The organism is Corynebacterium glutamicum ATCC 13032 (assembly GCF_000011325.1).
Taxonomy (GTDB): domain Bacteria; phylum Actinomycetota; class Actinomycetes; order Mycobacteriales; family Mycobacteriaceae; genus Corynebacterium; species Corynebacterium glutamicum.
Map to the genome: position 1 here is coordinate 2,304,534 of NC_003450.3, position 57,671 is coordinate 2,362,204.

Below are 57,671 nucleotides of genomic sequence, written 5' to 3' on the forward strand. Positions count from 1 at the left end.
TGTCTACGGGACTTCGCCCAAGGTATCTACTGAGGTCAAGCGCGGAACCTCTGTTGTGCTGCAGGTGTCCAATGCTATTTCGGTACCGGATGTGGTGGGTATGACCAAGGACGAAGCCACCGCGGCGCTTGCGGAAGAAGGATTGGTCGTGGCGTCGACAAGCATTATTCCTGGTGAGGCGGCGAGCTCCGCTGACGCCGTCGTGACCGTCGAGCCTGAATCCGGCAGCCGCGTTGATCCAGCGCATCCGCAGGTCAGCCTCGGGTTAGCTGGGGAGATTCAAGTTCCAAGCGTGGTTGGACGTAAGGTTAGCGATGCTCGAAGCATTCTGGAAGAAGCCGGTTTAACGCTGACAACTGATGCGGACGACAACGATCGAATTTATAGTCAAACCCCTCGTGCACGCAGCGAAGTCTCGGTAGGGGGAGAAGTTACAGTAAGGGCGTTTTAGTGGTTCCCTCGTTGCAGCAATGGCGAAAACCTGCTCTCATCCTGGCCATTTTGACGGTGCTAGGCGTACTCCTGACCCATTGGTTCGCCTGGCCACTCACCTGGCCGCTGGGGCTGCGTCTTCCCGTTGATGTAGAGGTGTACTGGCAGGGTGCGCGCGAGTTTTGGCTCGCCGATGATCTCTACGACATCAGGTATGACACCACTTTCGACAACTTGCCGTTCACCTATCCCCCTTTCGGTGCGTTGGTGTTCACCCCATTGTGGTGGATTCATGACCTCTTTGGTCTTCTCGTCACCGAACGTGTCTTCGCGCTAATCACGCTGCTCACCACCTACGCTGTGGCAGTTTTCCTGCTCCGCCTGGCCGGCGTGCGCGATCGTGTGTGGGAATTCGTCGCATTCGCAGCCCTGCTCGTGTCCGCGCCGGTGTATTTCACACTCAATATTGGGCAAATAAACGTCATGCTCATGGCTTTAACGCTTTTCGACGTCGCCCTCCCCCGCAGCACGCGCCATTCAGGCGTGCTCAAATACGTGCCACTCGGCGTACTCACCGGCATTGCCGCTGCGATCAAACTAACCCCACTAGTGTTCGGGCTGTATTTCCTCATCCTGTGGGTCGTGACTAAATCACCACGCGGACTGTTTGGAATGATTGGTGGCTTCCTCGGGGCATCCGGGCTTGCAATTATTTTCCGACCATCCATTAGCATCCAATATTTCACCGACGTGCTGTTTACCGCAGAACGCATCGGCGACCTCCACTTCGCACGCAATGTCTCCATCCGTGCGGTTTTGGAACGACTCCCCGAACTTGGTTCCGCAGCATCTATCATGTGGCTTGTTGCTGTGGCGCTAGTGATCATCGCAGTCGCAGTTGCTGCTTACCGAATCCTGCGGACGGATCTCTCCGCGCACAATCGTCTGCTGGCTGTTTCCCTCGTGTCGCTCGTTGCACTGTTGTGCTCCCCCGTCAGTTGGTACCACCACTGGGTGTGGCTTGGTCCGTTAATCGTCGCTCTCTGGCTAACTCAACACCGCTGGCTGGCTCTATGGGGCGCATTCGCCGTGACATTCGGATCATTCCACAATTTCCTACCCTCAGAAAACAATATGGAGCTCACCTGGCCGTGGTGGATGCATGTCCTCGCAGCACATTATTTGATCTTCTCCGCAGTGGTTACTGCCGTATTTAGTTGTGGGAAAATGCCCCAAAAAACAGAGCTTTCCCACTAATCGATCAGGAGTATCACATCTCCATGATTTAAGATTAAAACTTTGTCTAAACACGAACGGTGTTTTCATGTTTAAGAAAAGGACTCCTGGTTTTGACGAACCCCCAGACAGCACATGCTGCCGCGTCTGACTCCGCATCCCAGAAGGAGGCTCCTAATCCTTCACTCTCCATCACTGTAGGTATTAAAGATCTGCTGGGGCTGCTTTCAGTTCTTGGCATTGCAGCGGGGCTGATAGCCAACAAGATTCTCATCGAACGCTACAACTGGCGCATCGATGCCGCAGTTTACCGCGAAGGCGCGTTAGCGCTGGTCAACGGGGAATCACTGTACGCGCAGCCGTTTGATATGGGTGATATTTCACTACCCTTTATCTACCCACCGATTGGTGCCATCCTGTTTGCGCCTTGGGGGTACTTTGATTTCATCACAGTTGAACTTGCGGGAAACCTTGTTGTCATAGGCTCATCCCTGCTGTTATTACTGTGCCTGTATCTTGTCACCAACGCTGTTCTTAGCGGTCGAGACAAGCTGTTGGCCTTCACCATCGCTGCGATTTCCTGGCCGATCGCTCTCTTTGCAGAGCCAGTGTTTTTGAACGCTGACTTGGGCCAAATCAACATTTTGATCATGGCTTTGGTTGTCATGGACCTGCTTCCGATTAAGCGCAGAATCCCCCGAGGTGTCCTGATTGGCCTTGCAGCCGCCATCAAAATCACTCCGCTGGCCATGCTGTTGTATTTCCTGGTGAAGAAGGATTTCCGCGGAATCATCAATGCGGTGATCTCACTACTTGCCTTCACTGCTATCGGTGCTGTGCTCGCATGGGAAAACACCAAAGAGTTCTTCTCTTCAACCCTTCTCAACTTAAGTGCTGAAGGCGATTCAGGCGTAGACACCACGTTCCAATCCAACAGCTCGATTCAGGCCATGCTGTATCGCTGGTGGACCTCAAAGGCAGATGCCGAAGCATCCTCACTGCCCACCATCTTGTGGATCGTACTGTCCCTGATTGCTGTGGCGGCCGTTGCCTACCTAATGCACCAACTCTTCTCCAGAGGATTGCACGTTGAGGCAGTCATGGTTAACGCCATGCTCATGCTACTTATCTCCCCCATCTCATGGTCTCACCACTGGGTGTGGCTACCGCTGTGGGCTGTGGTGTTCTTCGTTCGATACCGCCAGCACCGCTCTCACCCGAAGTTCTTGTTGTGGAGCGGAGTTATCTTGAGCGTCATGCTGCTGATGCTGCCACCAAAATGGTGGTTTGGCCGCGATGGCGTCAACGTCTTCGAACTGAATTTCTGGGAGAAACTACTCATCTCTGACTGGACGTGGCTCTCCATCGGGCTCATGATCACCTTGGGTCTTGGGCTGAAAGCATTTCCCAAAATATCCAAATAGATAAAGGTGTGGGGGCTGACAACAATTGTTGTCAGCCCCCACACCTATTTTTAGAGTTGGTCTAAAAGCTTAGTTACGCAGCATTTCTGCAACGAGGAAAGCCAACTCCAAAGACTGCTGAGTGTTCAGGCGAGGATCGCATGCGGACTCGTAGCGGCCTGGCAGATCAACATCGGTGATGTCTTCAGCGCCACCGAGGCACTCGGTGACATCTTCACCAGTGAACTCAATGTGGATTCCGCCTGGGTGGGTGCCCAATGCGCGGTGGACCTCGAAGAAGCCCTGGACCTCATCGATAACCTTGTCGAAGTGACGGGTCTTGTAGCCATTGGATGCGGTGAAAGTGTTGCCGTGCATCGGATCGGACTGCCAAATAACCTTGTGTCCGGATGCCTCAACAGCCTGGATAACACCAGGAAGTACGGAGCGAACCTTGTCGTGGCCCATGCGAGCAACGATGGTCAAACGGCCAGGCTCGAAGTTCGGATCGAGCTTGTCAGCGTATGCAACAGCCTCTTCAGGGGTGATACCAGGACCAATCTTGATGCCGATTGGGTTAGAGATCATGGATGCGAAGTTCACATGGAAATCATCCATGCCACGGGTGCGCTCGCCGATCCACAGCTGGTGAGCTGAAAGATCGTAAAGTTCCTCGTTGCCTTCCTCATCGGTTGCAAGACGCAGCATGGAACGCTCGTAATCCACCAGCAAAGCCTCGTGGGAGCAGTAGATATCTGCAGCACGCAGGGACTCATCGGACACGCCACATGCTTCCATGAAGCGCAGACCGGAGTCGATCTCACGAGCAAGAGCCTCGTAGCGTGCACCAGCTGGGGAGTTCGCAACGAACTCGCGGTTCCACTCGCTGAGACGGTAAAGATCAGCGGTGCCAGAGCTGGTGAGCGCGCGCACCAAGTTCATCGCAGCAGAAGCGTTAGCGTAAGCACGGATCATGCGGGCAGGATCGTGGCGACGAGCCTCTGGGGTTGCCTCCACACCGTTGACGATATCGCCACGGTAGTTTGGCAGACCATTTCCATCCAGATCAGAAGAGCGAGGCTTTGCGTACTGACCAGCAATACGAGCCATCTTGATCACAGGAGTGGATGCACCGTAGGTCAAAACAACTGCCATCTGCAGCAGAGTCTTTACGTTGGCGCGAATGTGCGGCTCAGTGTTTGACTCGAAAGTTTCCGCACAGTCACCACCCTGCAAGAGGAAGGCCTTACCGTTGGCAACATCAGCAAGCTTCTGCTTCAGCTCAAGTACCTCAGGGGCAACAACGATTGGAGGAACCGACTCAAGGATCTTGCGCACGTTTTCTGCCTGTGCACGATCCCACGTAGGTTGCTGCTTAGCGTCACGGGAAATGGTGTCCTCGAACTGCTGCTGCATGCCTTCTGGCAATGGTGGCAAATCAGGGAGAACTTCTTTAGGGATATCAACTGTCCAACTCACACCCCTATTCATAGCACGATATCGGTGTTTTAAGGAATGGAATAACAGTTAAGTTTTCTCCCAACCTATGGAATGGGAGCAGATCGACTAAGAGACGCGATCCCTTTTACCCAAAGGCAGCGCTGCCATGCACACTTTGAACTTGGCTAAATTATGACGCGCATCAATCAACGCATCGTGGTTGCCGTTCGGCAGCTCTGGCAGCGTTGGGCGGCCAGCCATGTCCCAATACTGGCGAAGCTCGCGGGTAAAACGAGGGATCTCCCGAGGAAGCCCCGCCATATCGCCCCACATTTGTGCCAACAACACGTGGTCATATGCGCCCACCCAGGCCCACAGTTCAGGGGTTGGTCCGGTGGAGGTGAGAAACTCATAAACTTCGCGCTTTATAGTGTCTGCAGATTTCCACACTTTGGAGGAAGGATTAGGCAATTTGTCCAACACGTTGGCGCGCACCCAAGCGTTCGCCTTGGAGGAATCAAACTGTGTGCTAACTGCGTAATACTCGCGACCGTCTTCTGCGACGATTCCAATAGAGACCAATTCGATCGTGCGCCCATCTTCAATGAACTCAGTATCGTAAAAATAACGCACTAGCAATTAGTCCTTCACAGCGTCGAAAACGTCGGTTTGTTGTTCATCGTAGCCGTAAAGCATTGAGCAGTGTCACAAAAGGTCACAAGGTGCACAGCTCAGTTCCTTAAAAACCGCTGGATACGGATACACTATTTTTCATGCACGGTGAAAAACTTGTGGATGGCACTGAGGGAAATCTCAGTCAATTCCAATGGCGCGATATGGCTACAAATCAGACGCTGAGAAAAGCACTGTTAGTGCTTTCTACCATCGCTCTACTCTTGACTTTATGGCCTTCAATTTTCAATGTTCGGGCCATCGAGTCTTTTGTTTTCTTCTTCCATATTGATACTGACGTGTACCGCGCCGGTGCTAATGCATTCTTGCATGGCGAGAATCTGTATACCCAGGACTACCAAGTTGGTAGCATTCAACTTCCCTTCACGTACCCACCGATTTCTGCTGCGCTGTTTGTTCCACTTGCAATCCTTGCAAGCAGTGTAGCCGGAATAGCATTAACGCTTATTTCCACGGTGTTGCTGTGGTGGAGCGTAGCTATCGTCTTGCGCCGAGTGCTCAAGGGTCTCACGGATGCTGATTCCAGGTTTGTGTCCTATTTGATTCTGCCTATGGCATTGTCCACGGAACCTGTATTCCAGACCCTGCAGTTTGGCCAGGTCAACATCATTTTGATGGCGCTGGTTCTCATGGATACCTTCACCAAAAAGCCCTGGTTGCCACGTGGTTTTTGGATTGGTTTGGCGGCATCCATCAAGCTGACCCCCGCAGTCTTTGGCCTTTACTTCCTAGTGAAGAAGGACTGGAAGGGCGCTGGAGTAGCAATTGCTTCTGGCGTAGGTTTTTCCGCCTTGGCGTTTATCCTCTCACCTTCAAGTTCCAAGATTTACTGGACTGAAACACTCAACGACCCTTCTCGCATCGGCAACCTATCTTATATTGCTAACCAATCTGTGCGTGGAACGCTCAGCCGAATGATGCATGAACAGCAGGATCTCGTCGAAAAGCTTTGGCTTGTGGCAGTTGTCTTGTGCCTTGCCGCTGTCGCCGTCGCCATGTGGCGCGTGGTACGCGCCGGCAACCCGTACGGCGCCGTCATGCTCAACTCGTTGATTGCTCTGCTGTGCTCCCCTGTTTCATGGTCTCACCACTGGGTATGGCTGATTCCAATCGCTATTGGTTTGGGGGCAAGTGCGTGGAACCAGCGGCGGACTGCTCCAGGAATTGCCGCGACGGCTGGAGTCTTGGCGCTTCTGACCACGATTCCGATGTTCATCACAACATTTTGGAACATGCCATACGATTCAGAGTCTTACCCATTTTGGCCATTGATTCTGCAGCCGTCGGGCAACGCGTATGTAGTAGTGGTCATCGCTATTTTGATCGTCGCGATTGTGAATCCAACAGTTTTGGGCAGTGGCAATAAAGCTGTTTCAGGCCAGGCAGAGAAGAAGTCCTCCCCTGCGTTGCTTGTTGTTTTAGCGATTGCCATTTTCTACCTCTTTGCCAATATTTGGTTTAAGGGAAACAATCAAAACAAAGCGCTCATTCAGTACCCACTGCAGACTATGGAAGGTCGCGGTCTCACTGACTTCGGCGAGCTTATTTTTGAATTCGCGGCTTCCTCCAACCAGCTTGTTTCCCTCTGGATAATCGGCGCCCTCAACGCCATCGCATTGGCTATTACCCTGTGGTTCCTCCTTCAGCGTTTTGCTGGGAAGAAGAGCTCCTGGCTGATTTATCTCAGCACCGTGGCTGTTGCGCTGATGATGTTCTCAGTGCAGGATGCCTTGCAGTTTGGTTCGCTGACTCTCGTTGCACTCGCATTGATCACTGTTGATGTGTTGAGTGTCAGAGAGATTGGCCGCCGCGGGCTGCTCACAGGACTTGCAGCAGCCCTGTTTGGATGGCCAATTCTGATTGTTATCGGATTCCTCATTCACCGACGTTATGCAGCAACAATCACAACCACTGTCACCGCAGCTGTGCTGTGGATCTTAGGAATTCTGCTCAATCCAGACGCCTTCAACCTCAACCTGCTGCGTCAATGGTTCAGCGGGCGCGATGGTCGGGACAATTTGTCCTTCTATGCTTTCCTTGCCAGGTGGGTCAGCGAATCCCCAGTCATGATGTTCGTATGGTTCATCGTCGCCCTAGGACTTGGTGCCTGGGCAATCCACCGCACCTGGTCACATGGATTCAAGGACCTCTCCGCTGCACTGAGCATCGCACTACCAACCTTGGTGCTCCCCATAGTGGAACTCCACCACCTCGTGCTACTTCTTCCACTGATCGCAGTGTTGCTTCGTCAAGGACGCGTGGCAATTTCCTACCTCATCGGATTTATCTACCTAGTCTCATGGACTCCGCAACACCTGTCCTACTCCACGGTATTCCCACTTAATGATCCAGCACCAGAAGGGTACGTCGCCCACTTTGGATGGTATTTACTCGTTGAACCAATGGCGGTAGCACCGGCAGCTATAATCCTCGGAGCATTTATTGCCTGTGCTGCAACCACACCTAAAACAAGTCAGCTCGTGCAGGTCGACAAGTCAAGCGCGGAAAACACCAAGTAAGCCTTACAGTCCGACAGCCTCATAGCGGATGGGATAAGTTCCAAACACGTTCAAATCCGTTAAAGTGCCTGTTTAAAACTATGCATTCAAAGGAAGAGTTAACAGTGCGTAAAGGAATTTCCCGCGTCCTCTCGGTAGCGGTTGCTAGTTCAATCGGATTCGGAACTGTACTGACAGGCACCGGCATCGCAGCAGCTCAAGACTCTGCATTTGACTACGGTATGGATCCAAACATGAACTACAACCCGATCGATGACATCAAGGATCGTCCCGAAGGATTGTCCAATCTTCCCTACTTCGGAAGTAAATTGACCAGCTGGGGCTCATCAGATGCCACCGCCTCATCCGGCGTCGTGACCTCCGCGCTCCCGCAGTACACCGATCCGCGCTACCCCCTCGGCAAAGACGACCTGCCCAAGGCAACCATCGACATGGAGCCAGAAGTTCTTGCGCGCCTTGAGCGATTCGTCGGCGTTGACGGTGATCGCATCCGCCAAATCAACGCGTACTCGCCATCAATGGGACGCACCATTCCTCTAGTCTGGGTTGTTCCAGAAGACAACACCGTGCCTGGCCCAACGGTCTACGCACTCGGCGGCGGTGACGGTGGACAAGGCGGCCAGAACTGGGTCACCCGCACCGACCTTGAGGAATTAACCAGTGACAACAACATCAACCTCATCATGCCGATGCTCGGATCTTTTAGTTTCTACGCTGACTGGGCAGGCGAAAGCGAATCCATGGGTGGTGCGCAACAGTGGGAAACATTCCTCATGCACGAACTGCCAGAGCCGCTAGAAGCGGCCATCGGCGCAGACGGGCAACGCAGCATCGTCGGCATGTCCATGTCCGGGGGATCAGTGCTGAACTTTGCGACGCATGACCCCAACTTTTACTCCTCGGTCGGCTCATTTTCTGGATGTGCCGAAACCAACTCCTGGATGGGACGCCGTGGCATCGCAGCCACCGCCTACAACGGCAATGTCGTGCCTGAGCAAATCTTTGGTGAAGTAGACAGTGATTACTCCCGCTATAACGATCCTTTGCTCAACGCTGCGAAGCTCGAAGAACAAGACAACCTCTACATCTTCGCCGGTTCCGGTGTGTTCTCTGAACTAGATGTCATTGGTGACAACGCACCGATTGATGAGGATGCGTTTAAAAACCGCGTTCTGGTCGGATTTGAAATCGAAGCTATGTCCAACACCTGCACCCATAATCTTAAGGCTGCGACTGATCAAATGGGCATTGACAACATTAACTATGATTTCCGACCAACCGGTACTCATGCTTGGGACTATTGGAATGAGGCACTGCACCGTTTCTTCCCGTTGATGATGCAGGGCTTCGGGCTTGATGGTGGTCCGATCCCGGTTTATAACCCTAACGGTGTGTCCTCTAGTGAGTCTTCTTCTGAGCTGTCGTCTGATGTGAGTCTTGGCACCGTGATCGGTAGTGTGGCGGGAAGCTCCGGATCAAGTGAAGGCAGCAGCGTCCGAGAGTTCCTTGCAGGAAGTTCCGGATCAAGCCAATCAACAGGAAGCTTCTACGAATAGCTAGGGCTGCGCAAGATTCCAATGAGAAAACCTCTGACATCAAATGTGTCAGAGGTTTTGACGTTTCCCAGCTTTCAAGATTTCAGCAGCGTGCAGAAGGCCTATTCTTTGTCAGCAGACTGCTTCTTTTTTGAACCCCGTGGGACAAACACAGCGGCCGCGACACCGACAATGATGAACGGTGCGACGATCTCCCGCGATAAGTCCAACGCTGCAACAATCACATAAAGCACAATCAGGATTGCAACAATGAGAAGTCGGATACGCATGAACTTATTCACGGGGAAAATAGATCCTTTACTGTTTAACTAATTCTTCAAAAGGCAGCGGTGCTCTAATGCTCTGGATGATTCCACGCTCGAAAGCAAAAGGCTTGTAGGTTAGAAGGCTGACAAGCAGAATCACACAGGTTATGCTTCAGTTATATACCGTACGTCTTAGAAGAGGTAGAAGCATTCATAGGCTTCGCAGACTGAGCTTTAACGTGAGAATCAGCTTGTGCTTTAGCTGGAGTTTTATCTGGTTCTGGCAGTTTAGGGGGAACAAGAGTCCATCCCAGCACTGGAACTCGCGAGATCAGATAGGTCAGGTACCCGCCGAGCATCGCGCAGGCAAACGCGATGACCATCCACGTATTGGTGTGGTGCCACAAACTGTCAGAGAAGTTATCAATCTCCATGAAATTCCAGCGCAAGCCGAAACCAAAAATCAGCGATAGTCCTGTTGCATGCCCAATGTAGATGGGAAGGGTGTGCCTACCAATAAGTTTCAAAAACTCCCCTACTGGCTTTATTCGGCCAAGCCATACGCACAACACAATTCCTGCAGGCAGGGAAACAATCCGAATGATCATTCCAGGAAGGTGATCCATATCGAATCCAGTGAGGTTGCCGCCGAGTGCATGAGCAAAAGTATCGCGGAGGTTCATCAGCCACAGCACGCTTGCGCCATGGTTTTCGCTGTCGCGCAGCCCATTTGAGATCACGCCCAAAGCAAGTCCCGAGACATAAAGGACCGCTGCAAACACTATTGCTTTTGGCCTTGTTGCGGCTTCTGCAAAACGCGAAATCAGTGGGCGGAAGTAAGCGCCAATGAGGAATGTAGGCAAGTAAATAATGGACTTGCGTAGAATCTCAATCTCGCTATAAGCCGGCATAAGTAGCCACAGTGAGGCCACCAACGCCACAATTGCCCAAGCTGGGAGTTTTCTCGTTGCCCATAAAAATAGGTTGAAGATGACCAAGAAGTAGAGGAACCAGTACATATTGGTGGCCGAGAGCATCGAGCCGCTGTACCATTCCCATGTTCCCGGTGCTCTACCGGTAAAAACTGTGCCCTCGAGGCGGTGTAGATAAAGATTCACTGGAGTCCACAGCAAATATGGAACCAGGTAGAACCACAGTCGCCCGCGGAAAAGTTCACCAAAGCTTTGATTCAGAACTTTAACTGCAAAAAATCCACTCACCATAAAAAATAATGGCATCCGAAGTGGATCAAGCAGTGCGTTCAGGTGGGACATCATGGTGTCCTGGCCACCTGGAATTGCCAACGACACGTGTAGTAACACGACACCTAGGATGGATATTCCCTTGGCGATGTCTGGCCAATCCATACGAGCCTTGTTCTGGGGAGCCGTCACCTGCTGTGGGGCTGGGTTTAAGTTTCCAGTTTTCACGGTGGCGGACAACTCCTAAAAAAGACGATGCGCTCATTTCGCAGCGCAACCGTCCGACTCGATGTATGCCAAAAAGATTAACAATTAGTTAAATCTTGAAGCCTAACCGGTACAACCATACCGTTCTGCCACCCGAATACGAAAAGACTCACACAAAAACCCCAAGGTTTTTAACAGAAAAGACCCGATTACTGTGAAGGAGCTGTGCCCTCCGGGTATCCTTTTCCTTCCTCCAGAGCGTTTTTCACATCTTTAGAGTACGCATCAACATACGGCTGACCAGTGAGATCAGCAAGAATGAACATAACGTGATCTGTCAGCTTGCGCGCTGCTTCGTAGGTTCCAGGCTTCAACCCATGTTCTTTGACGAATGCGAGGGGATCAATTGGGCTTCCTACCTTGATCCTGACTTTTGCGGGTTTCGGAAACCAACTTCCGATAGGGTTCGCGTCCCGGCTGCCAATCATGGCAACGGGGATAACTGTCGTACCAGTTTCCATCGCAACATAGGCCATTCCGGTTTTGCCCTTGTAGATGCGACCATCGGGCGAACGAGATCCTTCAGGGTAAATACCGAAGAGGTCTCCCCGATCCAGCACCATTTTGGCGGTATTCATCAAAGAATCCATGGCATTATCTGCGGTGCGGTCCAGGGGTACTTGCCCCACAGAAGTAAAAAACCACTTCTGCATCTTGCCTTTAATACCTGGTGATGTGAAGTATTCGGCCTTCGCTGGGAAGGTCAGCTGCCGTGGGCACAGCAGGGGAAAATAAAAGGAATCCATCACTGCTTCGTGGTTGGACGCCATGATCGCGGCACCTTCTGCAGGGATGTTTTCTTTGCCTTCGATCTCCGGGCGGTTGTACACACGCAAAAACGGGCCAATTAGCACATACTTGAAAAGCCGATACCAGTTGTTTTTCATGATGTTTGGGTTTACCCCTTCTTCGCGCTTTACTGCTGTAGGAACTTCTAAGAATACGTTACCCACGATGTGTATTTTGCTGCGAAGCTACCAAAACCACTTTTTAATTTCTTTAAGGGGTGGCTCTTTTGGTGGACATGCGTCATCGCAGCCCACCGAAAAACACCTAGTTGGCTTCCACTACAGAGCGTCGAGCTAGATCAGCGACACCGATCATGCCAGCATCCGCACCCAACTGAGCTGTGGCAACGCGTGCCAAAGGGCGATATCCTGCGCCGACGATGCGGGTGGAATAGTGGTTGACCGAGCGATCCAAATAAAGGTCGGCAGCATTGGACAGTCCGCCACCAATGATGATCATGCCTGGGTCAAGGACATCAGCAATGATCGCCAAAGTTTCGCCCAGCCACTCGCTGAAATCTTCCAGAACGGCGAGAGCAAGTGGGTCTTCTTGGCGCGCTGCCGCAGTGATCGTTTTTCCATTGATGGAATTCGGATCGGCTTTGATCTTGTCAAACAGCCCGCTGTTGCGGAATGAGCCATGCGAAGCCAATTCACGCGCAGTGTAAACCAAGGCAGTACCGGAACAGTAACGCTCCAGGCAGCCTTCTTTGCCACACGCACATGCGCGTCCGCCACGAACAACACGCAAATGACCAAATTCTGGTGCCGTGCCATATGCACCACGGTAAATTTCGCCTTTTTCAATCAGCGCTGCACCAATTCCAGTGCCGAGTGCCAACAAAACCCAGTTGTCAGCGCCTTGAGCTGCACCAAAACGATGCTCACCCCACGCTGCTGAGTTGGCATCATGTTCCAAACGAACAGGCAGGCCCAAAAGGTTTTCCAACTTTTCACGCACTGGCTCATCGCGCCAAGGAAGGTGCGGGGCAAATCGAACAACCTCGCACTCAGGATCCAAAAATCCCGCGACGGCAAGTCCCACAGCACCAACCGGGTATTCGGCCTTGAGCTGTTCGACTAGATCAAAAATCCCCTGTTCCATTGCCTGCGTCGTGCGCGGCGACGGCGCCGACAAACTGGTCACGATGCGCCCGGATTCGTCGACAAGCCCGGCTCGCATGTTGGTGCCGCCGATGTCAAAGCCCACCGCGAAACTGGCCGGTTTTTGTGGCATAAGAGTGCCCCTCGCGTTCTACACAGGATTTAGGTGAATTTAATCTTTCAAAGTATAGCTATCAACAGCTGTCCAACCATCATCGTGGTTCACTCTGCAAAATATTGGTCAACCGCTCCCCCATGATTTCCCACGACCATTCGGCCTCCACATGCGCCCTACCTGCAGCGCCCATCGCGGCGCGGCGGATCGGATCGTCGAGAAGCTCAATTAAAAGCTCAGACAGCTTATCGACGTCCGACCCCTCCACAACCAGGCCAGTTGCCGGAGTCACCGTCTCTGGCGCGCCGCCAGAGGTGCCGGCTATCACCGGCACTCCGCAGGCTTGTGCCTCGAGATAGACAATGCCCAAGCCTTCAACATCAAGTCCGCCACCGCGGGTGCGCGCTGGCATCGCGAAAATATCTGCGGCGGCAAGCGTGTTGATCATATCTTGATATTCAAGGCGCCCAAGGAATTTCACGTTCTGGCTCACGTCAGTGGCAAGGCGCCGCAAAGTCGACTCGTATCGCCCACTGCCCACAATGAGCAACTGCGCATCTGGGCGCGCCGCAATCACCTGTGGCATCGCCTTGATCAGCGAGTCCTGGCCTTTCCTCGGCACTAAACGCGAGTTACAGGCAATAACCGGGGTGGTGTCCGTGAATCCTAGCTTTTTCCTTGTTGCGCTTTTGTCCTCTGGCGTGGCCGGAGTGAATCTCTTAACGTCCACGCCGGAAGGCAAATGTTCAAAAGTCGGGTGCGATCCAAAAGCACTTTTGAATCTGCGCAGCGTGTACTGCGAGATATAAGTCAGCACGTCCACCTCAGTGCCGATTTTGCGCAACGATTGTCTCGATCCAGGAAGCATTGACCACCCCACCTCATGCCCATGAGTGGAGGCAATAACCTTGCTCGCACCTGCCTGCTTCGCTGTGCCTGCCATCAACGCCAACGGAGCCGCAGCACCGAACCACACATTATCGATCTCTCGCTCACGAATGATCTCCGCCATAGCGTGTGCCGTTGTTGGGGTGGGCAGCATCACCGAACGAGGCCACCTAATGACCTCATAGTCCAAAGTCTTGTCGTAGGCATGCGCTTCCTCAGCGTTTTGAGTCGACGCAAACACCACGATCGACTCAGGATCTTGAGTAGCGATGAAATCCCTCAAATAGCTTTGGATTCCGCCGATCCGTGGAGGAAAATCATTGGTCACAACGAGAGTTTTTCGGGATGCAGACACAAAGATTCTCCTGACGAACTATTTCTTAGTAGCGACGCGCACCATAAAACGGTGCTGAATCAACAGATACCACCTGCACAGGGATTCCGTAGTCTGAGGCGTGCACAATCTTTCCGTCCCCAATATACAGTCCCACGTGAGTAGCACCTGGGTAATATCCAATGACATCGCCAGGCTGCAGCTCATCTCTGCTCACCGGCGTTCCGCCAGCCATCTGAGCTTGAGACGTACGTGGCAAAGTCTTACCCATCTGCTGATACGCCCAATAGATCAAACCTGAGCAATCAAACTCATTTGGGCCAATGCCACCCCAACCATAAGGGCTTCCCAACTTAGACAAGGCAGCATCCACCGCACCCGAAGTCGCAGCGGAAAGACCAAGCAAATCAGTCAGATCAATGTCCAATGGACCATTCTTAGCAACCCACATTTCCCGCTCCTGTGGCGTCAGGGCATCCACCCGGTCTCGGATCTCCGATTTTCGACCATCCAATGCTTCCTTTTCAGATTCAAGCTCCGCCTGGCGTACCTTCAGCTGCCCCAACTGGAACTCCGCTTCCGCCTTAGTACGGTTTGCTTGATACACAGCTTCTGCGGACTTCTCAGTCTCCGCGTTGAGGGATTCAACCACATCACTAGTGGACTTAGTCAACGTTGAAAGGTAGCTCATCCGATCAATCACGTTTTGTGGATCTTCTGCAGACACCGCAATGCTCAAAGGATCCGTGACTGTGCCACGATACTTCGCCTGAGCGATCCGATTGATCTCCGAACGATAAGCTTCGACATTCTCCGATGCTTGATCAGCCGCCTCACGGTAGCTTACCGACTGCTCCTGAACTTCCTTGATCGTGACCTCACGAGCCTCAATATCAATCTCAAGCTGTTTGACTTCCTCATTCTGGGCAGACGTTTCCTGAGAGACATGCTCGATATCAGCAATCAGTTGATCGACTTCCTCCGCACCGGAATGCGAAGGCACCAGAATCAGCGTGCTTGCGATAACACATGACGCCACAACGCTCACCCAACGGCGACCAAACATCTTCAAAAATCCCCTATCAACCTCATTCAAGCAACTCCACTACTCTAACCCGATTACAAAAGCCTAGCCAAGGAAAAGAAGCAAGCCGCTCTCAACTTTTTCAAGGAGTGCGGCTTGCTTCAAAAGCTTAAGACTTTATGCAGATTAGAAACGAACTGCAGAGTGGAATGGCATGTAATCCAAGGAGTGCTCAGACAGAGGGGTGCTGCTGTTCAGTGCGTGGATAACGGTGCCGTGGCCGGAGTAGATACCAACGTGGGTAGCGCCGGAGTAGAACGCAACGATGTCGCCAGCCTGAAGGTCAGAGTAAGCAACAGGGGTGCCCTGTGCAGCCTGAGCCTGGGAGGTACGTGGGATGGACTTGCCAACCTGGCTGTATGCCCATGAGGTAAGGCCGGAGCAGTCGAAAGCGTTAGGACCGGTAGCACCCCAACCGTATGGGGAACCAATCTTGGTGCGCGCTGCATCAACGATTGCCTGACCGGTGCTTGCTGCAGGTGCAGCCTGTGCTGCAGGTGCATCAATGACGGCTGCGTAAGCAGTAGGAGCTGCCTGGCTGCTAAGGGAAGGGATCCACTGATCGATTCCTGGAACGTTGTTAAGACCTGGAGTGGTCTCGATGCCAGCGATGTCAACGCTGATTCCGGTGCCAGGAACAACAACCTCAGCTGCCTGTGCTGGGGAGGCGATAGCTGCGGTTGCTCCAAGCGCAACTGCAGATGCTGCTACAGCCTTGCGAGTTGCGTTTGAATTGTTGCGACGGTGCTTACCCACTGATGAAACTCCAAATTCTTCCTGTTTGCTGACCGAGTTAGCTGTCGGGTTCGGAGCGGAAGGCCCCTATCCCCACTCCTTCTCTCTCTGCGAGAGAACCCTTGTGGGAAACTCACCCCAGGAACACGTTTGGTTCCCCGGCTCGCCGCACGATTTAAAGAATTTCTCTAAACTATGCTTGCGATTAAGCGTCTATTTGTTTCTGTAATGCTGGCGGAAATTCGGTGTCCGTCCCGCAATGTCTCAATAAGGTTACGAAACCGCAACAACACTTGTCTAGCCCAAGCGAAAAAATTGGTCGTTATCGAACCGTTATCGCGGATTAATTTGACCGAGACGCAAGTCCTCCACTCAGACCCCAACTACTAAGGGTTCTCCCCTAGAACCCTGAGAAGGCTAGATGACCTGCAATTTCAGGAAACTTCCAGTAGTCAAATCGTTTTCACAGAGCCGAAAAATCGGCACTAGTTTCAGCAATGATCTCACTATGTGACATTAATCACCATTGGCGGCTTATGCTTTGAGATTTGGAGTTATGAAAACAATTTTTAAGCCACACCGAGCTGGATTTTGAGCGGAATTTGAGCGAAGTTGACACTGACCCCAGGCGACCTAGGGCGTAATGCTCACGACGAAGAACACTCCTTATATATATAAGGAGAAGAAAACTCTACGCTTTCCACGCGCCTGCACGTTGCTTCACACCGCCACAAGCTACATATAAGGCAACTACAGGCTCTACGCCACTCCTCGTGTGTCAAAGAGCCCTCTCCCTTATCTTCAGCCTCGTCTGAATAGAGAAAAACTCCCCGATGCGGAGACCTTTCGATTCAGGTCCCTACAGCGGGGAGTTTCAGAGATGAAGTCCTAGAAACTAGTTCTTGCCCTCATTCTTGTCACGCTCAATGTTTGCCTCGTTGAGTGCACGAAGAGTGTTCGCTTCCTCAATGTGGTTTGCGTGCTCAATTTCCTTAGCCTTCGCACGGATGTCTTCTGGATCAGGTCCGAAGAATCCACCGCGGGTTTCAACCTCAGCGTAACCAAGCTGGTTCATCTGCTTTGGAACCGCAGCGCCAGCGTATGGCAGTGGGATTGGGTGACCATGGTCATCAACTGGGCCAAGTGGCTGGTGAACTTCAATGAAGGCACCATTTGGCATCTGCTTGATGATACCGGTCTCGATGCCGTGCTCCAGGACCTCGCGGTCAGAGCGCTGCAAGCCGATGCACAGTCGGTAAGTGATGAAGTATGCAATAGCTGGTCCAACGATGAGGCCGATACGACCGATCCAGGTCATCGCGTTCAGTGAAACATGGAACTGCATTGCGTAAACATCGTTACCACCAGAAACGGTAAGCAGGATGTAGAAGACAAGCGCCATGACACCGAGTGAGGTGCGGACTGGAACATCGCGAGGACGCTGCAGCAAGTTGTGGTGTGCATCGTCGCCGGTGAACTTACGCTCAATGAATGGGTAAGTCACAAGCAGAACCACGAGGATACCCAGCATCACAGCAACCCAGAAGACTGCTGGAATAGTGTAGTTACCGAGGTAGAGCTCCCATGCCGGCATGACACGAGCAGCACCATCTGTCCACAGCATGTAAACGTCAGGCTGGGAACCAGCAGACACCTGTGAAGGGTTGTACGGTCCAAGATTCCAAATTGCGTTAATGGTGGTGACACCAGCAAGCAGTGCGAGGAAACCGAAGACGATGAGGCCGAAAGCAACAGCCTTAACTGCGAACAGAGGCATGATTCGGATACCGATCACGTTGTTCTCAGTGCGGCCAGCGCCTGGGAACTGGGTGTGCTTCTGGTACCAAACAAGTGCCAGGTGAGCTGCGATCAAGCCAAGCAGGATAGCTGGGATGATTAGAACGTGTGCGATGTAGAAGCGGTCCAGCATCAGATCGGATGGGAAGTCTCCACCGAAGATCAGCCAGTGCATCCAGGTACCTATGATCGGAAGACCAACGATGATGGCGGACATGATTCGAAGACCAACACCAGAGAGCAGGTCATCAGGCAGGGAGTAACCCATGAAGCCTTCAGCCATACCCAGGATGATCAGAACAACACCGATGATCCAGTTTGCTTCACGTGGGCGACGGAACGCACCGGTGAAGAAAATACGGAGCATGTGAACCAGCATGGATACAACGAACAGCAGGGCTGCCCAGTGGTGCATCTGGCGGATGAACAGACCACCGCGAACCTCGAAGGAAATATCCAACGCAGTTGCGTATGCACGGGACATCTCCACACCGTTCAGTGGGAGGTAGCCGCCGTCATAAATGACCTTGGTGATTGATGGGTCGAAGAACAGGGTCAGGTAGACACCAGTCAGCAGCAAGACGATGAAGCTGTAAAGCGCAATCTCGCCGAGCATGAAGGACCAGTGAGTTGGGAAGACCTTGTTGATCTGGCGACGGATACCCGACGCCATGGTGTAACGGGAATCAAGATTGTTTCCCACGGTAGCTAGACTCATGACTTACGCTCCCAGAATGCAGGGCCGAGTGGCTCAATGAAGTTACCAGCGGCGATGAGGTAGCCCTCTTCATCAACGGTAATTGGCAGCTGTGGCAGTGCACGGGCAGCAGGTCCAAAGACTGGCTTTCCGTAGTGCAATGCGTCAAACTGCGACTGGTGACATGGGCACAGAATACGATTGGTCTGAGCCTCGTACAGTGAGGTTGGGCAACCAATGTGTGTACAAATCTTGGAGTAAGCGTAGTAGTCACCGTAGTGGAAGGACTCCTGGCCTTCGCGTTCGATAACCTTTTCAGCGTCAGCGGTACGGAGACGGATCAACATAACTGCGTTGCGTGGGCCGTGCACCGAGTGCATTTGGTGCTCGTAGACGTCCTTCGCAGGATCGTATTCAGCACCGTCGTTCACCATTTCAGCTGGAAGTGGGAAGACAGTTTCCATGGATGCTGCTGCCAGATCTTCTGGGCGCATACGAACCAGGCGGGAAACACCAGTGGTTGACCAGTGCTCACCGGTTGCATCGGTGTGGGACTCCGCAATTGCTGCAGTGTCGCGGCCGAGGTAAACCTTGACGTCGTTCTCAACGAGAGTCCAACCGGAAGTCCACAGGGTGCCGTCACCCTGAACGTCCATTGGGCCTTCCTTAGGATTCCAAGGGTTCTTGATCATACCGCCCATTGGAGCGATGATGGTCAGGCCGGCCAGTACTGCTCCGCCACCTGCAAGTCCCATGATCAGCTTGCGACGACCAAGAGTAGAGGTCTGCCAAGAGTCATTGAGAAGTGCAACGATGGTGCGGCGGTCAACTTCTTCAGAAGGACCGTCGTGGCGACGCTGTACTGCGATTTCCTCTGGAATGAACTTCTTGACATAAAGGACAACTGCAAATCCCAGGGACAGGATGCAAAGACCGGAAGTAATACCCAGCATTGGGGTGTACAAGGTGTACGCCAGGAGACCTTCATCTCCGTGTGCCTTGTACTCCCAAGGCCAGAAAATGTAGGTAGCCAGGAACCCAAGTCCACCAATGATGCCGAGGACTAGCCAGAAAGTAACTGCACGTGCAGCGCGCTTCTCAGCTGGGTCATTAGCGATTGGGAAACGTTCCTTGCGGTATGCAATGGTAACGTCGTCCAGCTCTGTACCAAGTCGTGCAAGATCCTCATTGCTCATCGCGTTGAGTTCTTGGGTTGTGTACTGTTTGTCGTTGTTGTTACTCATGAACGTGATCCAATCCACATAGCGGCGGCCACGAGGACCAAGATGCCGAATACCCACATGAACAGACCCTCAGCCACTGGGCCCAAGCTACCGAGTGAGTAACCACCTGGTGATGGGGTCTCCTTGGTGGACTTGATGAAGGCGATGATGTCCTTCTTCTCATCTGCGGAGAGCTGACGATCGGAGAACTTAGGCATGTTCTGAGGACCGGTAAGCATAGCCTGGTAGATTTCCTGCTCGTTTGCAGCATCCAGGTTTGGTGCGTACTTACCAGAGGACAGTGCGCCACCACGACCAGTGAAGTTGTGGCAGGATGCACAGTTCAGGCGGAACAGATCTCCGCCGCGAGCGACGTCGGCGGAGGTAATCTGTCCGTCGTAGTTTTCGCCACGGAGCTCCTCCATGGCGAGGGTGCCGTCCTCGTTGTAAACGAGTCCTGGGCCACCGCCATTAGCTGCAACATATGCAGCGATCGCAAGGGTCTGTGCCTCGGTGTAACGAGGAGCCTTGCGCTCAGCCTGAGCCTCGTTACGCAGTATTGGCATACGGCCGGAGTGAACTTGGAAGTACACTGCGCCTTCGCCAACACCTACGAGGGAAGGACCGCGGTCCTCAACACCTTGGAGGTTTACGCCGTGGCAGGTGATGCAGGCGACATCGTAGAGGTCTTTACCCTCGGAGATAAGTGCCTGATCGTCACGCTGAGCGGTAGCAACTTGAGCATCTGGAGTGATCGCGGTTGCGAGGATTCCTGCTCCGCTCAGTCCAATGGTCAGAGCCAATGCACCTGCGACGGTGCGCCGGACCTTGCGGCGATTCTTGACCTTCTTAGCAGAGGGTTTAGCCATGCTATTTCCCTCTGGGGTCTGCGGGTTGGTTTCCATCATTTCCCTTTGAATCTCGACTGTGGAAGTGAAGGGCATAGGGAACCTCAACAACGTTGAGGATTCCTTACTGCCTACTGAATGAAGTAAATAGTGATGAAGAGGCCGATCCAGACCACGTCAACGAAGTGCCAGTAATAAGACACAACCATTGCTGCGGTTGCCTGTGCCGGAGTGAACTTCGACTTATGGATTCTCATAAGAACCACAACGAAGGCCATAACACCCGCGATCACGTGCAGTGCGTGGAAACCGGTTGTAATAAAGAATGCCGATCCGTAGACACTGCTCTGGATTGTAAGTCCGTGACCTACGAGAGTGATGTACTCGTAGCCCTGTCCGATCACGAAGATTGATCCGAGGATAATCGTGACCAAGAACCACTTGCGGAGGCCGTAAACGTCACCCCTTTCAGCCGCAAAAACTCCGAACTGGCAAGTCACTGAGGAAGACACCAGAATGACCGTAATCAACAGTGCGTAGGGCACGTTGAGGTGATCTGTCTGCTCTCCCCATGATCCATTTGCCAGTCCGTTCGCACGGGACACGAAGTACATCGCGAATAGCCCGGCGAAGAACATTAATTCCTGAGACAGGAACACAATGGTGCCGACACTGACCATATTCGGACGGTTCAGTGCCGCAACACGTTGTGGTGCTGCCATACCTGTATTTCCAACTGCGCTCGTCACGCTATCTAGTATGGCTGTTTGGTTGGCCAAAGTCACTTCAAGCCCCCCGTTTCAATTGAAAGTTTGAACTCGGCTTTTGATGCGAATTTTCCCCCAATTCGCAAACTTTTCAATCGACCTTCCGGGAACTTTTCGTAGCCCTTTTACGACAGTTACATAATTGCAGGTTAAAGGGTTCACAGGCAGTTCCAATCTGCCCCAAATCACACTCGTCCCATTTTGAAGAACTCTCAGAGTGTGCCCAAAGTGGTTTCCGCAGGTTTTTGCCTGAGAGACACGTCACAGAGTTTTTCACCCCATTGGAGCCCCACATACAACTTTTGGTTGAACCCGAATAAAAGGCGTTTTTGCAGCTTAATGCGATTCATGTCCGCCCACTCCCCCACTTTTCCGCTTTCAGAAACTTTTCTCGATTTTGCGGGAACTTTTTCAATTTTGCCGATTTTCGTATTTCACAGCGCCTCGGTCTGCCCTGTTGGATAGTTTCGTCACGGTGATCAAAGTTGGAAAAGCCTGTGAAAACGACAAAATGCTCAACCCTATCGGACAGCCAATAGGGTTGAGCATATGTGGTTTTAGTACTAGTGCTTTTCTTTTGGCACGCCGTACTGAAGGTTGAGCTTGGTGATCGTGAAGATCAGGAGCATCAGACCAACTGCGATCATCCAGTAGTGGAAGTACACAACGCCGAATGCAAGGAATCCAACCGCACCGGACATAGCTGCCGGCCAAATGGAGCTTGGGCTGAAGAACCCGAGGGTTCCTGCCTTGTCGGCAACCTCAGCCTCTTCCCAGTCCTCTGGAAGAACATCTACGCGGACTTCAGTGAAGTGAAGGTAGACACCGAGCATAAGCGTCAGACCTGCTGACAGGACCAGGGCCACAGAACCGACCCACTCAACACCTTTAACGCTGCCGCCATCACTAACGTGCATTGTTGCGAAGATGTAGATGACAGCCATTGCGGCCATGAATACGGTCGGGCCGTACATGAGTTTTGCTGAAGACTTCATTTTTTCGCCACTCCTTCTTAAGCGTTGCTCTGAGTGTTTTCGCCGTCGCGGGTTGCGGTGCGATCGGAAACGAATGGGCTAGTGGAAGTAGCGTAAGGAGCTTGACCAATGTGCTCAAGTGCCTGAGCGTTGGTTGCGTCTGGGTTGGAGTCACGGAAGCTGATGTACTCAGCGAAGGAATCGCGATCGACGACACGAAGCTCGAAGTTCATCATTGCGTGGTAAGTACCGCACATTTCTGCACAGCGACCAACGAATGCGCCTTCCTCAGTGATCTCTTCAATCTGGAAGACACGCTGGGACTTGTTTGCCTCAGGGTGTGCGTAAGCATCTCGCTTGAAGAGGAACTCTGGAACCCAGAAGGAGTGTGCAACGTCAGCAGATGCGAGGTTGAACTCGATTGGGGTGTTCACAGGAAGAACCATCACTGGGATTTCATCAGTGGTTCCGAGGGTTTCAATTCGGTTGAACTCAAGGTAAGAAACGTCAGACTTTGAGTTGCCGTGAATTGGGTTATCTCCAGAAGGATCCTTCTTGGAAGCCTCGGCAGCTGCCTGACGCTCCGGGTCGCTTCCTTGGTAATCCTGTCCACCAGGTGCCAGTGAGCCATCAATTTCGGAGTATCCGAACTTCCAGTTCCACTGGTAAGCGGTGACGTCCACGGTAACCTCTGGGTTCTTATCCAGAGCGGTGACCTTGTCCTGAGTTTGAACGGTGAAGAAGAACAGCACCATAACAATGATGATCGGAACGATCGTCAGAACGAGCTCAAGTGGAACGTTGTACTGGAGCTGCTTAGGGAATTCACCCTCGCCGCGCTTTTCAGCCCTCTTTGCGCCCCAGGCAAAGATGGCGGTGAGGAATAGACCCCACATGATGATGCCGATGATCCAGGCAGCAACCCAGACCCATGACCAGAAGTTACCCATGGCCACTGCTTCAGGGGTAATGCCATCAGGCCAACCCATACGTAGGAAATCTCCAAGCACACCGCCAGGAGGGGCGACTTCACAGCCTGCCATGGCGAGGCCACCTAAGCCCAAGACACCGCCAAGCAGGGCCTTGCGCTTTAAACCACGCTTATTTTGCTGTTCCACGTGTGTTCTGCCTTCCTGTCCACACAAAAACCAGAGACCTTACGGTCATTTCTATCTTCGCAGAATAGCCTATTTGCCAGCCGATTCCATATCTTGTGTTTGGTGGAAATATCTTCGTGGGTTTCGTTTTTAGGGGCGTCAAATGTCTTTCAACTGCAACGATATGCCCGAATCCTCAGGTGGAATACCTAAAGTCTAGGCAATTGGTGTATGCCACGTCACAGACCATCAACCTTTTGATTGCCCTTGAAATTCCCCCACCCTTACCCCCTACGTTCCTACAAGGTGCATGTATTAGGAAATCAATCTGGTTTTCAGGAACCTTTGAGAATGCTGCAATAGTCAGCTGACGCACGTTGCTTGAGGGAGCTTTCGTCAATTTTGGCGTGCCCTTTTCACCTCAGATGTAACTTCGCCGTATCGTTGACACGAGATTTAACAAATGCAGCGTCTTATTTCTTCCAACAAAATTTCTTTGCGATTTAAGGCGCCTTTTATTTCAGGAGGATTTTTCAATCATGTGCGGCCTTCTTGGCATATTGACTGCAAATGGGAACGCTGAAGCATTCGTTCCTGCACTCGAGCGGGCCTTGCCATGCATGCGCCACCGTGGTCCTGACGATGCCGGCACTTGGCATGACGCCGATGCAGCGTTTGGATTCAACCGCCTCTCCATCATTGATATTGCACACTCCCACCAACCACTGCGTTGGGGACCTGCGGATGAACCCGACCGCTACGCAATGACTTTCAACGGTGAGATCTACAACTACGTTGAGCTGCGTAAAGAGCTCTCGGATTTGGGATATGCCTTTAATACTTCTGGCGATGGCGAGCCAATTGTTGTCGGTTTCCACCACTGGGGCGAGTCCGTGGTCGAGCATCTCCGCGGAATGTTCGGCATTGCCATTTGGGATACAAAGGAAAAGTCGCTTTTCCTTGCGCGTGATCAGTTCGGCATTAAGCCACTGTTCTACGCAACCACCGAGCATGGCACCGTGTTCTCCTCAGAGAAGAAGACCATCTTGGAGATGGCCGAGGAGATGAATCTAGATCTGGGCCTTGATAAGCGCACCATTGAGCACTACGTGGACTTGCAGTACGTGCCCGAGCCAGATACCCTTCACGCGCAGATTTCCCGCTTGGAGTCAGGCTGCACCGCAACAGTTCGTCCGGGCGGCAAGCTGGAACAGAAGCGTTACTTCAAGCCTCAGTTCCCAGTACAGAAGGTCGTAAAGGGTAAGGAGCAGGACCTCTTCGATCGCATTGCCCAGGTGTTGGAGGATAGCGTCGAAAAGCATATGCGTGCCGACGTGACCGTAGGCTCGTTCCTTTCCGGCGGCATTGACTCAACCGCAATTGCGGCGCTTGCAAAGCGCCACAACCCTGACCTGCTCACCTTCACCACCGGTTTCGAGCGTGAAGGCTACTCGGAGGTCGATGTGGCTGCGGAGTCCGCCGCTGCGATTGGCGCTGAGCACATCGTGAAGATTGTCTCGCCTGAGGAATACGCCAACGCGATTCCTAAGATCATGTGGTACTTGGATGATCCTGTAGCTGACCCATCATTGGTCCCGCTGTACTTCGTGGCAGCGGAAGCACGTAAGCACGTCAAGGTTGTGCTGTCTGGCGAGGGCGCAGATGAGCTGTTCGGTGGATACACCATTTACAAGGAGCCGCTATCGCTTGCTCCATTTGAGAAGATCCCTTCCCCACTACGTAAAGGCCTGGGAAAGCTCAGCAAGGTTCTGCCAGACGGCATGAAGGGCAAGTCCCTTCTTGAGCGTGGCTCCATGACCATGGAAGAGCGCTACTACGGCAACGCTCGCTCCTTCAATTTCGAGCAGATGCAACGCGTTATTCCATGGGCAAAGCGCGAATGGGACCACCGCGAAGTCACTGCGCCGATCTACGCACAGTCCCGCAACTTTGATCCAGTAGCCCGCATGCAACACCTGGATCTGTTCACCTGGATGCGCGGCGACATCCTGGTCAAGGCTGACAAGATCAACATGGCGAACTCCCTTGAGCTGCGAGTTCCATTCTTGGATAAGGAAGTTTTCAAGGTTGCAGAGACCATTCCTTACGACCTGAAGATTGCCAACGGTACCACCAAGTACGCGCTGCGCAGGGCACTCGAGCAGATTGTTCCGCCTCACGTTTTGCACCGCAAGAAGCTGGGCTTCCCTGTTCCCATGCGCCACTGGCTTGCCGGCGATGAGCTGTTCGGTTGGGCGCAGGACACCATCAAGGAATCCGGTACTGAAGATATCTTCAACAAGCAGGCTGTGCTGGATATGCTGAACGAGCACCGCGATGGCGTGTCAGATCATTCCCGTCGACTGTGGACTGTTCTGTCATTTATGGTGTGGCACGGCATTTTTGTGGAAAACCGCATTGATCCACAGATTGAGGACCGCTCCTACCCAGTCGAGCTTTAAGTCTTAAAGCCTAAACCCCCTCCTTCTCAAGGAGGGGGTTTCACTATTTCCTGAGGACAAAGCAATTACGCCAGCAAACACAAAAGCTCGGCCGTAAACAATGCGTCCAGGGCCGAGCCTTTATTCCTACATAACGGAATCTCTTTAGTTGAAGGAGTCACCACAAGCGCAAGAGCTGCCTGCGTTTGGGTTGTCGATGGTGAAGCCCTGCTGCTCGATGGTGTCAGCGAAGTCGATCTGAGCGCCGAGCAAGTATGGGGTGCTCATCTTGTCAACGACAAGGCGAACGCCACCGACGATGTCTTCCTTATCGCCATCAAGGGTGCGGTCGTCGAAGTAAAGCTGGTAACGAAGGCCAGAGCAGCCGCCAGGCTGAACGGCGATACGCAGAGAGAGGTCGTCGCGGCCTTCCTGATCGATGAGTGCCTTAGCTTTGGACGCTGCGGACTCGGTCAAGATAACACCGGTGTTGGTTGATGGAGCGGTCATCGCTTTAGTCTCCTTAACTGTTGGCCCTTTGAATTACTTTTAGGCCGGGACATCATAGGCTTGCAGTGTACTCCCCTTTTTACGGATCTCCGGCGAGTGATGCTGGATTACGTTCATATGGGAAGCGGATGGGTGTTCCCCAGCCTACTCACCGTCCACAGATGAGTAAACCCGGAAAAACCCGTATTTAGTTATTGGTTTTACCTGCGTGGGCTGAAAGTCTTCACTTTTAATCCTTACAGATGGTCGTTCTGATTCCTTTCAACGATGAAGTGTGCACCCCTATTCCCGATTTGGGAGGTTTTCCTTGTAGCCTATTGAGTGTGAAACTTCCTTGGGATAAAAATAAGAACAACGAAGGGGCTGACGCTGCAGGCCAAGACGCCAGCTCCACCCCTGAGACCGCTACGCCTGACGCTACTGAGCAGAAATTGCCAAAGGGGCACACGGCACCGAAGGGCCGTCCCACTCCGAAGCGTCGTGAAGTTGAGTTAGAGCGAGGTGTCGTTGGCGGCCAGTCTTTGGCGCCTACTGATACTTATGCGCAGCAGCGCCAGAAGCGTAAAGAATTTAAAGCTTCTATGACCAAGGAAGAATTCAAGGCATACAAGCAGAAAGAGCGCGATGCCCGAGTTAAGCGTCAGCGCGAAACCCAAGCTGCAATGGATCGCGGCGAAGATGCTTATTTGATGGATCGCGATAAGGGCGAGGTTCGCCGTTTTGCGCGTGACTGGGTGGATTCCCGCAGGTTCTTGTCTAACTTTGTGATGCCAGTAGCTATTGCTTTGCTGGTTGTCATGCTGATCGGTAACTTCAACCCATCATTCGCTGCGACTTCTTCCATGGTTGCCATGGTTTTGATGTTGGGCTTCCTGATTGAGGGCATCACCACTGGTCGTCGTGTGAACAAGGCTGCTCGCACGAGGTTCCCTGGTACCACCGAGACTGGTTTTGGTCTGGGTTACTACGCGTATTCCCGCACCATTCAGCCTCGTAAGTGGCGTACCCCTCGTGCACGCGTTGAAATTGGTGCTGAAGTCTAGCGCATGCGCACGTTAGTTCTTGGCGGGGCCAGGTCTGGTAAGTCTGCTTTTGCAGAATCACTTGTTGGATCTGGTCCCGTTTTGTATGTCGCAACGGCAAGGCCTTCGGGAGATGATCCTGAATTCGCCGAGCGCATTGCGGTTCATGCGGAGCGGCGCCCAACGTCTTGGGTGTTGGACGAGGAGGGGGACGTCGATAAGCTTCTTGCCTCGCCACCGGCCATGCCGGTGCTCGTTGATGACCTGGGCACCTGGCTCACGCACGCCACCGATGCGTGCGACGGTTGGGAGGCGAGTTCGGCGCAGCTTGAGGCCAAGATGGATTTGCTTATCGACGCCATCCTCCACTTTCAGGGCGAAGATCTGGTAATTGTTTCACCTGAAGTTGGTATGGGAATCGTCCCGGAATATAAATCTGGGCGCCTTTTTCGTGATCGCATCGGCACACTTAATCAGCGTGTCGCAGCGATTTGCGAGAGGGTTGTCTTCGTGGTTGCTGGTCTGCCACTAGAGTTGAAAACGTTTTAAGAAAACAGTCGGTTTGAAGGAGTTGTTAATGGTTCCAGCAGAGCTTTTTGCGCGTGTGGAATTTCCGGATCATAAAATCCTGGCTCAGACGAAGGATTTCCATGACTCCCTCACCAAGCCACCCGGATCTTTGGGCAAGTTGGAGCAGATCGGCTGTTTCATTTCCGCATGCCAGGGCCAGATTCCGCCACGTCCACTCAACAACTCAAAGATCGTTGTTTTCGCTGGCGATCACGGCGTTGCAACTAAAGGCGTGTCCGCGTACCCATCCTCAGTAAGCTTGCAGATGGCTGAAAACATTACAAACGGTGGCGCCGCCATCAACGTGATTGCACGCACCACCGGCACGTCCGTCCGACTTATTGATACCTCCCTCGACCACGAAGCATGGGGCGACGAGCGCGTATCTAGGTCCTGCGGATCCATCGATGTTGAAGACGCCATGACCCAAGAACAGGTCGAACGCGCACTGAAGATCGGTAAGCGCATTGCGGATCAAGAAGTGGACGCAGGCGCCGACATTTTAATCCCCGGCGATTTAGGAATTGGCAACACCACCACCGCCGCTGCCCTCGTTGGAACGTTCACCCTCGCAGAGCCTGTTGTTGTCGTAGGCCGCGGCACCGGAATCGACGATGAAGCCTGGAAACTCAAAGTCTCCGCGATCCGCGACGCCATGTTCCGCGCCCGCGACCTGCGCCAAGACCCCATCGCCATCGCCCGGAAAATCTCTTCCCCAGACCTTGCAGCCATGGCAGCATTCATTGCCCAAGCAGCAGTTCGACGCACCCCCGTGCTTCTCGACGGCGTTGTAGTCACCGCCGCAGCCCTCCTAGCCAACAAACTGGCCCCAGGTGCCAGGCGTTGGTTCATCGCAGGACACCGCTCCACCGAACCAGCGCATTCCGTAGCTCTAAACGCACTGGCCCTTGATCCCATCCTGGAACTTGGAATGTCCCTTGGCGAAGGCTCCGGCGCAGCCACCGCACTCCCCCTGGTCAAGATTGCCGTTGACCTGATGAACGACATGTCGACATTTTCTTCCGCCGGCGTCGATGGACCCCTAAACGCCTCTTCCGAAGCGCCCGAGCAAAACACGGAGTAACTTTCTAAGCGATGTCCGGCAAAGCAGGCTTTACCCCCGAAGATCCCGAAGACTCAGACAACCGCCACGGGAACCCCCTTTTCGAAGGTATCTTTACCGCACTTAATTGGATGACCGTTCTCCCCGTCCCCGGCGCATCAGTTTTTGATCGCACCACGGGCGCCCGGGTAATGGCCTCTTTGCCCTTTGTTGGCTTCGTTTTCGGAATGTTCACCGCGATCATCATGTGGGCTATCGGCCCCATTTCAGGGGTGATCCACGTCGATGGACTTTTAGTTGCCGTTCTGATCGTCGCGTTCTGGGAACTTCTTAATCGGTTTATGCACCTCGACGGCCTCGCAGATGTCTCCGATGCTTTGGGTTCCTACGCAGCCCCACCACGCGCACGAGAAATCCTTGCCGATCCCCGCACCGGACTTTTCGGCCTCGCCACCGCCATGCTTTCCGTTCTCCTGCAGGTCGCTGCAGTCGCATCGCTTGTCGATTCAACCGTGTGGTGGATGATCTGCTTCATCCCCGTTCTCGGCCGCATCGCTGGACAAGTAACCGCACTGAAAAACCACAACGCCTTCTCCCCCACCGGCTTTGGCGCACTAGTCATCGGAACGGTGAAATTTTGGTGGATCGCGCTGTGGCTCTTGGTTACTGCTGCGTTGGCTTTTTGGTGCGCAGAATTAATTTCTCCACTTTCACCGCTGACCAGTGTTAACACTCCCTTTGTCGCTGGACCTTTCCCCGCTGCAATCAACCCCGCCTGGCTTGGAGGCTGGGTTGCGATAACCGCAGTCGTGGCATGTGTTTTCGCAGCACTTTTCAGCCGCCGCTTATCACGAAGTTTCGGTGGACTCAACGGAGACTGCATCGGCGCATGCATTCATCTCGGGGCGTCGATTTCTGCAGTGATGTTTGCTGTTGTCGCCAATGCAATGGTGTAAAGCGGTGGCGTCTTTTGGGAATGGGTGGATTTCATGACATCTCCCTGGGTCGATTTAGGCCGTGCCAGTTTGTCCCAGGTGTATTCCCTTAGCTTTAGCTTTGTTGGTCGCTTAGACGCCATTCTGAGAGGCCTACTTTTACCAGTCCTCGCGTGAAAAGTGAGTTGTTTCCGAAGCAACCAAACTGGCGTGCCAAGACTTCGGAAATTCCGACTTTTCTGTCACGTGTGTCTGGTATCGCCCCCTCAAAACCGGACAGGCGTGCCAAAACTTCCAACTTTTCGCCAATCTTGTCACGTGTGTCTGGTTTGGCTTGAGCCGACCATCGGAACCGACCAGGCCCCACCCAAACCGACCAACACCCACCAACTCAGACCGATATGCGCCCCGACCGCGCCCCACCTTTAAGCCGCTCAAACAACAATCCCCCTGCCCCATCACCCAATCAAGGATGCGGAACAAAAGGATTTCAAAAGAGTGCGGGTTTTAGACCTGATCGCGAGGTGTAATACGCATGCGGTCAATGTTCATGTGCTTTGGAAGGCTCGCGACCCAACGCACAGACTCTGCGATGTCTTCAGCGGTGAGGTTGAGGACGTCGTCATAGACTGCTTCTGCGCGTTCTTTATCTCCGCCGAAACGAACGAGGGAGAATTCTTCCGTGGCAACTCGACCTGGATCGATCTCAGATACGCGAAGGGTCTGCTGGTGGGTTTCCAAGCGAAGCACACGGTTGAATGCTGCTACACCGAATTTTGCTGCGTTGTATCCAGCTCCGCCAATGTAGGGGTTTTCTCCTGCAATGGAACCAATGTTGATCACGTGACCGTCACGTGCGATGAGGCCGTCCATGAGGGCTTTGGTGACGCGCAAAGTGCCCAGCACGTTGGTTTCGTACATCCAGGTCCAATCATCAATGTTGGCGTCATGGATGCTGTCTAGGCCTTTGGCACCGCCTGCGTTGTTGACCAACAGATCGACTTCCCCAACGGTGACTGAAAATGCGTTGACTGATTCTTGGTCAGTGACATCGAGTGCCACTGCAGTTCCGCCGATTTCCTGAGCGAGTGCTTCCAAGCGCTCGAGGCGACGTGCTGCCACAATTACTTTCCAACCGTCAGCTGCCAATGCTCGAGCTGAAGCTGCGCCAATTCCGCTTGATCCACCAGTTACGACCGCAACTTTTTGCCCATTTTCAGCCACTGCATTCTCCTTAAAGTCACCTACGTTTTGTACAGAAACCAGCATGCCACTTGGGCTGGACACGTCCTACCCCTGCTTCCACCCCCTACGTCTCATAAGAGCTTGTCAACGCAAAAACCCCGCTGCAATAAATCAGGGTTTAATGCAGCGGGGTCTTAAAACCGGTTGATTTAGCCAACCAGTGGGTAAAGCCATCCGTTTTGGTCTTCAACGTTTCCTTGCTGAATTCCGGTGAGGGTTTCACGAAGCTTCATCGTGATTTCTCCGACTTCATTGTTGTTCACTTCGAAGGTGCCGTGAGCTGATTTCACGGTGCCAACAGGGGTGATAACAGCTGCAGTACCGCAAGCAAATGCCTCGGTCATGGCGCCAGACTTTGCGTCTTCTTCCCACTCGGTGGTGGTGATCTTTCGCTCTTCTACTTCGTATCCCAAGTCGCGTGCTACTTGTAGAAGTGACTTGCGGGTGATGCCTGGAAGTAGTGAGCCGGAAAGTTCAGGGGTGACTAGCTTGACTTGGTCGCCGTTGCGGTAGATGAACCCAAGGTTCATGCCACCCATTTCTTCGATGTACTTGTGCTCGATGGCATCCAACCATACGACCTGGTCACAGCCCTTTTCCGCAGCCTGGGACTGGGCAAGCAAAGAAGCCGCGTAGTTGCCAGCAAATTTGGCGTCACCAGTTCCGCCGGGTGCAGCGCGGACGTAATCTTCGCTCAGCCAGACGGAAACAGGCTTGATTCCACCGGTGAAGTAAGCGCCGACTGGGGATGCGATGACCAGGAACTTGTAGGCATCAGCTGGGCTGACACCCAAGCCAATTTCGGTGGAGATCATGAATGGGCGCAGGTAGAGGGAAGCTTCTCCGCCGTACTCAGGAACCCAATCCTGATCCGCGTCTACCAGCAGTTCAAGTGCTTTAATAAAGTCCTCGGTTGGCAACTGTGGCATTGCCATTCGAGCTGCTGAACGCTGCATACGCTCGGCGTTTTCATCAGGACGGAAAGTCTTGATGGTTTCGTCCGAATGGCGGTAGGCCTTAATTCCCTCAAAAATTGCCTGTCCGTAGTGGAATACGGTGGTGGCAGGATCCATAGGAATCGGCGCGTATGGCACTAATTGGGCGTTGTGCCAGCCTTCCGACTCGTTCCAGTCAATGGTCACCATGTGGTCGGTGAAGAACTTACCGAACTTCGGTGCGGCAAGAATTTCCTTCAGACGATCGGGTGACGTCGGATTTTCGGTACGGGTTACTGTGAACTCTAATGACGTCATGGATTTTAAGGTACACCTGCTACCTGACAGATACACTAGTCAGCCCCATTTTATGGGATGAATAGCCAATTTCGTCTCACGGTTTTGAGGAATGGCTAGGCTTGTTAAAAGTTAGTTTCAATTTGATGCCTCCCCCAACCAAAGCGGAGACACAACTTCAACGAGAGGACTCAGCTTTCAATGGCGAAAAATGCCTACAGCACAACAGCACCAACCAAGGTGTCCAAGGATGCCACTCTTCCAGTTCGTGGAACGGTCGCTGAACTCAAGCTCGAAAAGAAGTTGCCAAAGAAGATTGATGCCATCATCGTCGCGATTTTTGAAGGCGAAGATTCCATCGAACTCGCCGGCGGCGAAATCCTCGATTTCATCTTCAGTACCGAGCAGCAGGCCGACATCCTCACTCAGCTCGAAGCTGTCGGCGCAAAGGCCACCGCAAACAGCATCACCCGCGTCCCAGGCACCGACGTTGCGCCTGTCATTGCGGTTGGTTTGGGCAAGGCTGATTTGCTTGACGACGAGACCCTCCGCCGCGCTTCCGGCACGGCGGCCCGCTCCCTCGGTGGTTTTGAAAATGTCGCCACCACCATTGGCGATTTGGGACTTGCAGCAGCGGTTACCGGTTTCGGCCTCGGTTCTTACTCCTACGCGGGTCTGCGCAAAGAAACCGAAGAATCCAAGGACAAGACCACCACAGTCACTTTCATCAGCACCGGCAAGGACGACAAGGATGTCTTTGTGGAAGCTCAGATCATCGTGGAATCTGTCCTGCTCGCTCGCGACTTGGTGAACACCCCTTCATCACACCTGTACCCAGAGTCCTACTCAGTAATTGCATCCAACGAAGCGTCCAAGCACGGCTTGCAGACCACCATCCTGGATGAGAAGCAGCTTGCTGATCAAGGTTTCGGCGGCATCCTCGCAGTCGGTAACGGCTCCTCCCGCAAGCCTCGTCTGCTGCGCATCGATTGGAAGCCACGCAAGGCTAAGAAGTCGATCGCTTTGGTTGGCAAGGGCATCACCTTTGACACCGGCGGAATTTCCATCAAGCCTGGCGCAAGCATGGAGAACATGATCTCCGACATGGGTGGATCCGCATCCGTATTGGCCACCATTATCGCTGCAGCTCGTTTGAACCTGTCGATCAACGTCTCCGCGTTCCTACCAATGGCTGAGAACATGCCATCCGGTGACGCTTTCCGCCCCGGCGATGTCATCACTCATTTCGGTGGTATCACCTCCGAAATCTTGAACACCGACGCTGAAGGCCGCCTCATTCTGGCAGATGCCATTGCTTACGCTTCTGAAGATAAGCCTGACTACCTCATTGATGCGGCAACCCTGACTGGTGCTCAATTAGTCGCTTTAGGCCTGCGTACTTCAGGTGTCATGGGTACCGATGAGTTCCGCGACAGCGTTGCCAAGACTGGCCGCGAGGTTGGCGAGCAAGCATGGGCAATGCCTCTTCCTGAAGAGCTCGATGAGCAGGTTAAGTCCCCTGTCGCTGACCTGCGCAATGTCACCAATTCCCGTTTCGCAGGAATGTCTGCTGCGGGTCGTTACTTGCAGGAATTCGTTGGTGCCGACATCGAGTGGGCTCACGTCGATATCGCTGGCCCTGCATACAACACTGCTGGTGAATTCGGTTACACGCCAAAGCGCGCAACCGGACAACCAGTGCGCACCTTCGTTCAGGTTCTGAAGGATCTGTCGGAAAGCTAAACGCTAGTTAAAGATCAGGATTCTCGCCGCGCTCAAATTTAGCGCGGCGAGCTTTTTGTTCCTCACGCTTTCTTAAGATGCGCTCATATTCAATGCGTTCGCGCATCCTTTGGGGGTAACCGGTCTCCTCAACATCATAAACCGGAACGCCGAGCTTTTTCGCGATAACATCAATCCCTTTGGGACCGCCGATCCTTCGGCGGACAAAAACCCCATGAGCATCAACCAAAACGACAGACATCTCATTGACCAGCGTTTCCGGTTCAACGAATGCCTCAACAAATGGCTTATCCTGCACCCATTGCATCAAGAATTTTAAATCTTCCGGGCGCACAGTATCGCCCGGACCGCGTGGTGGGCGGAGGTTAGAGCGAGGAGTTTTACGACCAAATAAATTGAACACAAGCCTATTGTAGGGGGCATCTGTTTAGCTTGATATGACCCGAACACCACACATCACAAATTGAATCGGTATCCTTTGGGGTATTAGTTTCCGTTTTAACGACACGACTTGCGAGGAGTCTTAAAATAATGGCGTTCTCCGTAGAGATGCCCGAGCTGGGCGAATCAGTAACCGAAGGCACGATCACCCAGTGGTTGAAGTCTGTTGGTGACACTGTTGAGGTAGATGAGCCGTTGCTCGAGGTCTCAACTGACAAGGTCGACACCGAGATTCCCTCTCCTGTCGCCGGTGTCATCCTAGAGATTAAGGCTGAAGAGGATGACACCGTCGACGTCGGCGGTGTCATTGCAATAATCGGCGATGCTGATGAGACTCCTGCCAACGAAGCTCCTGCCGACGAGGCACCAGCTCCTGCCGAAGAGGAAGAACCAGTTAAGGAAGAGCCAAAGAAGGAGGCAGCTCCTGAAGCTCCAGCAGCAACTGGCGCCGCAACCGATGTGGAAATGCCAGAACTCGGCGAATCCGTCACCGAAGGCACCATTACCCAGTGGCTCAAGGCTGTCGGCGACACCGTCGAAGTAGACGAACCACTTCTTGAGGTCTCCACCGACAAGGTCGACACCGAAATCCCATCCCCAGTAGCAGGCACCATCGTGGAGATCCTTGCAGACGAAGACGACACCGTCGACGTCGGCGCAGTCATCGCCCGCATCGGTGACGCAAACGCAGCTGCAGCACCTGCCGAAGAGGAAGCAGCTCCTGCCGAAGAGGAAGAACCAGTTAAGGAAGAGCCAAAGAAGGAGGCAGCTCCTGAAGCTCCAGCAGCAACTGGCGCCGCAACCGATGTGGAAATGCCAGAACTCGGCGAATCCGTCACCGAAGGCACCATTACCCAGTGGCTCAAGGCTGTCGGCGACACCGTCGAAGTAGACGAACCACTTCTTGAGGTCTCCACCGACAAGGTCGACACCGAAATCCCATCCCCAGTAGCAGGCACCATCGTGGAGATCCTTGCAGACGAAGACGACACCGTCGACGTCGGCGCAGTCATCGCCCGCATCGGTGACGCAAACGCAGCTGCAGCACCTGCCGAAGAGGAAGCAGCTCCTGCCGAAGAGGAGGAACCAGTTAAGGAAGAGCCAAAGAAGGAAGAGCCCAAGAAGGAAGAGCCCAAGAAGGAAGCAGCTACTACACCTGCTGCGGCATCCGCAACTGTGTCCGCTTCTGGCGACAACGTTCCATACGTCACCCCACTGGTGCGCAAGCTTGCTGAAAAGCACGGCGTTGACTTGAACACCGTGACCGGTACCGGTATCGGTGGCCGTATCCGCAAGCAGGATGTTTTGGCTGCTGCGAACGGCGAGGCTGCACCTGCTGAGGCTGCTGCTCCTGTTTCCGCTTGGTCCACTAAGTCTGTTGACCCTGAGAAGGCTAAGCTCCGTGGTACCACTCAGAAGGTCAACCGCATCCGTGAGATCACCGCGATGAAGACCGTCGAGGCTCTGCAGATTTCTGCTCAGCTCACCCAGCTGCACGAGGTCGATATGACTCGCGTTGCTGAGCTGCGTAAGAAGAACAAGCCCGCGTTCATCGAGAAGCACGGTGTGAACCTCACTTACCTGCCATTCTTCGTGAAGGCAGTTGTCGAGGCTTTGGTTTCCCATCCAAACGTCAACGCGTCTTTCAACGCGAAGACCAAGGAGATGACCTACCACTCCTCCGTTAACCTCTCCATCGCTGTTGATACCCCAGCTGGTCTGTTGACCCCAGTCATTCACGATGCTCAGGATCTCTCCATCCCAGAGATCGCAAAGGCAATTGTTGACCTGGCTGATCGTTCACGCAACAACAAGCTGAAGCCAAACGATCTGTCCGGTGGCACCTTCACCATCACCAACATTGGTTCTGAAGGCGCACTGTCTGATACCCCAATCCTGGTTCCACCACAGGCTGGCATCTTGGGCACCGGCGCGATCGTGAAGCGTCCAGTTGTCATCACCGAGGATGGAATTGATTCCATCGCGATCCGTCAGATGGTCTTCCTACCACTGACCTACGACCACCAGGTTGTAGATGGCGCAGATGCTGGTCGCTTCCTGACCACCATCAAGGACCGCCTTGAGACCGCTAACTTCGAAGGCGATCTGCAGCTCTAAGATCTCTGCAAGTTAAAACCGCCACTCCCCTTTCACTGGGGAGTGGCGGTTTTGTCGTTTCATGCATGCAGTGTGTGACTTATCAACCTTGTTAGGGCTAGGGTGGATATCTATCATGACTGCACCAAGAGATCCTTTTTTCCCCGCAGATCTTTCTATCCGCGCGTCTGCAGAGCCCATTGAAATTCAGCGGTTGGGTTTGATCGATTATCAAGAGGCCTGGGATTATCAAGCAGAGCTTGCTACCCGTAGGGCTAATGATGAAATCCCTGATCAGCTGCTTATTTTGGAGCACCCGTCGGTGTATACCGCAGGTAAGCGCACCCAGCCGGAAGATCTTCCCACCAACGGACTGCCGGTGATCAATGCTGATCGTGGTGGTCGCATCACGTGGCATGGTCCTGGCCAATTGGTGATCTATCCGATCATCAAATTAGCCGATCCGATCGATGTGGTTGATTACGTAAGACGCCTCGAGGAAGCGCTCATCCAAGTTGTCGGCGATATGGGTGTTGCCGGCGCTGGGCGCATTGATGGGCGTTCGGGTGTGTGGGTGCCAGCTCATGATGGTTGGGTGGACAGCAAGGTTGCGGCCATCGGCATTCGAATAACTCGTGGTGTTGCAATGCACGGTGTGGCCATCAACTGCAACAACACGTTGGATTTCTATGAGCACATCATTCCGTGTGGCATTGCTGATGCAGGCTTGAGCACACTCTCGAGGGAACTGAAAAGGGACGTTTCAGTTGAGGAATTAGTCGAGCCATCGATCCGCGCATTGGATGATGCTTTGGCTGGTCGGCTGGTTGTTTCTGATCATTCTTTCGGCAGCGCGCCCGACCCAACTAAGAATCTCCCTAAACGGGGGTAGTACGAGGAATTTTGTCGGTGGGGCGCCTCGTTGAAGCGAAGTAGAGCCGATTGCAGAATCGGCGGAATGAGACGTCGAAAAGCGTTTAAGCTTTCCCTAAAAATATCACTAACTCGAAAGATGTAAGGTTGCATTTGTGACTATCGCACCTGAAGGACGACGACTGCTACGCGTCGAAGCTCGAAACTCAGAAACCCCGATTGAGACGAAGCCTCGATGGATTAGAAACCAGGTCAAAAACGGACCTGAGTATCAGGATATGAAGGAACGTGTCGCTGGCGCATCACTACACACTGTGTGTCAGGAGGCTGGCTGTCCTAATATCCATGAGTGTTGGGAATCCCGTGAGGCAACCTTCCTCATTGGTGGCGCCAACTGCTCTCGCCGCTGTGATTTCTGCATGATCAACTCGGCTCGCCCTGAGCCACTCGACCGCGGTGAGCCACTGCGTGTCGCTGAGTCTGTTCGTGAGATGCAGCTGAATTACTCCACCATCACCGGTGTTACCCGTGATGATCTGGATGATGAAGGCGCATGGCTGTACTCAGAAGTGGTTCGTAAGATCCACGAGCTGAACCCACACACCGGTGTGGAAAACCTGGTGCCTGATTTCTCCGGCAAGAAGGATCTGCTGCAGGAAGTTTTTGAATCCCGCCCAGAGGTTTTCGCTCACAACGTGGAAACTGTGCCACGTATTTTCAAGCGCATTCGCCCAGCATTCCGCTACGAGCGTTCACTTGATGTGATCCGTCAGGCTCGCGATTTCGGTCTGGTGACCAAGTCCAACCTGATTTTGGGCATGGGTGAAACCAAGGAAGAAATCACCGAGGCGCTGCAGGATCTGCACGACGCTGGCTGTGACATCATCACCATCACCCAGTACCTGCGTCCTGGTCCTTTGTTCCACCCCATCGAGCGTTGGGTGAAGCCTGAGGAGTTCCTCGAGCACGCTGATGCTGCAAAGGAAATGGGCTTCGCTGCTGTTATGTCCGGCCCATTGGTTCGTTCCTCTTACCGTGCAGGCCGTCTGTACGCGCAGGCCATGGAGTTCCGTGGCGAGGAAATCCCAGCACACCTCGCGCACCTGAAGGATACTTCCGGAGGATCCACCGCCCAGGAAGCATCTACACTTCTGGAGCGTTACGGTGCTTCCGAAGACACCCCAGTGGTGTCCTTCAACTAAGCCCGAAGTTTTTTAACCGCCGCATTCGATCACCAAATGTGGCGGTTTTGCGTCGAAAAGCGTGCTCTTTCTACACCTCTTTGAGGTTCATTTTCGCGGTTTCCTCACAATCGCCTATTGTTAAGTACATGGCAGACGCGAAAAAGCAGGCGGATAAAGCCGCCAAGAAGCAGGTAAGAGCAGCCAAGAAGGCACAGCGCAAGGAGACTCGCTCACAAATGTGGCAGGTCTTCAACATGCAACGCAAGCAGGATAAGGCTCTTATTCCGCTTCTGTTGCTCGCTATTCTTGGTATCCCGCTGGTCCTTTTCCTCATCGGTTTGATTTGGGGTGGTCAGTGGTGGATGCTTCCGATCGGCATTGCTGCAGGTGTTGTAGCTGCAATGTTTATTTTCACCCGTCGCGTTGAGCGTGACGTGTACAAGCGCGCCGAAGGTCAGCAGGGTGCTGCTGGTTGGGCTGTGGAGAACCTCCGCTCTGGCGTGGGCATGACCTGGCGCACCAAGACCGCTGTTGCAGTGACCACTCAGATGGATGCAGTGCACCGCGTCATTGGTCTGTGTGGTGTTGTGCTGGTCGGCGAGGGCTCCCCTCACCGCCTGAAGCCAATGCTTGCGCAGCAAAAGAAGCGCCTGAACCGCGTGGCACCTGGTGTTCCAGTGTATGAAATCATCACGGGCAACGGCGAAGGCCAGACCCCTATCGCGAAGCTGCAGCGTGAACTGGTCAAGCTGCCTCGCAACTACAAGAAGAACGACGTCGCTGCCCTGGCCGCTCGCATTGAGGCTATGGACAATGTCGGAAACGCTCCTGGCGGATCTTTGCCTAAGGGTCCATTGCCAAAGGGCGCAAGCATGTCCGGTATGAACCGCCGCGCTCGCCGACAGGCTGAACGCAAGGGCGAGGCTTAAAGCCTTTTCGCTTTCGCGTCGGCGCCGAAGTTTTTTAAAAGCCGCACTTCACCAACTTGGGTGTGGTGCGGTTTTTGCGTGCTCTGGTTTAGGGACTGGTTTTGGGAACGTGCCCAGTTCCACATCAAATAACGCTGAGGTCGTACTTAATCCATGAGATCATGAATGGGTGAGCTTCCTTGTAGAAAATCAATTACTCGCGTTGGTTGTCATCATGACGGTCGGACTATTGCTCGGCCGCATCAAAATTTTCGGGTTCCGTCTCGGCGTCGCCGCTGTACTGTTTGTAGGTCTAGCGCTATCCACCATTGAGCCGGATATTTCCGTCCCATCCCTCATTTACGTGGTTGGACTGTCGCTTTTTGTCTACACGATCGGTCTGGAAGCCGGCCCTGGATTCTTCACCTCCATGAAAACCACTGGTCTGCGCAACAACGCACTGACCTTGGGCGCCATCATCGCCACCACGGCACTCGCATGGGCACTCATCACAGTTTTGAACATCGATGCCGCCTCCGGCGCCGGCATGCTCACCGGCGCGCTCACCAACACCCCAGCCATGGCCGCAGTTGTTGACGCACTTCCTTCGCTTATCGACGACACCGGCCAGCTTCACCTCATCGCCGAGCTGCCCGTCGTCGCATATTCCTTGGCATACCCCCTCGGTGTGCTCATCGTTATTCTCTCCATCGCCATCTTCAGCTCTGTGTTCAAAGTCGACCACAACAAAGAAGCCGAAGAAGCGGGCGTTGCGGTCCAGGAACTCAAAGGCCGTCGCATCCGCGTCACCGTCGCTGATCTTCCAGCCCTGGAGAACATCCCAGAGCTGCTCAACCTCCACGTCATTGTGTCCCGAGTGGAACGAGACGGTGAGCAATTCATCCCGCTTTATGGCGAACACGCACGCATCGGCGATGTCTTAACAGTGGTGGGTGCCGATGAAGAACTCAACCGCGCGGAAAAAGCCATCGGTGAACTCATTGACGGCGACCCCTACAGCAATGTGGAACTTGATTACCGACGCATCTTCGTCTCAAACACAGCAGTCGTGGGCACTCCCCTATCCAAGCTCCAGCCACTGTTTAAAGACATGCTGATCACCCGCATCAGGCGCGGCGACACAGATTTGGTGGCCTCCTCCGACATGACTTTGCAGCTCGGTGACCGTGTCCGCGTTGTCGCACCAGCAGAAAAACTCCGCGAAGCAACCCAATTGCTCGGCGATTCCTACAAGAAACTCTCCGATTTCAACCTGCTCCCACTCGCTGCCGGCCTCATGATCGGTGTGCTTGTCGGCATGGTGGAGTTCCCACTACCAGGTGGAAGCTCCCTGAAACTGGGTAACGCAGGTGGACCGCTAGTTGTTGCGCTGCTGCTCGGCATGATCAATCGCACAGGCAAGTTCGTCTGGCAAATCCCCTACGGAGCAAACCTTGCCCTTCGCCAACTGGGCATCACACTATTTTTGGCTGCCATCGGTACCTCAGCGGGCGCAGGATTTCGATCAGCGATCAGCGACCCCCAATCACTCACCATCATCGGCTTCGGTGCGCTGCTCACTTTGTTCATCTCCATCACGGTGCTGTTCGTTGGCCACAAACTGATGAAAATCCCCTTCGGTGAAACCGCTGGCATCCTCGCCGGTACGCAAACCCACCCTGCTGTGCTGAGTTATGTGTCAGATGCCTCCCGCAACGAGCTCCCTGCCATGGGTTATACCTCTGTGTATCCGCTGGCGATGATCGCAAAGATCCTGGCCGCCCAAACGTTGTTGTTCCTACTTATCTAGCATTGACCCCTTAAGCGCAGAAGGCGATTTAAGGGGTTGGGTTTTCCCGATGACTAGTTGGTCCAGATCGTGTATTTGAGGCCCTTAGGGGCGATTCTGGGGCTGATGTTTTTGTGTCCATTGGGGCTGGTGTGAATACTGAGGAGTTGCTGCAAGATTGCTGTTCAACTTCTCGGCATAGATCGCCGAGATGCCTCTAAATCGAACGAATTTTTGCATAATAGGGACGGCGAATTCAATCGGTGGATGCACCAACTACGATTTTTTCATATACCTGCGTCGCGCTTTTAAAACCATGCATTTTCCGCGGCCGGTAATTCAGCAGATCCTGTGCCCGCTGAACTTCTTCGTCACTTACTTTAGCAAAATTAGTGCCCTTCGGGAAAAAATCCCTGACCAATCCATTCGTATTCTCATTCGACCCACGCTGCCACGGCGAATGAGGATCACAGAAAAACACCGGACACTTGGTCACCACGCTAAACCGCGCATGCTCTGCCATCTCCACACCCTGATCCCACGTCAAACTCCGACGCAACGCCTGCGGCAAATCACCCATCATCTCCACCAACGCATCCGTCACAGTCGACGCCTCATGATTAACCCCCAACCGCTTAATCAACGTCAACCGGCTCGTGCGCTCCACCAACGTCACCAACGCTGTCGCTTGGTTTTCACCACCAATTACTAAATCGCCCTCCCAGTGCCCAGGCACAGCACGATCAGCAACTTCTGCTGGGCGTTGACTAATCAACGCACCCTCCACCCACGGCTTACCTCTCGATGGCAACTTCGACTGCGGTTTACGTCCCTTCCGACCGGTACGAAGAAATTTCTCCACCTTCAATTCATCACGCAACGCCCCTTTACCTTGAACATATAACGCCTGGTAAATAGTTTCATGACTAATCTGCATAGAGCTATCGTTAGCATGCTCGGTGGCTAAAAGACCAGAAATCTGCTCCGGAGATAATTTATTATTCAACGCCTCGACCACCACAGCCCGAAGCCTACGATTGGCATCAAGTTTCGGTGTTTTCGGACGCGCTAGTTTCCTGATCGCACCTTCATAGGAGTCGCGTGCACGATAACGTCCATCATCATCTTGACCACGTCGAAGTTCCCTGGAAATTGTTTGCCGACACCGACCCAGGCGTCGACCGATTTCTGCTGCACTGACCCCGGTGTCATGGAAACGTTGGATCATCATTTTCTCTTCTAACGATAATCGTGTGCCTTGTCCTACGACTTTGATTTCATCAGCAAATAACGGCACTACACACGACATATAAGAAAAGCGTAATGATGGTGGTGGAGCAAGATGAAGTAAGGCCCCACACACCTGTGCTGGCAACCCCAACGCAGATAACTCGTCAAACAGTGTTGTGTAGTCCTCACGCAACACTTGATGGAGTGTGCGTGGCCCATAATAAGGGCCCATCACCGGGGCGTGGATGAATTCAGCTGCTCGCTTGCCGGTGCGCAAGGTGGCTGCGCGTTGGCGAAGCTTGTCTGGGCCTTGTTTGCGCCATAGGGATATATTGGCCCGAGTCATGCCGACATACTCGCCGATTTCTCGGGGTAGGCATCCTTTCTCTAGCATGCTGGCTGCAATCTCAAGTTTCTCGGCGGTGTCAAAAGCATTGCCACCTCGCGGGCCGCGGGTCAGTTTCACCCCGGCGGCCTTCGCCCACTTTCGCCCGGTGAATTCACTGACCCCGACCGCTGTAGACGCAGCAAGACCTGACATACCTTGATTGATCATGTCGAGGAAAGCCGTACGGCTTTCCTCTGGGATTGTTCTACGAATGCCCACTTCGCACCCTTCGGGTTGCTCGTGGTGCATTCACCCCCTGAACCCGCCGACTAATTGGAGCCAATACTCGATTAGGATCAGCGATTCAGCTCTGTGCGGGGACGAAAATTTGCAACTCTCGCTTTGGCTAGCTAGATCAACCCCAACCAAGCACGAAGGGCGTCGATCCCCGCAAAGATCGGCGCCCATAAATTTCACTCAAGACAAATTACCCGCGGATAACTGCAGTTCCCGTTGCCTTGTCGTGGAGCCCACGGCCGTCAGCATCCACCATCACGGCAGGCAGAATCAAGATCGTCAGCAGTGGGCGAACCAGCGCACGCCACCAGCCCACACGTTCCTCTGCATCCACACGCGCAAGGCCCATGCCAAACACGGCATGACCTGGGGTGCGAGCAAAGATCCAACCGGTAAGCCAACCCAGGATCACGAAAATAATGAGCGTGGATGTCGCTACATCGCCCAGCACATCCGTGAAATTGGACAGCACAATAGCAATAACCCAGGAAACACCCCAGTCCACGCAGACCCCGCCGATACGACGAGCCACTGAGGACAGAGAGCCGGCCCCTTCTTGAGGAAGCCCCAACTTTTCGCCAGGCCACCTGCCGGGTGCATCAGGATCGTCAAAATCAGCTGGAATTTCGGGTCCGTCAAGCCAACTTCTCTTCGGCTTTGCCATTGTTACAATCAAATCCAAACATGTAGAGGGCGGATACTGCAGTCAAAAGGCGTTGCTTTTCGACGTCGCAAAGCGCAATTTCCTACCTTTAAGATCCTAATCTGTTGAGGTCAGCCACAATTTTTCAGAAAAGTTTTGATAGATCGACAGGTAATGCATTATACTGACAACGTCGCAAGGACTACATTTGCAGCCAAGTCTACTACTTGATCTTCAAAGGTCAGCAATTGTGAACAAAGCTACAAATAAACCGTTCCGCCCATGTCAATGAGGAGTCACCGTGGCGTTTGAAACCCCGGAAGAAATTGTCAAGTTCATCAAGGATGAAAACGTCGAGTTCGTTGACGTTCGATTCACCGACCTTCCCGGCACCGAGCAGCACTTCAGCATCCCAGCTGCCAGCTTCGATGCAGATACAATCGAAGAAGGTCTCGCATTCGACGGATCCTCGATCCGTGGCTTCACCACGATCGACGAATCTGACATGAATCTCCTGCCAGACCTCGGAACGGCCACCCTTGATCCATTCCGCAAGGCAAAGACCCTGAACGTTAAGTTCTTCGTTCACGATCCTTTCACCCGCGAGGCATTCTCCCGCGACCCACGCAACGTGGCACGCAAGGCAGAGCAGTACCTGGCATCCACCGGCATTGCAGACACCTGCAACTTCGGCGCCGAGGCTGAGTTCTACCTCTTCGACTCCGTTCGCTACTCCACCGAGATGAACTCCGGCTTCTACGAAGTAGATACCGAAGAAGGCTGGTGGAACCGTGGCAAGGAAACCAACCTCGACGGCACCCCAAACCTGGGCGCAAAGAACCGCGTCAAGGGTGGCTACTTCCCAGTAGCACCATACGACCAAACCGTTGACGTGCGCGATGACATGGTTCGCAACCTCGCAGCTTCCGGCTTCGCTCTTGAGCGTTTCCACCACGAAGTCGGTGGCGGACAGCAGGAAATCAACTACCGCTTCAACACCATGCTCCACGCGGCAGATGATATCCAGACCTTCAAGTACATCATCAAGAACACCGCTCGCCTCCACGGCAAGGCTGCAACCTTCATGCCTAAGCCACTGGCTGGCGACAACGGTTCCGGCATGCACGCTCACCAGTCCCTCTGGAAGGACGGCAAGCCACTCTTCCACGATGAGTCCGGCTACGCAGGCCTGTCCGACATCGCCCGCTACTACATCGGCGGCATCCTGCACCACGCAGGCGCTGTTCTGGCGTTCACCAACGCAACCCTGAACTCCTACCACCGTCTGGTTCCAGGCTTCGAGGCTCCAATCAACCTGGTGTACTCACAGCGCAACCGTTCCGCTGCTGTCCGTATCCCAATCACCGGATCCAACCCGAAGGCAAAGCGCATCGAATTCCGCGCTCCAGACCCATCAGGCAACCCATACCTGGGCTTTGCAGCGATGATGATGGCCGGCCTCGACGGCATCAAGAACCGCATCGAGCCACACGCTCCAGTGGACAAGGACCTCTACGAACTACCACCAGAGGAAGCTGCATCCATTCCACAGGCACCAACCTCCCTGGAAGCATCCCTGAAGGCACTGCAGGAAGACACCGACTTCCTCACCGAGTCTGACGTCTTCACCGAGGATCTCATCGAGGCGTACATCCAGTACAAGTACGACAACGAGATCTCCCCAGTTCGCCTGCGCCCAACCCCGCAGGAATTCGAATTGTACTTCGACTGCTAATTCACTTAGCTAGCCGATAGCGGAAACCCCCTGAAATTCTTCATTGAATTTCAGGGGGTTTCTTTTTTACATTCCACCTAAAAGGAAAGCGCCGGATCCTCCATCATGGTGGATCCGGCGCTTTTATTTATTAGTTTTTGGGCTAGATGCCGATCAGTTCAGATGCAACTACATCGGACAGTGAGACGGTTCCGTGTGGTTCGCCACGGAACAGGAGAAGGTGATCAGCGTTGATAATTACTTCCAACTGGCGTTCCAGGGTGAATGTCTCCCAGACCTTCATTTCATTTGGGCGAATTCGTAATCCCATTTCCTTCTCCTTTCGAAACTGTTTCGAACCAAAAAGTTTGTGGTTCAAATCACTTTATTTGTTTCTTGCGTTACACATCATCTTAGGGGGTAGTTTCCTAAATAACTAAGCGAGGGGCGCAAATCACTACATATCAACCCCGAAAAATACCCCTGATCAGGTGAGATGTGAGGGTTTGCTCATGTTTCAAACCCAAATCGCACAAACAAAAACAAACATAACGGGGGTACTGTTTCCTTTTCGATAGCAAAAAAGCCACCCTCAATCCGAACAACATCGGATCGAAAGTGGCTTGGAAAGACGTGAAACACTAGAAGTGGACGTCGAAAAGCATTTTTATCTTTGTAGCTCCGCGCTCACGCTGCGGTAGTGCTCCTCGTCGACCGGCTCCTCCCAATCGACGGTCTCGCCGTCGATGCCTTTGAGGTTAACCACCACGTGGAACATCGGTGCACCAGACACGGCGCCGTGCCAGTGGCGAACCCCGGCGGCTGCGAAAACAACATCGCCAGGCTCCAGGAGTCGAGCAGGCTCCCCCTCCGCCTCATAAATGCCCAAGCCCGACAGCACAATTATGTTTTGACCGACTGGGTGAGTGTGCCAATTGGTGCGACCGCCTGCCTCAAAAGACACGTTCACAGTCTCAATCTGCACGTTGTCATCAAGCTTGGCCATATGGACCTCGCCAGAAAACCACTGTGCAGGCGCTGGATTACCTAACGGAAATTCAATACTCATCGTGCATTCCTTTTCTCATATCCCATGCGGGGCTTATAACCTTGCGGATGCTTCAACTGTGCCACCGCATCAGCGATGACCATGCGGAAACGCTGATTAGTGACAGGCATCTTAGAAATCGGGAACCATGCAACATCCACGTTCTCGTCATCGCCGACGTGAGGCTCATCGGAATCACCAGAAACAACGCAACGCATGGTCGTATCCATGTAGCTCGCCACATCACCATTTTGATAGGTCACAGGCCCCACCGCGCCCACGCCAAGCAACGCCTCAACGCTGACATCAAGGCCGGTTTCCTCCTTGACTTCACGCACCGCAGTCACATGAGGCTGCTCATCCGGATCACAAATACCGGTCGGTGGAGTCCACTCACCAGTATCAGCGCGCTTGACCAACAACACATCCGGAACCACATGGAAAGGAGACCCCGGAGGAACATCACGAATAACAACCGCAGTTACAGCCGGCAACCACAACGGATCCTGACCGACCTTCTCCCGCAAACTAACAATGAACTCTGGAACCGCCATGCAGCAAAACCTCTCCAATTGGTAATCTTTGACTCCCAGGTTACGCCAGCCCTGCGACACCACCATCTAGGGTTAGAGTATGGCCTTCAACAAAGCGTACGATGCACTTCGCGCCCCTCAAATCACCCTCGGACTCATGACACCAAACGGCCCTGAACTAGGGCGCAGTGAAATGGTTCCAACCGAAAATAGCATCGAACTAGCCATACAAGCAGAAGCTCAAGGATTCAGAGGCATGTGGGTTCGAGACGTTCCACTCGCAGTTCCTCAAGGAATCACTGTTACCGATAAACAGGCTACGTATTTAGATGATCCATTCTTAATGCTCGGTGCGATGGCCTCTGTGACCTCTACAATCGCGCTGGGCACTGCAGCGACCGTGCTTCCACTCAGACATCCGCTACATGTGGCGAAATCCGCGCTCACCCTTGATCGACTCAGCCACGGACGTTTCGTTTTAGGCATCGGCTCTGGCGACAGGCCTGAAGAATTCGAGATTTTTGGCAAAAGCTTAGACAATCGACGCGCTGATATTCAGTCTGGGTGGGCAATTTTGCGTGCAGCTTTGTCGCCGGATCCTGCGATGCGGGCCGACCTTGAATTTGCGCCAACCACGCCACCTGAAGCTCAGATCCCCATGATCGCTGTAGGTTCTGCCCGACAAACAGTGCAATGGATCGCCCGAAACGCCGACGGATGGGCAACCTACTACCGCCCCGCTGAAGCTCAAGTCGGACGCCTCGATCTCTGGGACAAAGCCCGTGGTGGCACCCGCCCCTTGTTGATTTCCTCCATGGGGCTCAACCTCACCGAAGGAAACACCCACAAAGAAATCACTCTGGGCGTAGAGGTAGGCAGCCAGGAACTCATCGAACACCTCCACCGCCTTTCGGAACTTGGCATCGACCACGTCATCTTCAACATCCAGCGCCGACCAGCAAGCGAAGTACTGACCCAGATTTACGAAGAAGTGCTCCCCCACCTCTAAAATGCCTGTTCCGGCACTTCCCTTCGGGGAAACAGCTATGGTTGGCCACATGTCGAATGATCACCCATACTCCCCCGCAAAACGCGTCGGAAATTTCATCTTCGTCTCCGGCGCTCTTTCAGTAGACAAGGACTACCAACCAGTCGTCGGTCGTAAAGAAGCAGTTGATGCAGCACTTGAACGCATGCGTGAACGCCTCGCCACCGCTGGTGGTGAACTCAAAGACGTTGTGAAACTCACTTACTTTGTCACCGACATCAGCCTGCGCGAAGAATGCAACGAGCAATTCCGAGAGCATTTCCTCGAAGGCCGCCCGGCACGCTCTTTCGTGGGTGCATCATCGCTTCCTTATGGTGCAACTGTGGAAATTGATGCGATTGCGATGATCGAGGACTAACCAGAGCATTTTTCGCACGACTCGGACCGGGGAATCAAATATTCTGGGGTCGCAGACACTTCCATTTGGCGCGATCTGTGTCGTTCAAGGGACTCGCTCGCACCGACAAGAGGGAAACCAGACAGGCGTGACAAAACTTCAGGTTTTTAGCCAATCTTGTCACGCCTGTCTGGTTCCCATCAGTTCAGCGGAAATTCGACCTCCAACTCCGAAAAACTTGCCCTCCCAGAATCGCTTCTAACGGCTTGACTGTGACCCCTCCATGTCAAACACCCGTTCTAAGAATTGGAGGCCTTAAAACGCCACTCAATGCGAAAGGCCTGGTTCCATCCCATAAAGAGAGGAATCAGGCCTTGGCGTAAAGCAAGTTACTTCACGGAAGTGTTTGCAATCGCATCGACTATGTACTGCTTAACTGCATCGGTGTCGTTTGGTAGGTCGGAAACCTTGAATGGAGCATCCATGATCGCGGCGAAACGCTCTGGAGTTTGAGGTGCTTCACCAATTGCTTCGACGATGGTGTCGGCAAATTTCACTGGGAGTGCAGTTTCTAGGACGATGATTGGGGTGTTGACCTCGTCCCTCCACTGGCGTGCCACGTGAACGCCGTCGGCGGTGTGGGGATCGATTAGTACGTCGAGGCGGGAATGCACGTCAGCGATGGTTGCCACACGGTCAGCATGGGTGGATCGTCCGGAGGCGAAACCGTATTCTGCTGCAGCCTTCTCAAAGTTGGCGTCATCAGCCAGTGAGAATCCGCCTTGGCGAACCTGGGTACCAAATAGATCGTTGACGCGGGTGGCGTCGCGGCCGAGCAGGTCGAAGATGAAACGCTCGAAGTTGGAGGCGCGGGAGATATCCATCGAAGGTGAGGAGGTCTCGTGGGTGTCTGCGGAGCTGCGGACTCGGTAGTCGCCGGTACGGAAGAACTCGTCGAGCACATCGTTTTCGTTGGTGGCCACGATGAGGCGATCGATGGGAAGTCCCATTTGGCGGGCGATGTGGCCTGCGCAAATGTCACCGAAGTTGCCGGTTGGTACGGAGAAGCTGACCTTTTGGTCATTGCTGGTTGTGGTGCGGATCCATGAGGAAACGTAGTACACAACCTGTGCCATAAGGCGTGCCCAGTTGATGGAGTTCACGGCACCGATGCGGTTGTCTTTTTTGAATTCTGCGTCGGCGGAGACAGCCTTGACTACGTCTTGGCAATCGTCGAAAACGCCGTCGAGGGCGATGTTGAAGATGTTTGGATCGTCAAGGCCAAACATCTGTGCTTGCTGGAATGGGGTCATGCGGCCAGCTGGGGTCAGCATGAATACGCGGATTCCCTCGCGGCCGCGCATGGCGTATTCCGCAGAGGAGCCGGTATCGCCAGAGGTAGCGCCCAGGATGTTGATGGTTTCGTTGCGGCGGCGAAGCTCGTATTCGAAAAGTTCGCCGAGCAGCTGCATGGCCATGTCTTTGAATGCAGCGGTTGGGCCTTCGGAAAGGTGGCCCAGGTAAATGTTGTCCTCGAGTTCGGTGACAGGAACGATGTCTTCGCTGTTGAACTTCGGGTAGGTGTAGGCGCGTGCGGTGATCGCCTTGATGTCTTCTACTGGGATGTCATCAACAAACAGGGAGATAACTTCAGCAGCCAAAGCTGCGTATCCTTCGTTGGCTAATACCTCACGCCATTTACTCAGCTGGGCATCATCTAGTTGAGGGTAGGTTGCAGGCAGGTACAGGCCGCCGTCTGGTGCTAGACCGCCCAGCAAAATATCACTGAAGCGGGCAGGGGTACGGCTGGCATCACGCGTCGAAATGTAGTCCACGGATATAACCCTATCCCAAGGGGTGACACAATACTCCCCCACACCGTCTCAAATATGTTGAAAAAGGTGACTTCGCCCACGCGATACCCTAAAGTGTTGCTGATCACTTTCAATTGTCGGTTTTAGGATGTGCTTTAAAGATGACAGCTCCCGATTACCCCAGCTTCTCGAAACTCGAGGACAACAACAAGAAGAATCTCACCGCAGTTGAAATCCTTAATCCAGCGCCGGTGTCCAAGTGGAACCTGTATGTTCTCATTGGTTGTTCGGTGCTCGCGGTCGGGCTGGTGCTGCTCGGGCCGTGGCTTTACCCCTACGTTGAGGCACACATCGACGGTTTCTGGGCTCAATTCCAGTAGGTCTCCATAACGGGTGATTTCATTCGGTCGATCGAACAATTATCTAAATGATCACACTTAGCCATGGATTGGGAATCAAAGTCCCATATTTTCCTGTAAGAGGGCTACCCTGATCCTCTGTGAAGAACAATGATCAACGGCCTTCGCCAAGACCGCATCCCAGAGAGAAAGTAACTACCCGCGCCCTCATAGTTTGGGCAGCAGCCTGTCTTGTGTATATGGCAGCCATTACCAGCCGCACCAGCTTTGGTGTGGCTGGAGTGGAGGCCATTGATCGTTTTCAGGTAGACGCCACACGCATTGCAGTATTCACTTCTGTTCAGGTTGGTGTGTACGCGTTTGCTCAGATTCCGATGGGCATTTTGATCGATAAGTTTGGTCCTCGGAAGCTCCTTGCCATTGGTGCTTTGGTGATGGGTATCGGCCAGCTCATTTTGGGCTTTACGGATAGCTATTCCATCGCGATTATTGCCCGCGTGTTTATCGGCGCCGGCGATGCATCGATCTTCCTTTCGGTTATGCGCATCCTGCCGTTTTGGTTCCCACTGAAGCACACCCCTATTTTCACGCAGTTAACTACCTGCCTTGGCCAGTTGGGCCAGTTCTTTTCTGCGGTGCCTTTCATGGCGTTGTTGGGTGCGCAGGGTTGGCCTGTGGCGTTTGTCAGCCTTGGTTCCGTGGTGGCACTCATTGCGATCGCAGCGCTGGTGGCCGTTCGGGATACTCCAGATCCTCAGCCAAAACCTGTCGAATCAGCTCAGGAAGCAGATAAACCAAGCCTGCGCGCGAGTTTGAAGTTGATTGTCCGCAATCCGATTACGTGGCAGGGTTTCTTCATTCACTACGTATTGATGGTGTGGCAGACCGTGTTCTCCATGATGTGGGGCGTCCCGCTGATGACTTTGGGCATGGGACTGTCTGCAACGACGGCTGGTTTGGTGTTGAGCATCAACACGCTGTGCATGGTGGTATCGGCGCCAATCATCGGAATAATTTCCGCACGCCTTGGGTATCGCCGTGACGTGGTCGCCATTGCGCTGTCGTTTGTTCAATCCGCAGTATGGCTGGTGTTCTTGGCCTCCGATGCACCTCGTGGTTTGATGGCTATCATCTTGGTCAACATCGTCATGGGTCTGACTACTGCGGCTTCTGGTTATGGCTTTGACACCATTCGTGAGCGCCTAGATCGCAAGATTTTGGCTGCGGGCACGGGACTGGCAAACATGGGTGGATTCTTGTCATCGATGGTTGCAGCGCAGGTTATGGGGTTCCTTCTTGATCACAGCGCGCATGGTAGCACCTATACTTGGGTGGACTTCCGTTTTGGTTTCCTTGCGATTCTTGTCACATGGGCCGTCGGAGTCACGGGATTTGTTGTAGCCCGACTCAAGGGTGGACCGGGCCGCAGATTACTCGCCCAGATTAGGTCTACCAAGGACTTTTAAAGATCGGGTAAAACCTGTGGGCGTTGAAAGGGGCAAGGTCTCTGCCAAGGCACTAGTTGTCTGGTTGACGGCAATGTGCGTGTACATCGTGGCCATTGCTGGTCGAACATCATTTGGTGTCGCCGGAGTGCATGCGATCGATCGCTTTGATATCGACGCCTCCCGGTTGGCCGTGTTCACTTCTGTTCAGGTTGGAGTCTATGTTCTCGCGCAGATTCCCATGGGCATGCTGGTGGACAGGTTCGACGCCCGGAAACTCTTGCTGGCTGGCGCTTTAATTTTGGCAGCTGGCCAGCTCATTTTGGGTTTCACTGATTCTTATATGATCGCCATTTTTGCCCGAGTGCTCATCAGTGTTGGCGATTCTTCTGCATTTTTGTCCGTGATGCGACTGTTGCCCAACTGGTTCCCGATGTCTTGGACACCTGTGTTGCAGCAGCTCACGGGCGCTTTTGGCTTTGTGGGGCAGTTTTCTCCGCGGTGCCGTTTTTGCACATACTCAACACCTTAGGGTGGACAATTCCTTTCGCATCCCTTGGCGCGGTAGGCATCATCGTGGCGATCGCGGCGGCCATCTTGGTGCGCGACGCTCCTGCAAGCAGTGAGCCTGTGAGGCGTGGGGAGGCGTCGATAAGCATCGCTTTTAGGCTTAAATCCGTGCTGACCAGCCTTTATTGCTGGCAGGGCGTGTTTAATCACTGGGTGAGCATGGGACCTGTGATGGTATTTTTGCTACTGTGGGGCACGCCGACGCTGACGCTGGGGCTGGACATAAGCAGCGGCGAAGTGGGCACGGTTCTAACGATTTTCGCCGTCGCAACCGTGATCACCGGTCGCTTTCCGGCATCGTGTCGTCGCGGCTAGGGGGCCAGGCGCGGGATGATTGGGTTTGTCACGCCGATGATTCAGGCGGCGTTGTGGATCGTGCTCTTTTTATTCGCTGATCGCCTGTCCAATCCGCTGGTTTTTGTCAGCGCCATCATGTTCGCGATTTCCTTTAGCTCCCCCGTGGCGAACTTCGGTTTCGATACGATCTGCGAAAAACTCGACCGCCGCGTCATGGTCGCCGGCACCGGCATGGCCAACATGAGCGCCTACATTTGCGCGATGCTGGCCACACAAATCATCGGATTTTTACTCGACTGGAACGCCGACGGCCACGCCTACACCTGGTCGAATTTCCAGGTGGCGTGGCTTGGTCTGGGCGCGGTGTGGCTGGCAGGCATGATCGGGCTTGCAGTCTGCCTCCTGCTGCAGCGTCGAAAAAATATTGCTTTTCGACGCTAAAACCCGACCGTAACCGCTAGAAACGCGGACCGCGGTATCCCGGACCGAATGGTCCAAATGGGCCGAATGGACCGTCATTGCGTGGACCGCGAGGGCCGCGTGGCCCACCGAAATCACCGTAACGTCCACCGCGGCGACCCTGGCCAAGGCCATTTACGATGCCATCAACGAAGCTTGAAATACCATCGCGGATCTCGTTGATAACCTCGTCGTTGATCTGGCTCTTGGTCTGTGCGCGGTAGTCCTCATCCTCATCGATCAGATCATCTGCGTAGATGGGGCCGTCTTCGCGAGGGTTGTCGAGCTCAATTTCCGCCTCATCAAAGGCATCAAAAACATCATCAAACTGAAGGTCGCCGTCGAATTCAATGTTAAGGACTGTACCTTCAAAGGTGAGCTTCTCATCCGCATCAACACCCAACTGATGTGCGTAACCGATGACTGCCGAAAGTTCTGCGAATGTTGCATCTGATAGGTCAATGGACAGCTTGATTGCCATGGTGGAATTCCTAACTTCCTGTCGAGTACCGAAGTGTGCTTTACACCCGAGACTACGTACCATTTTCCAGCCCGTAAACCACTTAGGGGCAAAGATCAGGGAACTCCCCGACTCTTCGCCAAGACTTCACCTTCGGTTAAGCAAGAGCCTGAAAAACTTGCTGATTAAACCTGAACGCATCAGATGCTTCATCCAGCAACGCAGCACGCTCCTCTGCTGTTAATTCCAAAGCATCAAGCTCTGCACGGTAATTATCCTTGTACGGTTTGAGCTTGCCAAGATCTTCAAAGCAGTAGAAGCTCAACGCCTCTTCCGAAACTCCATATTCCCTGTTCACCAGACGTGCAATAACCTGCCCACCGGACAAATCACCCAGGTAGCGGACATAGTGATGAGCAACCAAACGAGGGAAATCCTTGGCCGCTTCGATGCTTTCAAGACGTTCCACATAAGACGCTGTCGCTGCAGTGGCCGTGACGTTGTCACGCCAGGTGGTGTTTTCGTGCAGCTTATCCAGATCAGCTTCCAACGTTTCCTTGCGCTCGAGGCGTGGGTCCAGCAGACCAGCCGCACGGGAATCCTCTGCACATGCACGAGCTGCAGCTTCCAAAGCGGTGTAGAACAACCATGATTGCTCCTGCAACTTGATAAATGCCTGCGCATCGAGCTTCCCGGTGAGCAGATCATTCATAAACGTTGAGTGCTCGGCCTCTTCATGGGCCTGCGCAGTGTGGGTGCGCAGCGCCTCCGATAGGTCGCTGTTGCTTGCAATAATGCTTGTCATAGTGGTGTCCTTTGTGAGCCTGCGTGGCCGCAACCGCGGTGTTATCCCGGTCGCTGCCAAGCGGAAGTTAATCTGCGTCTAGATTCCTCAGAGAAATCCTCACGCTCACAAAAGATTAACTTAGGTTACCCACACCTACATATAGTCCCTTAGTTGGAACAATTTTCCGCAACTTTGGGGCTCCCACCACCTACCTAAAACTCACGTTGCTCCATAGAGTCCACACCCCAGAAGACTTCATCAACAACCTGACGACTCTTCCTGGTCACTTTCAGATAGTTTTCCAAATACTCCTGGTACTCATTTGGATCCCAACCAGACGCACCAGCCACCTGCGCAAGGTGCGGACCAGGAGTAGGTAACTGATCTAATCTCTTACCCCTGACCAGCACAAGCGCATTCCTAGCAGCCGTTGCCGTCAGCCACGCTTCCCGAAGCGTCTGCACCTGCACAGGGTTAATAATCTGATGCTTTTCCAGCACTTCAAGAACTTCCAACGTCGACGTATTGTGCAGCTCCGGAATCTCATGAGCATGCATCATGGTCAACAACTGCACAGTCCACTCGATGTCAGTTAACGCTCCCCGACCCAGCTTGGTATGGGTATTTCGATCAGCCCCGCGCGGAAGCCTCTCATTATCCACCCTCGCCTTAATTCGACGAACTTCACGAAGCTGCGCCTGCGTTGCCCCGTCAACTGGGTAGCGGAAACGATCAATCGACTCCAAGAACTTAATACCCAGCTCACGATCACCAGCAACCCACGCAGCCCTCAGCAGCGCCTGAATCTCCCAAGTTTCACCCCACTTTTCGTAGTACTTCACATAGGAATCAACGGTGCGCACAATCGCACCAGATCTCCCTTCAGGACGCAGCCCCAGATCCACCTCCAAAGGTGGATCACCGGAAGGCTGCGCAAGCCTCGACCGCATGGAATCACAGATAGCAATAGACCATGTGACGGCCTCATGCTCTTCCACACCGGCTACCGGCTCGCATACAAACATCACATCGGCATCAGAACCGTATCCAAGTTCTGCTCCACCCAAACGGCCCATGCCGATCACAGAAATATTGGCCAGAGGCTGATCTGGTTTCTGTGGATCGTTAAGTGCAGCACGGATTTCCGCATCCAAGGCAGCATCCAACACCGCATCCCAGACTAGTGACAAGCTTTGGCATACTTCCTGAACAGTGAGCATGTTGAGCAAATCAGCAGAGGCAATGCGTGCCAGCTCCTGCCTCCTCAGCGATCGTGCAGCCTGGATCGCCCGATCAGGTGACTCATGACGCGACACCGTTGCCTTGATTGCTTTCACAACCTGAGTCGGTGCAGTAGCAAGCAATTTAGGACCAGACGCCGCATCACCCAGCTGTTTCATAAAGTCCGGAGTGGAGATAATCAGTTCAGAAATATAGGGAGAATTTCCCAAAATACGCATCAACCGCTGCCCCACTACGCCCTCATCACGCAGCATGCGCAAAAACCAGCTGCGATCATAGGAAGCATCAGAAAGCTTGCGGTAATTCAGCAATCCCGCATCTGGTTCAGCTGTTTGAGACAGCCACTCCATCAACGTGGGCAGCAACATCGCCTGAATCTTGGCTTTACGGCTAGCTCCTGATGCAAGAGCAGTCAGGTGTTCATAAGCACGTGATGGATGCAGGTATCCCAATGCCGCCAATTGTAGCTTTGCAGCATCCGGAGACAACCTGATGGCATCCGCGCTCAAGTTGACCACAGAGTTCAGCAGTGGCCGATAAAACAGCTGACTATGCAACGACTGAATCTGCAAACGAACCTTACGCAAATGCCGTTCCATAGCTTTGGCCGAACTTTGCTCCATCGAACCAGTAAACCCAGAAGCGCGCGCCAACCAGCGCATATTCATTCGGTCATCAGGTTTCGGTAACAAGTGAGTGCGCTTGATCCGCTCCAATTGAAGGCGATGCTCCAACAGACGCAAAAACTCATACGACTCAATGAGATTATGCCCGTCTTCACGACCCACATATCCCTGATCAACCAACACATGCAAAGCATTTACCGTTGACCGAACCCGCAACGTCTCATCAATGCGACCATGCACCATCTGAAGGAGCTGGACAGCAAACTCCACATCCCTCAAACCACCGCGACCAAGCTTCAGCTCACGATCACGCAAGTCTTCCGGAACATTGTCCAACACTCGACGGCGCATAGCTTGGACATCTGTGACAAATGATTCCCGCTGGCTAGCCGTCCAAATCAACGGTGAAAGAGCATCCACATAGGACTGCCCAAGGTTAATATCACCCGTCATGGGACGAGCTTTCAGCAGTGCCTGAAACTCCCAGGTTTCCGCCCAGCGCTTGTAATACGCCATATGGGAATCCAAAGAGCGCACAAGAGCGCCACTTTTACCTTCTGGGCGAAGTGCTGCATCCACCTCAAAGAACGAGTTGCTACCGATGCGAATGAGCTCTGCTGCGGTGCGTGTTGATTTAGAGTTTGCCGGCTCTGCAACAAACACCACGTCCACATCTGAAATGTAGTTCAATTCCTGCGCGCCACATTTGCCCATCGCGATGACAGATAAAGCTGAATCAACCGGCTTTTCACCATAAACATTGGCAATTGCCACAGCTAAAGCAGCAGTCAAAGCAGCATCAGCTAGGTCGCTGAGCTGCATGGTCACTGTGCTAAACGGAACAGGATCGCCACCTTTTCTCCGCATGTCGGTGGGATAGGTACCCGCTAAATCATGCGCAGCAATCCGGGTCAGCAACGTGCGATAAGTCCATTTC

Annotated in this window: 52 protein-coding genes and 1 riboswitch (2 of these 53 cut by a window edge); of the genes, 24 read left to right on the plus strand and 28 right to left on the minus strand. The window is 53.4% G+C overall.

The annotated features are described in order from the left end of the window. The 3 genes from pknB to mptD form a co-directional block, all read left to right on the plus strand. Positions 1-451 carry the final stretch of a Stk1 family PASTA domain-containing Ser/Thr kinase gene (gene pknB, locus CGL_RS10800; RefSeq protein ID WP_011014933.1) on the plus strand. 1,772 nt of this gene lie to the left of the window's left edge, so only the last 451 of its 2,223 coding nucleotides appear in the window; the start codon falls outside the window, past its left edge; the stop codon is at positions 449-451. Further along, entirely contained in the window at positions 451-1,689 is a 1,239-nt protein-coding gene (locus CGL_RS10805) for a glycosyltransferase 87 family protein (protein ID WP_011014934.1), read from the plus strand. Before pknB ends, CGL_RS10805 begins: the two co-directional genes overlap by 1 nt. A 92-nt stretch (positions 1,690-1,781) precedes the next feature. Next, a complete protein-coding gene (mptD, locus tag CGL_RS10810; RefSeq protein ID WP_011014935.1) occupies positions 1,782-3,092 on the plus strand; it encodes an alpha-(1-2)-mannopyranosyltransferase MptD in 1,311 nt (436 codons plus the stop codon). Positions 3,093-3,161: 69 nt separating this feature from the next. Here the strand turns inward: mptD and CGL_RS10815 are convergent, their stop codons facing one another. Then, on the minus strand, positions 3,162-4,550 hold the full coding sequence (locus CGL_RS10815) for a class II 3-deoxy-7-phosphoheptulonate synthase (protein WP_003856581.1): 1,389 nt from the start codon (positions 4,548-4,550) through the stop codon (positions 3,162-3,164). Between the two features lie 87 nt (positions 4,551-4,637). After that, entirely contained in the window at positions 4,638-5,144 is a 507-nt protein-coding gene (locus CGL_RS10820; RefSeq protein ID WP_003856583.1) for a polyadenylate-specific 3'-exoribonuclease AS, read from the minus strand. A 140-nt stretch (positions 5,145-5,284) separates the two neighbouring features. On the opposite strand from CGL_RS10820, the gene mptC reads away from it, so the two are divergent. Further along, positions 5,285-7,723, plus strand: a complete 2,439-nt coding sequence (mptC, locus tag CGL_RS10825) for an alpha-(1-2)-mannopyranosyltransferase MptC (RefSeq protein ID WP_011014937.1) — start codon at positions 5,285-5,287, stop codon at positions 7,721-7,723. Between the two features lie 104 nt (positions 7,724-7,827). Further along, positions 7,828-9,279 (plus strand): alpha/beta hydrolase, encoded by a 1,452-nt coding sequence (locus CGL_RS10830; protein ID WP_011014938.1) that lies wholly within the window; start codon positions 7,828-7,830, stop codon positions 9,277-9,279. Positions 9,280-9,380: 101 nt separating this feature from the next. On the opposite strand, the gene CGL_RS10835 is transcribed toward CGL_RS10830, so the two are convergent. The 13 genes from CGL_RS10835 to CGL_RS10895 all read right to left on the minus strand — a co-directional run bounded on the left by CGL_RS10835 (position 9,381) and on the right by CGL_RS10895 (position 23,465). Further along, the gene (locus CGL_RS10835) at positions 9,381-9,560 is read right to left on the minus strand and encodes a hypothetical protein (protein WP_011014939.1); all 180 of its coding nucleotides are present in this window, start codon (positions 9,558-9,560) and stop codon (positions 9,381-9,383) included. Between the two features lie 140 nt (positions 9,561-9,700). Further along, positions 9,701-10,954: an acyltransferase family protein gene (locus CGL_RS10840; RefSeq protein WP_011014940.1), complete on the minus strand. Its 1,254-nt coding sequence runs from the start codon at positions 10,952-10,954 to the stop codon at positions 9,701-9,703. A 188-nt stretch (positions 10,955-11,142) separates the two neighbouring features. Next, positions 11,143-11,880 (minus strand): lysophospholipid acyltransferase family protein, encoded by a 738-nt coding sequence (locus CGL_RS10845; protein WP_011014941.1) that lies wholly within the window; start codon positions 11,878-11,880, stop codon positions 11,143-11,145. A gap of 166 nt (positions 11,881-12,046) precedes the next feature. After that, positions 12,047-13,018, minus strand: a complete 972-nt coding sequence (locus CGL_RS10850; protein WP_011014942.1) for an ROK family glucokinase — start codon at positions 13,016-13,018, stop codon at positions 12,047-12,049. Between the two features lie 79 nt (positions 13,019-13,097). Next, complete coding sequence (gene pimB, locus CGL_RS10855) at positions 13,098-14,243, minus strand: GDP-mannose-dependent monoacylated alpha-(1-6)-phosphatidylinositol monomannoside mannosyltransferase (protein WP_011014943.1); 1,146 nt, start codon at positions 14,241-14,243, stop codon at positions 13,098-13,100. 25 nt (positions 14,244-14,268) lie between these two features. Next, positions 14,269-15,288: an NlpC/P60 family protein gene (locus CGL_RS10860; protein ID WP_011265894.1), complete on the minus strand. Its 1,020-nt coding sequence runs from the start codon at positions 15,286-15,288 to the stop codon at positions 14,269-14,271. Positions 15,289-15,432: 144 nt separating this feature from the next. Beyond that, the gene (locus CGL_RS10865) at positions 15,433-16,062 is read right to left on the minus strand and encodes a C40 family peptidase (protein WP_011014945.1); all 630 of its coding nucleotides are present in this window, start codon (positions 16,060-16,062) and stop codon (positions 15,433-15,435) included. A 12-nt stretch (positions 16,063-16,074) separates the two neighbouring features. Next, a riboswitch (cyclic di-AMP (ydaO/yuaA leader) is annotated at positions 16,075-16,263 on the minus strand. Between the two features lie 673 nt (positions 16,264-16,936). Then, positions 16,937-18,556: a cytochrome bc1 complex cytochrome b subunit gene (gene qcrB / locus CGL_RS10870; protein WP_003856609.1), complete on the minus strand. Its 1,620-nt coding sequence runs from the start codon at positions 18,554-18,556 to the stop codon at positions 16,937-16,939. Beyond that, complete coding sequence (locus tag CGL_RS10875) at positions 18,553-19,779, minus strand: cytochrome bc1 complex Rieske iron-sulfur subunit (protein WP_011014946.1); 1,227 nt, start codon at positions 19,777-19,779, stop codon at positions 18,553-18,555. The genes qcrB and CGL_RS10875 overlap by 4 nt, the downstream gene beginning before the upstream one ends. Then, the gene (locus CGL_RS10880) at positions 19,776-20,666 is read right to left on the minus strand and encodes a cytochrome bc1 complex diheme cytochrome c subunit (protein ID WP_172820726.1); all 891 of its coding nucleotides are present in this window, start codon (positions 20,664-20,666) and stop codon (positions 19,776-19,778) included. Before CGL_RS10880 ends, CGL_RS10875 begins: the two co-directional genes overlap by 4 nt. Before the next feature lie 71 nt (positions 20,667-20,737). Then, entirely contained in the window at positions 20,738-21,355 is a 618-nt protein-coding gene (locus CGL_RS10885; RefSeq protein ID WP_011014948.1) for an aa3-type cytochrome oxidase subunit III, read from the minus strand. Between the two features lie 581 nt (positions 21,356-21,936). Then, complete coding sequence (locus CGL_RS10890; protein WP_011014950.1) at positions 21,937-22,368, minus strand: aa3-type cytochrome oxidase subunit IV; 432 nt, start codon at positions 22,366-22,368, stop codon at positions 21,937-21,939. Between the two features lie 17 nt (positions 22,369-22,385). Next, entirely contained in the window at positions 22,386-23,465 is a 1,080-nt protein-coding gene (locus CGL_RS10895; protein WP_011014951.1) for an aa3-type cytochrome oxidase subunit II, read from the minus strand. Between the two features lie 518 nt (positions 23,466-23,983). Between CGL_RS10895 and asnB the strand changes: the two genes are divergently transcribed. Next, on the plus strand, positions 23,984-25,906 hold the full coding sequence (gene asnB / locus CGL_RS10900) for an asparagine synthase (glutamine-hydrolyzing) (RefSeq protein WP_011014952.1): 1,923 nt from the start codon (positions 23,984-23,986) through the stop codon (positions 25,904-25,906). 144 nt (positions 25,907-26,050) lie between these two features. On the opposite strand, the gene CGL_RS10905 is transcribed toward asnB, so the two are convergent. Beyond that, the gene (locus tag CGL_RS10905; protein ID WP_003856623.1) at positions 26,051-26,395 is read right to left on the minus strand and encodes a HesB/IscA family protein; all 345 of its coding nucleotides are present in this window, start codon (positions 26,393-26,395) and stop codon (positions 26,051-26,053) included. A gap of 323 nt (positions 26,396-26,718) precedes the next feature. Here CGL_RS10905 and CGL_RS10910 point away from each other — a divergent pair, with 323 nt between their 5' ends. From CGL_RS10910 to CGL_RS10925, 4 genes are read left to right on the plus strand one after another with little or no spacing between them, the layout of a single operon-like run. Further along, on the plus strand, positions 26,719-27,438 hold the full coding sequence (locus CGL_RS10910) for a DUF3043 domain-containing protein (protein WP_020948613.1): 720 nt from the start codon (positions 26,719-26,721) through the stop codon (positions 27,436-27,438). A gap of 3 nt (positions 27,439-27,441) precedes the next feature. After that, on the plus strand, positions 27,442-27,966 hold the full coding sequence (locus CGL_RS10915) for a bifunctional adenosylcobinamide kinase/adenosylcobinamide-phosphate guanylyltransferase (protein ID WP_003856625.1): 525 nt from the start codon (positions 27,442-27,444) through the stop codon (positions 27,964-27,966). A gap of 28 nt (positions 27,967-27,994) precedes the next feature. Continuing rightward, a complete protein-coding gene (gene cobT, locus CGL_RS10920; RefSeq protein WP_011014954.1) occupies positions 27,995-29,071 on the plus strand; it encodes a nicotinate-nucleotide--dimethylbenzimidazole phosphoribosyltransferase in 1,077 nt (358 codons plus the stop codon). An 11-nt stretch (positions 29,072-29,082) separates the two neighbouring features. Continuing rightward, positions 29,083-30,006 (plus strand): adenosylcobinamide-GDP ribazoletransferase, encoded by a 924-nt coding sequence (locus CGL_RS10925; protein ID WP_011014955.1) that lies wholly within the window; start codon positions 29,083-29,085, stop codon positions 30,004-30,006. A 486-nt stretch (positions 30,007-30,492) separates the two neighbouring features. Here the strand turns inward: CGL_RS10925 and CGL_RS10930 are convergent, their stop codons facing one another. Together CGL_RS10930 and CGL_RS10935 are read right to left on the minus strand one after the other, a co-directional pair. After that, on the minus strand, positions 30,493-31,254 hold the full coding sequence (locus tag CGL_RS10930; protein WP_003856628.1) for an SDR family NAD(P)-dependent oxidoreductase: 762 nt from the start codon (positions 31,252-31,254) through the stop codon (positions 30,493-30,495). A gap of 125 nt (positions 31,255-31,379) precedes the next feature. Then, complete coding sequence (locus CGL_RS10935; protein WP_011014956.1) at positions 31,380-32,483, minus strand: branched-chain amino acid aminotransferase; 1,104 nt, start codon at positions 32,481-32,483, stop codon at positions 31,380-31,382. 219 nt (positions 32,484-32,702) lie between these two features. Here CGL_RS10935 and CGL_RS10940 point away from each other — a divergent pair, with 219 nt between their 5' ends. Beyond that, on the plus strand, positions 32,703-34,205 hold the full coding sequence (locus CGL_RS10940; protein WP_011014957.1) for a leucyl aminopeptidase: 1,503 nt from the start codon (positions 32,703-32,705) through the stop codon (positions 34,203-34,205). Positions 34,206-34,212: 7 nt separating this feature from the next. Here the strand turns inward: CGL_RS10940 and CGL_RS10945 are convergent, their stop codons facing one another. Next, entirely contained in the window at positions 34,213-34,608 is a 396-nt protein-coding gene (locus CGL_RS10945) for a hypothetical protein (protein WP_003856631.1), read from the minus strand. 128 nt (positions 34,609-34,736) lie between these two features. On the opposite strand from CGL_RS10945, the gene sucB reads away from it, so the two are divergent. From sucB to CGL_RS10970, 5 genes are all read left to right on the plus strand, one after another. Next, positions 34,737-36,764, plus strand: a complete 2,028-nt coding sequence (gene sucB, locus CGL_RS10950; protein ID WP_011014958.1) for a 2-oxoglutarate dehydrogenase, E2 component, dihydrolipoamide succinyltransferase — start codon at positions 34,737-34,739, stop codon at positions 36,762-36,764. Between the two features lie 115 nt (positions 36,765-36,879). Next, positions 36,880-37,635, plus strand: coding sequence for a lipoyl(octanoyl) transferase LipB (gene lipB, locus CGL_RS10955; protein WP_003856633.1), 756 nt, complete (start codon positions 36,880-36,882; stop codon positions 37,633-37,635). A 136-nt stretch (positions 37,636-37,771) separates the two neighbouring features. After that, the gene (gene lipA / locus CGL_RS10960; RefSeq protein ID WP_003856634.1) at positions 37,772-38,818 is read left to right on the plus strand and encodes a lipoyl synthase; all 1,047 of its coding nucleotides are present in this window, start codon (positions 37,772-37,774) and stop codon (positions 38,816-38,818) included. Between the two features lie 128 nt (positions 38,819-38,946). After that, positions 38,947-39,729 carry a DUF4191 domain-containing protein gene (locus tag CGL_RS10965; RefSeq protein WP_003859641.1) on the plus strand — a complete coding sequence of 261 codons (783 nt, stop codon included), beginning with the start codon at positions 38,947-38,949 and terminating at the stop codon, positions 39,727-39,729. Between the two features lie 169 nt (positions 39,730-39,898). After that, positions 39,899-41,518: an aspartate:alanine exchanger family transporter gene (locus CGL_RS10970; protein ID WP_003859640.1), complete on the plus strand. Its 1,620-nt coding sequence runs from the start codon at positions 39,899-39,901 to the stop codon at positions 41,516-41,518. A 235-nt stretch (positions 41,519-41,753) separates the two neighbouring features. Here CGL_RS10970 and CGL_RS10975 read toward each other — a convergent pair whose 3' ends face one another. Further along, positions 41,754-42,959 (minus strand): IS30-like element ISCg2 family transposase, encoded by a 1,206-nt coding sequence (locus CGL_RS10975; RefSeq protein WP_011015431.1) that lies wholly within the window; start codon positions 42,957-42,959, stop codon positions 41,754-41,756. Between the two features lie 583 nt (positions 42,960-43,542). Then, positions 43,543-44,016, minus strand: coding sequence for an RDD family protein (locus CGL_RS10980; protein ID WP_003856936.1), 474 nt, complete (start codon positions 44,014-44,016; stop codon positions 43,543-43,545). A gap of 280 nt (positions 44,017-44,296) precedes the next feature. Between CGL_RS10980 and glnA the strand changes: the two genes are divergently transcribed. Beyond that, the gene (glnA, locus tag CGL_RS10985) at positions 44,297-45,730 is read left to right on the plus strand and encodes a type I glutamate--ammonia ligase (RefSeq protein ID WP_011014960.1); all 1,434 of its coding nucleotides are present in this window, start codon (positions 44,297-44,299) and stop codon (positions 45,728-45,730) included. A 142-nt stretch (positions 45,731-45,872) separates the two neighbouring features. Here glnA and CGL_RS15450 read toward each other — a convergent pair whose 3' ends face one another. The 3 genes from CGL_RS15450 to CGL_RS10995 all read right to left on the minus strand — a co-directional run bounded on the left by CGL_RS15450 (position 45,873) and on the right by CGL_RS10995 (position 47,311). Continuing rightward, positions 45,873-46,040 carry a hypothetical protein gene (locus CGL_RS15450; protein WP_003856940.1) on the minus strand — a complete coding sequence of 56 codons (168 nt, stop codon included), beginning with the start codon at positions 46,038-46,040 and terminating at the stop codon, positions 45,873-45,875. 336 nt (positions 46,041-46,376) lie between these two features. Beyond that, positions 46,377-46,778 carry a cupin domain-containing protein gene (locus tag CGL_RS10990; protein WP_011014962.1) on the minus strand — a complete coding sequence of 134 codons (402 nt, stop codon included), beginning with the start codon at positions 46,776-46,778 and terminating at the stop codon, positions 46,377-46,379. After that, on the minus strand, positions 46,775-47,311 hold the full coding sequence (locus CGL_RS10995) for an NUDIX hydrolase (RefSeq protein WP_003859635.1): 537 nt from the start codon (positions 47,309-47,311) through the stop codon (positions 46,775-46,777). The genes CGL_RS10990 and CGL_RS10995 overlap by 4 nt, the downstream gene beginning before the upstream one ends. Before the next feature lie 79 nt (positions 47,312-47,390). On the opposite strand from CGL_RS10995, the gene CGL_RS11000 reads away from it, so the two are divergent. Both CGL_RS11000 and CGL_RS11005 read left to right on the plus strand, forming a co-directional pair. Next, complete coding sequence (locus CGL_RS11000; RefSeq protein ID WP_011014963.1) at positions 47,391-48,299, plus strand: LLM class oxidoreductase; 909 nt, start codon at positions 47,391-47,393, stop codon at positions 48,297-48,299. Position 48,300: 1 nt separating this feature from the next. Then, on the plus strand, positions 48,301-48,696 hold the full coding sequence (locus CGL_RS11005; protein ID WP_003859631.1) for a RidA family protein: 396 nt from the start codon (positions 48,301-48,303) through the stop codon (positions 48,694-48,696). 368 nt (positions 48,697-49,064) lie between these two features. Here CGL_RS11005 and thrC read toward each other — a convergent pair whose 3' ends face one another. Beyond that, positions 49,065-50,510 (minus strand): threonine synthase, encoded by a 1,446-nt coding sequence (thrC, locus tag CGL_RS11010; protein ID WP_011014964.1) that lies wholly within the window; start codon positions 50,508-50,510, stop codon positions 49,065-49,067. Between the two features lie 140 nt (positions 50,511-50,650). Here thrC and CGL_RS11015 point away from each other — a divergent pair, with 140 nt between their 5' ends. From CGL_RS11015 to CGL_RS15705, 5 genes are all read left to right on the plus strand, one after another. Continuing rightward, the gene (locus tag CGL_RS11015) at positions 50,651-50,869 is read left to right on the plus strand and encodes a hypothetical protein (RefSeq protein ID WP_011014965.1); all 219 of its coding nucleotides are present in this window, start codon (positions 50,651-50,653) and stop codon (positions 50,867-50,869) included. A gap of 119 nt (positions 50,870-50,988) precedes the next feature. Next, entirely contained in the window at positions 50,989-52,314 is a 1,326-nt protein-coding gene (locus CGL_RS11020) for an MFS transporter (RefSeq protein ID WP_011014966.1), read from the plus strand. A gap of 16 nt (positions 52,315-52,330) precedes the next feature. Beyond that, complete coding sequence (locus CGL_RS15695; RefSeq protein ID WP_011014967.1) at positions 52,331-52,825, plus strand: MFS transporter; 495 nt, start codon at positions 52,331-52,333, stop codon at positions 52,823-52,825. Next, on the plus strand, positions 52,795-53,178 hold the full coding sequence (locus CGL_RS15700; protein WP_231838274.1) for a hypothetical protein: 384 nt from the start codon (positions 52,795-52,797) through the stop codon (positions 53,176-53,178). Before CGL_RS15695 ends, CGL_RS15700 begins: the two co-directional genes overlap by 31 nt. 60 nt (positions 53,179-53,238) lie before the next feature. After that, positions 53,239-53,601 carry a hypothetical protein gene (locus CGL_RS15705; protein ID WP_227747714.1) on the plus strand — a complete coding sequence of 121 codons (363 nt, stop codon included), beginning with the start codon at positions 53,239-53,241 and terminating at the stop codon, positions 53,599-53,601. Between the two features lie 16 nt (positions 53,602-53,617). On the opposite strand, the gene CGL_RS11030 is transcribed toward CGL_RS15705, so the two are convergent. From CGL_RS11030 to CGL_RS11040, 3 genes are all read right to left on the minus strand, one after another. Beyond that, the gene (locus tag CGL_RS11030) at positions 53,618-54,100 is read right to left on the minus strand and encodes a hypothetical protein (protein WP_003859624.1); all 483 of its coding nucleotides are present in this window, start codon (positions 54,098-54,100) and stop codon (positions 53,618-53,620) included. A gap of 136 nt (positions 54,101-54,236) precedes the next feature. Then, complete coding sequence (locus CGL_RS11035) at positions 54,237-54,884, minus strand: heme oxygenase (biliverdin-producing) (protein ID WP_011014970.1); 648 nt, start codon at positions 54,882-54,884, stop codon at positions 54,237-54,239. Positions 54,885-55,078: 194 nt separating this feature from the next. Next, a protein-coding gene (locus tag CGL_RS11040) for a bifunctional [glutamine synthetase] adenylyltransferase/[glutamine synthetase]-adenylyl-L-tyrosine phosphorylase (protein WP_011014971.1) crosses the window boundary here: on the minus strand, positions 55,079-57,671 show its 3' portion. The gene runs 545 nt beyond the window's last position; 2,593 of the gene's 3,138 nt are visible here — the last part of the coding sequence; the start codon falls outside the window, past its right edge — the gene reads right to left on this strand; it ends in the stop codon at positions 55,079-55,081.

Bases quoted from the DNA above. Each gene is read 5' to 3' on its own strand.
- CGL_RS10915 (WP_003856625.1), top strand. From the start codon at position 27,442: ATGCGCACGTTAGTTCTTGGCGGGGCCAGGTCTGGTAAGTCTGCTTTT.
- CGL_RS10995 (WP_003859635.1), bottom strand. From the start codon at position 47,311: ATGGCGGTTCCAGAGTTCATTGTTAGTTTGCGGGAGAAGGTCGGTCAG.
- mptC (WP_011014937.1), top strand. From the start codon at position 5,285: ATGCACGGTGAAAAACTTGTGGATGGCACTGAGGGAAATCTCAGTCAA.
- cobT (WP_011014954.1), top strand. From the start codon at position 27,995: ATGGTTCCAGCAGAGCTTTTTGCGCGTGTGGAATTTCCGGATCATAAA.
- CGL_RS10965 (WP_003859641.1), top strand. From the start codon at position 38,947: ATGGCAGACGCGAAAAAGCAGGCGGATAAAGCCGCCAAGAAGCAGGTA.
- CGL_RS10975 (WP_011015431.1), bottom strand. From the start codon at position 42,959: ATGGGCCCTTATTATGGGCCACGCACACTCCATCAAGTGTTGCGTGAG.
- CGL_RS10905 (WP_003856623.1), bottom strand. From the start codon at position 26,395: ATGACCGCTCCATCAACCAACACCGGTGTTATCTTGACCGAGTCCGCA.
- CGL_RS10880 (WP_172820726.1), bottom strand. From the start codon at position 20,666: ATGATGGAAACCAACCCGCAGACCCCAGAGGGAAATAGCATGGCTAAA.
- CGL_RS10935 (WP_011014956.1), bottom strand. From the start codon at position 32,483: ATGACGTCATTAGAGTTCACAGTAACCCGTACCGAAAATCCGACGTCA.
- CGL_RS10990 (WP_011014962.1), bottom strand. From the start codon at position 46,778: ATGAGTATTGAATTTCCGTTAGGTAATCCAGCGCCTGCACAGTGGTTT.
- asnB (WP_011014952.1), top strand. From the start codon at position 23,984: ATGTGCGGCCTTCTTGGCATATTGACTGCAAATGGGAACGCTGAAGCA.
- CGL_RS11005 (WP_003859631.1), top strand. From the start codon at position 48,301: ATGCCTGTTCCGGCACTTCCCTTCGGGGAAACAGCTATGGTTGGCCAC.
- CGL_RS11035 (WP_011014970.1), bottom strand. From the start codon at position 54,884: ATGACAAGCATTATTGCAAGCAACAGCGACCTATCGGAGGCGCTGCGC.
- CGL_RS15450 (WP_003856940.1), bottom strand. From the start codon at position 46,040: ATGGGATTACGAATTCGCCCAAATGAAATGAAGGTCTGGGAGACATTC.
- CGL_RS11030 (WP_003859624.1), bottom strand. From the start codon at position 54,100: ATGGCAATCAAGCTGTCCATTGACCTATCAGATGCAACATTCGCAGAA.
- CGL_RS11000 (WP_011014963.1), top strand. From the start codon at position 47,391: ATGGCCTTCAACAAAGCGTACGATGCACTTCGCGCCCCTCAAATCACC.
- CGL_RS11015 (WP_011014965.1), top strand. From the start codon at position 50,651: ATGACAGCTCCCGATTACCCCAGCTTCTCGAAACTCGAGGACAACAAC.
- CGL_RS10845 (WP_011014941.1), bottom strand. From the start codon at position 11,880: ATGAAAAACAACTGGTATCGGCTTTTCAAGTATGTGCTAATTGGCCCG.
- CGL_RS10930 (WP_003856628.1), bottom strand. From the start codon at position 31,254: ATGCTGGTTTCTGTACAAAACGTAGGTGACTTTAAGGAGAATGCAGTG.
- CGL_RS10850 (WP_011014942.1), bottom strand. From the start codon at position 13,018: ATGCCACAAAAACCGGCCAGTTTCGCGGTGGGCTTTGACATCGGCGGC.
- CGL_RS10890 (WP_011014950.1), bottom strand. From the start codon at position 22,368: ATGAAGTCTTCAGCAAAACTCATGTACGGCCCGACCGTATTCATGGCC.
- CGL_RS10875 (WP_011014946.1), bottom strand. From the start codon at position 19,779: ATGAGTAACAACAACGACAAACAGTACACAACCCAAGAACTCAACGCG.
- CGL_RS10925 (WP_011014955.1), top strand. From the start codon at position 29,083: ATGTCCGGCAAAGCAGGCTTTACCCCCGAAGATCCCGAAGACTCAGAC.
- CGL_RS10980 (WP_003856936.1), bottom strand. From the start codon at position 44,016: ATGGCAAAGCCGAAGAGAAGTTGGCTTGACGGACCCGAAATTCCAGCT.
- CGL_RS10860 (WP_011265894.1), bottom strand. From the start codon at position 15,288: ATGTTTGGTCGCCGTTGGGTGAGCGTTGTGGCGTCATGTGTTATCGCA.
- sucB (WP_011014958.1), top strand. From the start codon at position 34,737: ATGGCGTTCTCCGTAGAGATGCCCGAGCTGGGCGAATCAGTAACCGAA.
- qcrB (WP_003856609.1), bottom strand. From the start codon at position 18,556: ATGAGTCTAGCTACCGTGGGAAACAATCTTGATTCCCGTTACACCATG.
- lipB (WP_003856633.1), top strand. From the start codon at position 36,880: ATGACTGCACCAAGAGATCCTTTTTTCCCCGCAGATCTTTCTATCCGC.